The sequence below is a fragment of the Enterobacter sp. MGH119 genome (assembly GCF_001037675.1).
Lineage (GTDB): Bacteria > Pseudomonadota > Gammaproteobacteria > Enterobacterales > Enterobacteriaceae > Enterobacter > Enterobacter hormaechei_C.
On record NZ_KQ089929.1, the window covers coordinates 115,344 to 172,189 of the forward strand.

At 56.7% G+C, this 56,846-nt stretch carries 53 protein-coding genes and 2 tRNA genes; 30 read left to right on the forward strand and 25 right to left on the reverse strand.

The window, feature by feature from the left end:
• Window positions 1-205 precede the first annotated feature (205 nt).
• The 3 genes from upp (at window position 206) to SK53_RS00520 (ending at window position 3,002) form a co-directional block, all read left to right on the forward strand.
• Window positions 206-832, forward strand: a complete 627-nt coding sequence (gene upp / locus SK53_RS00510; RefSeq protein ID WP_003860560.1) for a uracil phosphoribosyltransferase — start codon at window positions 206-208, stop codon at window positions 830-832.
• A gap of 82 nt (window positions 833-914) precedes the next feature.
• Window positions 915-2,204, forward strand: coding sequence for a uracil permease (uraA, locus tag SK53_RS00515; protein WP_048208260.1), 1,290 nt, complete (start codon window positions 915-917; stop codon window positions 2,202-2,204).
• A gap of 96 nt (window positions 2,205-2,300) precedes the next feature.
• The gene (locus tag SK53_RS00520) at window positions 2,301-3,002 is read left to right on the forward strand and encodes a DnaA inactivator Hda (protein WP_214598356.1); all 702 of its coding nucleotides are present in this window, start codon (window positions 2,301-2,303) and stop codon (window positions 3,000-3,002) included.
• A gap of 86 nt (window positions 3,003-3,088) precedes the next feature.
• Here SK53_RS00520 and SK53_RS00525 read toward each other — a convergent pair whose 3' ends face one another.
• From SK53_RS00525 to celB, 3 genes are read right to left on the reverse strand one after another with little or no spacing between them, the layout of a single operon-like run.
• On the reverse strand, window positions 3,089-4,507 hold the full coding sequence (locus SK53_RS00525) for a leucyl aminopeptidase family protein (protein WP_048208263.1): 1,419 nt from the start codon (window positions 4,505-4,507) through the stop codon (window positions 3,089-3,091).
• Entirely contained in the window at window positions 4,507-5,463 is a 957-nt protein-coding gene (locus tag SK53_RS00530; RefSeq protein WP_015572193.1) for a N(4)-(beta-N-acetylglucosaminyl)-L-asparaginase, read from the reverse strand. Before SK53_RS00530 ends, SK53_RS00525 begins: the two co-directional genes overlap by 1 nt.
• A gap of 3 nt (window positions 5,464-5,466) precedes the next feature.
• On the reverse strand, window positions 5,467-6,786 hold the full coding sequence (celB, locus tag SK53_RS00535) for a PTS cellobiose transporter subunit IIC (RefSeq protein WP_023325032.1): 1,320 nt from the start codon (window positions 6,784-6,786) through the stop codon (window positions 5,467-5,469).
• A 147-nt stretch (window positions 6,787-6,933) separates the two neighbouring features.
• Here celB and SK53_RS00540 point away from each other — a divergent pair, with 147 nt between their 5' ends.
• Window positions 6,934-7,758: a hypothetical protein gene (locus SK53_RS00540; protein ID WP_003860550.1), complete on the forward strand. Its 825-nt coding sequence runs from the start codon at window positions 6,934-6,936 to the stop codon at window positions 7,756-7,758.
• Here SK53_RS00540 and arsC read toward each other — a convergent pair.
• The gene (gene arsC, locus SK53_RS00545; protein WP_003860549.1) at window positions 7,755-8,111 is read right to left on the reverse strand and encodes an arsenate reductase (glutaredoxin); all 357 of its coding nucleotides are present in this window, start codon (window positions 8,109-8,111) and stop codon (window positions 7,755-7,757) included. The genes SK53_RS00540 and arsC overlap by 4 nt on opposite strands.
• Before the next feature lie 13 nt (window positions 8,112-8,124).
• Window positions 8,125-9,588, reverse strand: a complete 1,464-nt coding sequence (bepA, locus tag SK53_RS00550) for a beta-barrel assembly-enhancing protease (protein ID WP_003860547.1) — start codon at window positions 9,586-9,588, stop codon at window positions 8,125-8,127.
• A gap of 220 nt (window positions 9,589-9,808) precedes the next feature.
• On the opposite strand from bepA, the gene SK53_RS00555 reads away from it, so the two are divergent.
• Complete coding sequence (locus SK53_RS00555) at window positions 9,809-10,873, forward strand: AI-2E family transporter (protein ID WP_003860546.1); 1,065 nt, start codon at window positions 9,809-9,811, stop codon at window positions 10,871-10,873.
• A gap of 82 nt (window positions 10,874-10,955) precedes the next feature.
• Here SK53_RS00555 and bcp read toward each other — a convergent pair whose 3' ends face one another.
• Window positions 10,956-11,426, reverse strand: a complete 471-nt coding sequence (gene bcp, locus SK53_RS00560; RefSeq protein WP_003860544.1) for a thioredoxin-dependent thiol peroxidase — start codon at window positions 11,424-11,426, stop codon at window positions 10,956-10,958.
• A complete protein-coding gene (locus SK53_RS00565; RefSeq protein WP_000213743.1) occupies window positions 11,426-11,995 on the reverse strand; it encodes a glycine cleavage system transcriptional repressor in 570 nt (189 codons plus the stop codon). Before SK53_RS00565 ends, bcp begins: the two co-directional genes overlap by 1 nt.
• Window positions 11,996-12,140: 145 nt before the next feature.
• Here SK53_RS00565 and dapA point away from each other — a divergent pair, with 145 nt between their 5' ends.
• The 6 genes from dapA (at window position 12,141) to ypfH (ending at window position 18,598) form a co-directional block, all read left to right on the forward strand.
• Window positions 12,141-13,019, forward strand: a complete 879-nt coding sequence (gene dapA / locus SK53_RS00570) for a 4-hydroxy-tetrahydrodipicolinate synthase (RefSeq protein ID WP_003860542.1) — start codon at window positions 12,141-12,143, stop codon at window positions 13,017-13,019.
• A gap of 16 nt (window positions 13,020-13,035) precedes the next feature.
• Window positions 13,036-14,070 carry an outer membrane protein assembly factor BamC gene (gene bamC, locus SK53_RS00575; protein WP_003860539.1) on the forward strand — a complete coding sequence of 345 codons (1,035 nt, stop codon included), beginning with the start codon at window positions 13,036-13,038 and terminating at the stop codon, window positions 14,068-14,070.
• Window positions 14,071-14,179: 109 nt separating this feature from the next.
• Window positions 14,180-14,893, forward strand: a complete 714-nt coding sequence (purC, locus tag SK53_RS00580; RefSeq protein ID WP_001171626.1) for a phosphoribosylaminoimidazolesuccinocarboxamide synthase — start codon at window positions 14,180-14,182, stop codon at window positions 14,891-14,893.
• A 120-nt stretch (window positions 14,894-15,013) separates the two neighbouring features.
• Complete coding sequence (locus SK53_RS00585; protein WP_001303362.1) at window positions 15,014-15,883, forward strand: KPN_02809 family neutral zinc metallopeptidase; 870 nt, start codon at window positions 15,014-15,016, stop codon at window positions 15,881-15,883.
• A complete protein-coding gene (locus tag SK53_RS00590) occupies window positions 15,883-17,829 on the forward strand; it encodes a tRNA(Met) cytidine acetyltransferase TmcA (RefSeq protein WP_032609805.1) in 1,947 nt (648 codons plus the stop codon). The genes SK53_RS00585 and SK53_RS00590 overlap by 1 nt, the downstream gene beginning before the upstream one ends.
• 73 nt (window positions 17,830-17,902) lie before the next feature.
• Complete coding sequence (gene ypfH, locus SK53_RS00595) at window positions 17,903-18,598, forward strand: esterase (RefSeq protein ID WP_023314628.1); 696 nt, start codon at window positions 17,903-17,905, stop codon at window positions 18,596-18,598.
• 86 nt (window positions 18,599-18,684) lie between these two features.
• Here the strand turns inward: ypfH and SK53_RS00600 are convergent, their stop codons facing one another.
• Genes SK53_RS00600 through SK53_RS00610 form a run of 3 tightly spaced genes read right to left on the reverse strand, consistent with a single transcriptional unit; the run spans window position 18,685 to window position 20,394 of the window.
• Window positions 18,685-18,882: a YpfN family protein gene (locus SK53_RS00600; RefSeq protein ID WP_048208267.1), complete on the reverse strand. Its 198-nt coding sequence runs from the start codon at window positions 18,880-18,882 to the stop codon at window positions 18,685-18,687.
• A 24-nt stretch (window positions 18,883-18,906) separates the two neighbouring features.
• Window positions 18,907-20,034, reverse strand: coding sequence for a succinyl-diaminopimelate desuccinylase (gene dapE, locus SK53_RS00605; protein WP_003863566.1), 1,128 nt, complete (start codon window positions 20,032-20,034; stop codon window positions 18,907-18,909).
• 3 nt (window positions 20,035-20,037) lie between these two features.
• Window positions 20,038-20,394, reverse strand: a complete 357-nt coding sequence (locus SK53_RS00610) for an ArsC family reductase (protein WP_015572203.1) — start codon at window positions 20,392-20,394, stop codon at window positions 20,038-20,040.
• 387 nt (window positions 20,395-20,781) lie between these two features.
• Here SK53_RS00610 and ypfM point away from each other — a divergent pair, with 387 nt between their 5' ends.
• On the forward strand, window positions 20,782-20,841 hold the full coding sequence (gene ypfM, locus SK53_RS23445; protein WP_015572204.1) for a protein YpfM: 60 nt from the start codon (window positions 20,782-20,784) through the stop codon (window positions 20,839-20,841).
• 109 nt (window positions 20,842-20,950) lie between these two features.
• Here the strand turns inward: ypfM and acrD are convergent, their stop codons facing one another.
• Together acrD and narQ are read right to left on the reverse strand one after the other, a co-directional pair.
• Window positions 20,951-24,064 carry a multidrug efflux RND transporter permease AcrD gene (gene acrD, locus SK53_RS00615; protein ID WP_003863561.1) on the reverse strand — a complete coding sequence of 1,038 codons (3,114 nt, stop codon included), beginning with the start codon at window positions 24,062-24,064 and terminating at the stop codon, window positions 20,951-20,953.
• Window positions 24,065-24,205: 141 nt separating this feature from the next.
• Window positions 24,206-25,900: a nitrate/nitrite two-component system sensor histidine kinase NarQ gene (narQ, locus tag SK53_RS00620; RefSeq protein WP_048208268.1), complete on the reverse strand. Its 1,695-nt coding sequence runs from the start codon at window positions 25,898-25,900 to the stop codon at window positions 24,206-24,208.
• 152 nt (window positions 25,901-26,052) lie between these two features.
• Between narQ and aegA the strand changes: the two genes are divergently transcribed.
• The 3 genes from aegA to SK53_RS00640 all read left to right on the forward strand — a co-directional run bounded on the left by aegA (window position 26,053) and on the right by SK53_RS00640 (window position 29,840).
• The gene (gene aegA, locus SK53_RS00630) at window positions 26,053-28,029 is read left to right on the forward strand and encodes a formate-dependent uric acid utilization protein AegA (RefSeq protein ID WP_072202138.1); all 1,977 of its coding nucleotides are present in this window, start codon (window positions 26,053-26,055) and stop codon (window positions 28,027-28,029) included.
• 67 nt (window positions 28,030-28,096) lie between these two features.
• The gene (gene nudK, locus SK53_RS00635; protein WP_048208272.1) at window positions 28,097-28,690 is read left to right on the forward strand and encodes a GDP-mannose pyrophosphatase NudK; all 594 of its coding nucleotides are present in this window, start codon (window positions 28,097-28,099) and stop codon (window positions 28,688-28,690) included.
• A 106-nt stretch (window positions 28,691-28,796) separates the two neighbouring features.
• Window positions 28,797-29,840, forward strand: coding sequence for a DUF1176 domain-containing protein (locus SK53_RS00640; protein ID WP_003863552.1), 1,044 nt, complete (start codon window positions 28,797-28,799; stop codon window positions 29,838-29,840).
• 59 nt (window positions 29,841-29,899) lie between these two features.
• On the opposite strand, the gene tkt is transcribed toward SK53_RS00640, so the two are convergent.
• Entirely contained in the window at window positions 29,900-31,888 is a 1,989-nt protein-coding gene (gene tkt, locus SK53_RS00645) for a transketolase (protein WP_022651557.1), read from the reverse strand.
• A 19-nt stretch (window positions 31,889-31,907) separates the two neighbouring features.
• Window positions 31,908-32,858: a transaldolase gene (gene tal, locus SK53_RS00650; RefSeq protein ID WP_003863547.1), complete on the reverse strand. Its 951-nt coding sequence runs from the start codon at window positions 32,856-32,858 to the stop codon at window positions 31,908-31,910.
• A gap of 286 nt (window positions 32,859-33,144) precedes the next feature.
• On the opposite strand from tal, the gene maeB reads away from it, so the two are divergent.
• Complete coding sequence (gene maeB, locus SK53_RS00655) at window positions 33,145-35,424, forward strand: NADP-dependent oxaloacetate-decarboxylating malate dehydrogenase (RefSeq protein ID WP_003863546.1); 2,280 nt, start codon at window positions 33,145-33,147, stop codon at window positions 35,422-35,424.
• Between the two features lie 110 nt (window positions 35,425-35,534).
• Here maeB and hemF read toward each other — a convergent pair whose 3' ends face one another.
• Both hemF and amiA read right to left on the reverse strand, forming a co-directional pair.
• Window positions 35,535-36,434 (reverse strand): oxygen-dependent coproporphyrinogen oxidase, encoded by a 900-nt coding sequence (hemF, locus tag SK53_RS00660; RefSeq protein WP_023325023.1) that lies wholly within the window; start codon window positions 36,432-36,434, stop codon window positions 35,535-35,537.
• Window positions 36,434-37,309, reverse strand: a complete 876-nt coding sequence (gene amiA / locus SK53_RS00665; RefSeq protein WP_023325022.1) for an N-acetylmuramoyl-L-alanine amidase AmiA — start codon at window positions 37,307-37,309, stop codon at window positions 36,434-36,436. Before amiA ends, hemF begins: the two co-directional genes overlap by 1 nt.
• Before the next feature lie 212 nt (window positions 37,310-37,521).
• Between amiA and SK53_RS00670 the strand changes: the two genes are divergently transcribed.
• From SK53_RS00670 to pdxK, 10 genes are all read left to right on the forward strand, one after another.
• The gene (locus SK53_RS00670) at window positions 37,522-37,947 is read left to right on the forward strand and encodes a GNAT family acetyltransferase (protein ID WP_003861292.1); all 426 of its coding nucleotides are present in this window, start codon (window positions 37,522-37,524) and stop codon (window positions 37,945-37,947) included.
• A complete protein-coding gene (locus SK53_RS00675; protein WP_003861294.1) occupies window positions 37,934-38,383 on the forward strand; it encodes a DUF2919 domain-containing protein in 450 nt (149 codons plus the stop codon). Before SK53_RS00670 ends, SK53_RS00675 begins: the two co-directional genes overlap by 14 nt.
• A gap of 63 nt (window positions 38,384-38,446) precedes the next feature.
• Entirely contained in the window at window positions 38,447-39,022 is a 576-nt protein-coding gene (locus SK53_RS00680) for an RpoE-regulated lipoprotein (RefSeq protein ID WP_003861296.1), read from the forward strand.
• Between the two features lie 92 nt (window positions 39,023-39,114).
• Window positions 39,115-40,014 carry a Dyp-type peroxidase gene (locus SK53_RS00685; RefSeq protein ID WP_003861297.1) on the forward strand — a complete coding sequence of 300 codons (900 nt, stop codon included), beginning with the start codon at window positions 39,115-39,117 and terminating at the stop codon, window positions 40,012-40,014.
• Window positions 40,015-40,189: 175 nt separating this feature from the next.
• Entirely contained in the window at window positions 40,190-41,203 is a 1,014-nt protein-coding gene (locus tag SK53_RS00690; protein WP_032609792.1) for a sulfate ABC transporter substrate-binding protein, read from the forward strand.
• The gene (cysT, locus tag SK53_RS00695; protein WP_003861303.1) at window positions 41,203-42,036 is read left to right on the forward strand and encodes a sulfate/thiosulfate ABC transporter permease CysT; all 834 of its coding nucleotides are present in this window, start codon (window positions 41,203-41,205) and stop codon (window positions 42,034-42,036) included. The genes SK53_RS00690 and cysT overlap by 1 nt, the downstream gene beginning before the upstream one ends.
• Window positions 42,036-42,911, forward strand: coding sequence for a sulfate/thiosulfate ABC transporter permease CysW (gene cysW, locus SK53_RS00700; RefSeq protein ID WP_003861305.1), 876 nt, complete (start codon window positions 42,036-42,038; stop codon window positions 42,909-42,911). The genes cysT and cysW overlap by 1 nt, the downstream gene beginning before the upstream one ends.
• The gene (cysA, locus tag SK53_RS00705) at window positions 42,901-43,995 is read left to right on the forward strand and encodes a sulfate/thiosulfate ABC transporter ATP-binding protein CysA (RefSeq protein WP_048208275.1); all 1,095 of its coding nucleotides are present in this window, start codon (window positions 42,901-42,903) and stop codon (window positions 43,993-43,995) included. The genes cysW and cysA overlap by 11 nt, the downstream gene beginning before the upstream one ends.
• 67 nt (window positions 43,996-44,062) lie before the next feature.
• Entirely contained in the window at window positions 44,063-44,974 is a 912-nt protein-coding gene (gene cysM / locus SK53_RS00710; protein ID WP_003861311.1) for a cysteine synthase CysM, read from the forward strand.
• Between the two features lie 5 nt (window positions 44,975-44,979).
• On the forward strand, window positions 44,980-45,816 hold the full coding sequence (gene pdxK, locus SK53_RS00715) for a pyridoxine/pyridoxal/pyridoxamine kinase (RefSeq protein WP_003861313.1): 837 nt from the start codon (window positions 44,980-44,982) through the stop codon (window positions 45,814-45,816).
• Window positions 45,817-45,860: 44 nt separating this feature from the next.
• On the opposite strand, the gene crr is transcribed toward pdxK, so the two are convergent.
• The 5 genes from crr to cysZ form a co-directional block, all read right to left on the reverse strand.
• The gene (gene crr / locus SK53_RS00720) at window positions 45,861-46,370 is read right to left on the reverse strand and encodes a PTS glucose transporter subunit IIA (RefSeq protein ID WP_003861316.1); all 510 of its coding nucleotides are present in this window, start codon (window positions 46,368-46,370) and stop codon (window positions 45,861-45,863) included.
• Between the two features lie 40 nt (window positions 46,371-46,410).
• On the reverse strand, window positions 46,411-48,138 hold the full coding sequence (gene ptsI / locus SK53_RS00725) for a phosphoenolpyruvate-protein phosphotransferase PtsI (protein ID WP_023314613.1): 1,728 nt from the start codon (window positions 48,136-48,138) through the stop codon (window positions 46,411-46,413).
• 45 nt (window positions 48,139-48,183) lie between these two features.
• Window positions 48,184-48,441, reverse strand: a complete 258-nt coding sequence (gene ptsH, locus SK53_RS00730) for a phosphocarrier protein Hpr (RefSeq protein ID WP_000487600.1) — start codon at window positions 48,439-48,441, stop codon at window positions 48,184-48,186.
• Between the two features lie 317 nt (window positions 48,442-48,758).
• Window positions 48,759-49,730 (reverse strand): cysteine synthase A, encoded by a 972-nt coding sequence (gene cysK / locus SK53_RS00735; protein WP_006811453.1) that lies wholly within the window; start codon window positions 49,728-49,730, stop codon window positions 48,759-48,761.
• Between the two features lie 163 nt (window positions 49,731-49,893).
• Window positions 49,894-50,655: a sulfate transporter CysZ gene (gene cysZ / locus SK53_RS00740; protein ID WP_022651555.1), complete on the reverse strand. Its 762-nt coding sequence runs from the start codon at window positions 50,653-50,655 to the stop codon at window positions 49,894-49,896.
• A 229-nt stretch (window positions 50,656-50,884) separates the two neighbouring features.
• Here cysZ and zipA point away from each other — a divergent pair, with 229 nt between their 5' ends.
• The 3 genes from zipA to SK53_RS00760 all read left to right on the forward strand — a co-directional run bounded on the left by zipA (window position 50,885) and on the right by SK53_RS00760 (window position 54,181).
• The gene (zipA, locus tag SK53_RS00750) at window positions 50,885-51,880 is read left to right on the forward strand and encodes a cell division protein ZipA (RefSeq protein WP_003861325.1); all 996 of its coding nucleotides are present in this window, start codon (window positions 50,885-50,887) and stop codon (window positions 51,878-51,880) included.
• A 68-nt stretch (window positions 51,881-51,948) separates the two neighbouring features.
• Window positions 51,949-53,964 carry an NAD-dependent DNA ligase LigA gene (gene ligA, locus SK53_RS00755; RefSeq protein WP_032645659.1) on the forward strand — a complete coding sequence of 672 codons (2,016 nt, stop codon included), beginning with the start codon at window positions 51,949-51,951 and terminating at the stop codon, window positions 53,962-53,964.
• A 1-nt stretch (window position 53,965) separates the two neighbouring features.
• Window positions 53,966-54,181 (forward strand): DUF3820 family protein, encoded by a 216-nt coding sequence (locus tag SK53_RS00760; RefSeq protein WP_003861328.1) that lies wholly within the window; start codon window positions 53,966-53,968, stop codon window positions 54,179-54,181.
• On the opposite strand, the gene SK53_RS00765 is transcribed toward SK53_RS00760, so the two are convergent.
• Window positions 54,178-55,173, reverse strand: coding sequence for a bile acid:sodium symporter family protein (locus SK53_RS00765; RefSeq protein WP_048208278.1), 996 nt, complete (start codon window positions 55,171-55,173; stop codon window positions 54,178-54,180). The genes SK53_RS00760 and SK53_RS00765 overlap by 4 nt on opposite strands.
• Window positions 55,174-55,262: 89 nt before the next feature.
• Here SK53_RS00765 and SK53_RS00770 point away from each other — a divergent pair, with 89 nt between their 5' ends.
• On the forward strand, window positions 55,263-56,204 hold the full coding sequence (locus tag SK53_RS00770; RefSeq protein WP_048208280.1) for a LysR family transcriptional regulator: 942 nt from the start codon (window positions 55,263-55,265) through the stop codon (window positions 56,202-56,204).
• Here SK53_RS00770 and SK53_RS00775 read toward each other — a convergent pair.
• The 3 genes from SK53_RS00775 to SK53_RS00785 all read right to left on the reverse strand — a co-directional run bounded on the left by SK53_RS00775 (window position 56,195) and on the right by SK53_RS00785 (window position 56,829).
• Entirely contained in the window at window positions 56,195-56,536 is a 342-nt protein-coding gene (locus SK53_RS00775) for a FlxA-like family protein (RefSeq protein ID WP_048208281.1), read from the reverse strand. The genes SK53_RS00770 and SK53_RS00775 overlap by 10 nt on opposite strands.
• A 137-nt stretch (window positions 56,537-56,673) precedes the next feature.
• A tRNA-Lys gene (locus SK53_RS00780) sits at window positions 56,674-56,749 on the reverse strand.
• 4 nt (window positions 56,750-56,753) lie between these two features.
• Window positions 56,754-56,829, reverse strand: a tRNA-Val gene (locus tag SK53_RS00785).
• Window positions 56,830-56,846 lie beyond the last annotated feature (17 nt).

The following is a 56,846-nucleotide window of genomic DNA, read 5'->3' on the forward strand; positions in this document are numbered from 1 at the left end:
GCTGCGCTTACCGGGCCTACGGGATGTCCAGGCCGGGTAAGCGTTAGCGCCACCCGGCAGAATCCCGCCCCCAAGTCGGAGCCTCGCCTCCGGCTTTTTTGTTTTTGATTGATGTATGTCAAGCAAGATGGGTATGGCGCAATCCGAAAAAAGCGGTATAATCCCGCGATTTTTTTTGCGGATGCCACCTCAGAGGAGAAAGAGAATGAAGATTGTGGAAGTGAAACACCCACTCGTTAAACACAAGTTGGGCCTGATGCGTGAGCATGACATCAGCACGAAGCGTTTTCGCGAACTGGCTTCTGAAGTGGGTAGCCTGCTGACCTACGAAGCGACCTCTGATCTGGAAACGGAAAAAGTGACCATCGAAGGCTGGAACGGCCCGGTACAGGTTGAGCAGATCAAAGGTAAAAAAATTACCGTGGTGCCAATCCTGCGTGCGGGTCTGGGCATGATGGAAGGCGTGCTGGAGCACGTCCCAAGCGCGCGTATCAGCGTGGTGGGTATCTACCGTAACGAAGAGACGCTTGAGCCGGTCCCGTACTTCCAGAAGCTGGTCTCTAACATCGATGAGCGTATGGCGCTGGTGGTTGACCCGATGCTCGCGACCGGCGGTTCGATGATCGCCACCATCGACCTGCTGAAAAAAGCGGGATGCAGCAGCATCAAAGTGCTGGTACTGGTTGCGGCGCCGGAAGGTATCGCGGCGCTGGAAAAAGCGCACCCGGACGTTGAACTCTATACCGCGTCTGTCGACCAGGGACTGAACGAGCACGGGTACATCATCCCGGGGCTCGGCGATGCCGGCGATAAGATTTTTGGTACTAAATAATCGAATAACGATAAAGAAGCCGACTTTGATAGTCGGCTTTTTTTTGAATAAAAACCAACAATGACACTCAGAGGAAAACACTATGATGCGCCGTGCTATCGGGGTGAGTGAAAGACCGCCGCTTTTACAGACAATCCCGCTTAGTTTGCAGCACCTGTTCGCCATGTTTGGCGCAACCGTGCTGGTGCCAATCCTGTTTCACATTAACCCGGCTACCGTGCTGCTGTTTAACGGCATCGGTACGCTGCTTTACCTCTTCATCTGTAAAGGCAAAATCCCGGCCTATCTCGGGTCGAGCTTCGCGTTTATCTCCCCGGTACTGCTGTTGCTGCCGCTGGGTTATGAGGTCGCGCTGGGCGGCTTCATCATGTGCGGCGTGCTGTTCTGCCTGGTCTCCTTCATCGTGAAGAAAGCCGGTACCGGCTGGCTGGACGTGATGTTCCCGCCTGCGGCAATGGGGGCCATCGTTGCCGTCATCGGCCTGGAGCTGGCGGGTGTCGCGGCGAACATGGCTGGGCTGCTGCCTGCGGACGGTCAGTCACCGGATTCTAAAACCATTATTATTTCGCTGGTGACGCTGGGCGTGACGGTATTCGGTTCCGTCCTCTTCCGCGGCTTTATGGCAATTATCCCAATCCTGATCGGCGTGCTGGCGGGTTACGCGCTCTCCTTCGTGATGGGCGTTGTGGATACCACCCCGATTGCCGAGGCGCACTGGTTCGCGCTGCCAACCTTCTACACCCCGCGCTTTGAATGGTTCGCCATTTTCACCATTCTTCCTGCTGCGCTGGTGGTGATTGCTGAGCACGTCGGCCATCTGGTGGTGACGGCGAACATCGTGAAGCGCGACCTGATCCGCGACCCGGGCCTGCATCGCTCCATGTTTGCCAACGGTTTCTCCACCATCATCTCTGGTTTCTTCGGCTCCACGCCAAACACGACTTACGGTGAGAATATCGGCGTAATGGCGATCACCCGCGTCTACAGCACCTGGGTTATCGGCGGCGCGGCGATCATCGCCATTCTGCTCTCCTGCGTTGGTAAACTGGCGGCAGCGATCCAGATTATCCCGGTGCCGGTGATGGGCGGCGTTTCTCTGCTGCTGTACGGGGTGATCGGTGCCTCCGGTATTCGCGTGCTGATTGAATCCAAAGTGGATTACAGCAAGGCGCAGAACCTGATCCTGACCTCCGTTATCCTGATTATCGGCGTGAGCGGCGCGAAGGTGCACATCGGCGCGGCAGAGCTGAAGGGTATGGCGCTGGCGACCATCGTCGGCGTCGGCCTGAGCCTGATTTTCAAGCTGATCTCGGTGATCCGCCCGGAAGAGGTGGTGCTGGACGCGGACGACAGCGAAAAAGCGCCACATTGATCGTCATGCCGGGCGAAGGATCGCCCGGTTCTCTCCTTGCAGGTTCCGTGTTAAACTCCATTCCGATTTTATGTAAGATCTCTGGTTGAGGTATTTCTGAACGGACCGGCACAGCTCTCTCTGCCACTTTATCTCCCTGACGATGAAACTTTCGCGAGTTTCTGGCCGGGTGATAACCCCTCTTTACTGGCTGCACTGCAAAACGTGCTGCGCCAGGAACACAGCGGATACATCTATATCTGGTCACGCGAAGGCGCGGGACGCAGCCACCTGCTGCATGCCGCCTGTGCGGAGCTTTCGGCGCGCGGTGACGCGGTAGGCTATGTGCCGCTGGATAAACGCACCTGGTTTGTGCCTGAGGTGCTGGAGGGCATGGAACATCTCTCCCTGGTCTGCATCGATAATATCGAATGCGTGGCGGGGGACGAACCGTGGGAAATGGCGATCTTTAACCTCTACAACCGCATTCTGGAGTCGGGCAAAACCCGGCTGCTGATCACCGGCGATCGTCCGCCGCGCCAGCTCAGTCTGGGGCTGCCGGATCTGGCGTCTCGTCTGGATTGGGGGCAAATCTACAAGCTGCAACCGCTGTCGGATGAAGACAAACTCCAGGCACTTCAGTTGCGCGCCAGACTGCGTGGATTTGAACTGCCGGAAGACGTTGGGCGCTTCCTGCTCAAGCGTCTGGATCGGGAGATGCGCACGCTGTTTGATACGCTCGATCAGCTTGACCGCGCCTCCATTACCGCCCAGCGCAAGCTGACCATTCCGTTTGTGAAAGATATTCTTAAGCTTTGAGCTTTTTGCCCGGTGGCGCTGCGCTTACCGGGCCTACGAAAACCCGTCATACCTTGCAGGCCGGGTAAGGCGCAATCGCCACCCGGCTAAAGATCCCCGAACAAGTGCCCCACCAGCAGCGGAATCGGTCTTCCCGATGCCACGCTTCTGCCGTTCTCACGCCACAGCGCCGTCCCGCTGATATCCAGATGCGCCCACGGAATGGTCGGGGGGCAGAAGTGGTGCAGCAGCCACGCCGCCGACGCGCTGATCGCCGCGTTGTTGGTCGGCGTGTTGCACAGATCGGCAATCGCGCTGTCGGTTTGCTTTCTCAGCCTCGCATCCAGCGGCAGGGACCACACCTCGTCGCCGCTCCGTTTGCCCGCGAGCGTCAGTGCCTGACGCAACGGCTCATCCTGGGTCATCAGCCCGCTCAGCTCATACCCCAGCGCTTTCACCACCGCTCCGGTTAAGGTCGCCATATCAATGATATAGTGCGCCTGCGGATGGCGCTGACTCGCCCAGGCGATAGCGTCTGCCAGCACCAGCCGGCCCTCGGCATCAGTATTGTTGATTTCCACCGTAATGCCGTTGCAGGCCATCGCCACCGTGCCGGGCTGCATGGCGTCGGGGCCGATGGCGTTTTCCGCCAGCGCCAGCACGCCCATGATGCGCACGGGTAATTTCAGCTCCGCAACGGTCAGCATCAGCCCGAGCACGTTAGCCGCGCCGCACATGTCATATTTCATGGTGTACATGCCCGCGCCTTCCTTCAGCCACAGGCCGCCGGTGTCAAAGGTAATGCCTTTTCCCACGTAGCAGCGCACCGGGCCATCAGACACGCCGTTATAGTGAATAGCCAGCAGGCACGGCGGGCAGGTCGCCCCTTTGCCGACGGCGTGCAGTAGCCCCAGCCCCTGCTCAACAATTTGCTTTTCATCCAACACCTCGCAGCGCAGGGCAGGGCTGGCGGCACACAGTTTTTGCGCCTCTTCCACCACAAACTGCGGCGTACAGCGGTCGGACGGCATATCCGCCAGGCGTCGCGCCGCGATCATGCCGAGCGCAATGGCCTGCTGCTGGCGGAAGGTCGTCTCCAGCTTCGCCTGCTGTTCCGGCAGGCAGAGGGCAGTGATGCAGGTAAGACGCAGCGCTTCGTCCGTCTTCTTCAGCTTCAGGTCACTGAGCCTGTGCGCCTGATTAAAGAGAAAACGCAGTACCTGCGCCAGCACCACATCGTCGATATCCGTCACGTCCAGCACGAGTTCGGCGCTGGCGGGGGCGGTAAGCAGCGGTCGCAGGGCCGTGATCAACCCTTCGGTCAGGGCGTCATGCCAGAGCGCATCCGGCAACAGAGTGATGCGGGCAAACGGCGCGCAGCCAAAGCGCGCGTCCGCGACGGTGCTCTGCTGGCGCATTTCAGCGATAAGAGCGCTATCCGGTAACAGGGAACTGTCAGCGCGCGCAATCAAATGGCTCTGCGGCTTCGCGTCTGAAAGCGCGTTGATAAACTGGTATGTGATCATCATGACTCCTCAATCGGTGCGCGGATCCGCGCGGCATAGGCCTGCATCCACTCCTCATCTACCGCGTGATAGTGCGTTTTCTCCCGCAGGCGTTCAGTACGGAAAACGGTGAGGGGCTGGCGAGCCGTCGCCACCACAAACGAGAAGGTTTTGATGTTGGTTGCGGCGCCAAATTCTCCTTTGCTGTTCATGCACACCACGGAGAGATCGCCCGCGCGACCGAAGCGCGACATCAGCTTGTCTTCCAGTTCGAACACCACCGAATCCGCCGCCTGCTGCGGCGTCATCCCTTGCGCCATCCGGCGAACGATTTCGTAGCTGGTACAGCCCTTCATCAGATCTTCACCGACGCCCGTGGCGGTGGCCGCGCCGGTTTCGCTGTCGCAGTAAAAGCCGGAGCCGATGATGGGTGAGTCACCGAGGCGACCGCGTTTTTTCATAAACAGGCCGCTGGTGGAAGTGGCGACGCTCATCGAGCCCTGTTTATCGAGGCCGATGATGCCGACGGTGTCATGTCCGTCGTAGGGGCTTAACCCCTTATCCAGCGTTTCGCGGCAGCGCTTACGGTAGTGTTGCATGGCGCGATCCGTGAGCATGGTTTTATCGGCAAAGCCCTGGCTCAGCGCCCATTCGCGCGCGCCCTGGCCGACCAGCAGGCTGTTATAGCGCTGGCGGCTGAGCGCGTGCGCCACGCGCACTGGGTTGGCGATATCCACCAGATTCCCCACGGCACCGAACGCCAGCGTGTCGCCGTCCATATAGGCCGCGTCCAGCTCCACCTCGCCGTTCTCTGTCGGCAGCCCGCCGTAGCCGACGGATTTATAAAACGGAAAGTCCTCGACGGCGGCGACGGCATCCACTACCGCCGCAGCGACAGGTTTGCCCGCAGCCAGGGCAGACGCGGATTCCGTTACCCCTTCAAGCGCCATTCGCCAGGTTGCGATAATTCCCCACATGCTTTACTCCTGTTTTGCAAGGGTGGTGTCGGTTTGCGTAACGCTGGCTATTTCCGCCGCGCGGTACTGTTTATCTAGGATACGCATGAAAGGCAGGTACAGCATGGCGCCAATCAGCAGGTTGATCAGCTGCATCACGCTGCCGCTCAGGTGCCCGGTGACGATAAAGCCGCTAATAACCGGCGGCAGCGTCCAGGGGATAAATACCCCGGTGGTGACGGCGACCGCACCAATTTTCATCGCCGCATACTGCACGGTGACCAGCACCAGCGGCACCAGATTGAACGGGATGAGCATGATCGGGTTCATGATCACCGGCAGGCCAAACAGGATCGGTTCGTTGATGTTAAACACCGAGGCACCCGCACCGAGGCGCGCCACTTCGCGCATGTTTTTGCTGCGGGCGAAAATCAGCATCGCAATCACCAGCGACAGCGTGGCGCCCGCGCCGCCCATCCAGATCATGTCAAAAAACTGTTCGGTGATGATGTGCGGCGGCGTCGTTCCCGCCTGAATCGCGGCGATGTTGTCGGTCTGGTTCTCCATCCACAGCGGACGAATAATCCCGTTGATCATCGAACCTGAGTTAATGCCCACTGACCACAGAATGGTGATGCTGAATACGGTCATCAGCGCCCCGAAATAAGAGGTGCCGTAGTGGCGCACCGGGGTGGCAACCACTTCATAAATAAACTGGTGGATGGTGTGGTAGTGGGTGTTTTCAAAGATGATGCGGATAAGCAGCACCAGAATCATCACCAGCAGGGCCGGGATCAGGGCCGCGAACGACTCCTGCACCGCAGGAGGCACGCCGTCCGGCATTTTGATGACCAGCTTTTTGCGCTTCAGCCAGCAGAACAGTTCCGTCCACAGCAGGGAACCGATCATCGCCACGAACAGCCCTTTGCTGCCAATCCACTCCACCGGCATCACGGTAATGCCGCCGTTTTCCGCCACTTTGATAAAGGGCGTCAGGATCAGAAACGCGACCAGCGCCAGGATGCCGCAGGAGATGCGGTCCTCGCCATAATGCTCAGCCAGGCGGTAGGCCACCAGGAAGCTGATAAACAGCGACATGGTTGAGAACACCGCGTTAAACGGGATCTCTATAATCGCACTCCAGCTCTCACCAAAGGCCTGAGACATAAACTGCTGATAGGCCTGATTCGGGAAGGAGGAGATCACCAGCAGGATGGAGCCGACGATGATAAACGGCATGAATGAAACGTAGGCCCCACGAATGGCCCCAAGATGACGCTGCTGGGCCGTTTTCGCCGCCAGCGGCATCAGTTTTGCTTCAAGAAATCCCAGAACATTGTTCATTGTGAACTCCGTACAAGATTGAGAGGTGTTGTTTATGTTATGTCTGTGGATTATCAGTGAAGCGCGGCGAGCGAAAGGTGAAATCGGTCACAAAGCATTCGCTGCTCTGATATAAATCTCATAAGATTAGTTGCGGAGAGAGACGCGATGGAAATCAAACTGCATGCCAACGCCACCACCACACCGCGTATCCGTCGTTATCTTCAGCAGTCAGATAAAAGCGACAGAGAGCTTGCCGTTGAGTTGGGTATCTCGGTCACCACCGTCAGGCGCTGGCGCAACCGCGACCAGGTTTCGGATAACCACACCACGCCAAAAGTGATACATAAAGCGTTGAGACAAGAGCAGGCAGCACTAATAAATGCTCTGCGTGATATCACCGGTGCACCGCTGGATGAACTGCTGCTGCTGGTGAATGACGGACTCGGGATCGCCGTTTCCCGCGCGACCCTGAACCGCTACCTCAAACCGGCTTCGGTAAGACAAAAGGGGGCGTCGTTGCAGGGCAAAAAGGCGCTGAAGGCCGGTATCATGCCGCAGAAGCTACTTCTGCATCATCAGCCGCTATCGCTGCATATGGACGACGGTGGGGAGCAACACCTGCTCTGGGCGCGTGAACCCGTTAGCGGCTGGTGCTACGCCCGGCTTTATGCCGGTGTCTCGCCGCAGTTGCTGACCCGCTGGACGAACGAGGTGCTGGCTGCCTGTCCGGCTGATATTCAATCTGTTGAGACTTTTGGGCTGGCAGTGAACTTGCCGGAGCATAACGTCACCGTAAAAGTGCATTCACAGTATTATCTTGCCCTTCAGGCCACCGTGCCGTTACGTGAGATCATTCCGCGGGTGAACAGTGAACCGGCGGGAGCGCTGTTGATCCAACTGTGTGAGTTTTACAACCGGGGAAAAGCGCAGAAAAAGCTGGGAGAGCGTACGCCGCAGGCGTTTCTGGAAGCGCTGCGGCGTAACGATTAGACGATCCCGAGCACGTCTTCCGGTGGACGGCCTATACGCGCCTTGCCGTTCGCCACGACAATCGGGCGCTCAATCAGCTTAGGATTGTCGACCATCGCCTGAATCAGCCGATCTTCAGTGAGACTGGTATCGTTCAGATTAAGCGACTTATACAGATCTTCTTTCTGACGCATCAGGTCGCGTGCGCTGCCCATGTTAAGCATCTTCAGCAGCTGGCGGATCGTCTGCGCATCCGGCGGCGTCTCCAGATACAACACCACTTCCGGATCGATGCCGTTAGACTTCAGCAGATTCAGCGTCTCGCGGCTCTTGGAGCAGCGAGGGTTATGGTAAATTTTTACCGCGTCTGTCATGACTTCTCCTTTATTACATCTTCTCGTACGGCTTAAAGCGTTGTTGCAGGCCGCGCAGCTGGTCGATTCGCGCATCGTAGCGGGCCTGTTGCAGGCTGCCAAGCTTCACCTGTGAGCTGGCGCTGCTCAACAGGGAAATGGCCTGATCGAGGCGACCCGCCAGCGCCAGGCCTTCCGCACGCGCGGCCAGCTCCTGATCGCGGTTACCCAGTTGCCCCTGGGCCTGGGCGAGCAGTTCCCAGCCGTTCTGGTCATCTTTATTGTTAAAGGTGTAGCGGTTCAGAATGGTCACCGCCTCGCCGGGCTGGCCGCCCTGTAGGTAGGCGTTCGCCAGGTTAAGCTGCAATACCGGATTGTTGCGAATGTCTTTCGCCCCTTTCAGACGATTGATCGCATCGGTCGCTTTTTTCTGCCCCAGATCGATATCGGTGGCGAGGTCAAGATACCATGGATTGTCAGGCGCCGACGCCAGCAGCGGCTGTAGCGCTTTACGCGCTTCATCGTACTTGCTGGCCTCCATCGCCTGGAGCGCCTGACCATACTGCGCCGCGTTTTTCTCGCGCACGTTGCCTTTCGCCAGCGCGTCCAGCAGATCGCTGGTGAGCTGATTACGTCCGGAGTTGTACATGCCAAGCGTTCTCACTTTGGCCATGTAGAAATCCTGCGAAGACTGCACCACGACCGGACGCATCTGGTTGGCACGGTTACGGGCATCCGAGAGTCGGCTTTCCGGCAGCGGGTGGGTCAACAGAATTTCAGGCGGGCGCGACGAGTAGCGTGCCTGGTCGAGCAGTTTTTCCAGGAAGCTCGGCATGGCCTGCGGGTCAAAGCCGGAACGCTGTAAAACCTGAATGCCGATGCGGTCTGCTTCCTGCTCGTTCTGCTGGGTAAAGCTGATCATCCCCTGACGCGTCCCCGCCAGCGTCCCGGTAAGCGCCGCCATCCCGGCCTGCGGGCTGGCCATCGCCAGCAAAATGGAACCCAGCGCGCCCACCCAGGTCAGGGGGGCGTTACGCTTCTGATCTTCCATCGCACGCGCCAGATGGCGCTGGGTGACGTGCGAAATTTCGTGCGCCATGACGGACGCCAGCTGGCTTTCGTTATCGGAATAACGGAACAGCGCCGAATGCAGCACCACGTTCCCGCCAAAGAAGGCGAAGGCGTTGATTTCGTCGTTATTGATTAAATAGAAATGGAAGGGCGTTTTTACCGAGTCGGCGTGCGCCACCAGCCGCATCCCCAGACCGTTGATGTACTGCACCAGCAAAGGGTCGTTAATCAGCGGAGCACTGCCGCGCAGCTGGCGTACGTAATAATCACCCATCTGCATCTCCTGCCCGATGGAGAGCGTGCTTCCTGCCGTGGTGCCCATGTCCGGCAATGAATCGGACGAGTCAGCGAAAGCGGGCAACACCTGACCCACCGTCACGGCGGCAATCAGTGTCGCAACCAGTGTTTTTCTCAACTGCCTGAACATAACCACTGTCCTGTATTTTGGATGTGCTAATTTGACCGATGAACCCGCATAACGTTCATCTCCGCTGCTCTGCGAGTGTAGCCGTGTTAAGAGATGAAGAAAATCCCATTCATCAGGGTTTTGCGAAACCTGACAGTGAAACAAAAAGGAAAGTCTTTTTTGTGACAGTTAGATACAATTCACCGTCTCACTCCCGCCATTCGATTCATGGAAGGGTTGTATGCTCGAAATGTTAATGCAGTGGTATCGGCGTCGGTTTAGCGACCCGGAAGCCATTGCTTTGCTGGTCATTCTGGTTGCCGGATTCGGTATCCTGTTCTTCTTTAGTGGCCTGCTGGCACCGCTACTGGTGGCGATTGTACTGGCGTATCTGTTGGAGTGGCCCACCGCGCGTCTGGAACATATCGGCTGTTCGCGCCGCTGGGCGACCAGCATTGTCCTGGTGCTGTTTGTCGGTATTCTGCTGCTGATGTCCTTCGTGGTGATGCCCATCGCCTGGCAACAGGGGATCTACCTGATCCGTGATATGCCCGGCATGCTGAATAAACTGTCTGATTTTGCCGCCACGCTGCCGCGCCGCTATCCTGCGCTGATGGACGCCGGGATTATCGATGCGATGGCCGAAAACATGCGCGCCCGCATCATGACCATGGGTGATTCGGTGGTGAAATACTCTCTGGCCTCGCTGGTGGGGTTGCTGACGCTGGCGGTTTACCTTGTTCTCGTGCCGCTAATGGTGTTTTTCCTGGTCAAAGATAAAGAGCAGATGCTGAACGCGGTGCGCCGCGTGCTGCCGCGCAATCGCGGTCTCGCCGGTCAGGTCTGGCAGGAGATGAACCAGCAGATCACCAACTACATTCGCGGCAAAGTGCTGGAGATGATTGTGGTGGGCGTGGCGACCTGGATTGGCTTCGTGATCTTCGGGCTGAACTACTCGCTGCTGCTGGCGGTGCTGGTCGGATTCTCGGTTCTGATCCCGTATATCGGCGCGTTTGTGGTGACCATTCCGGTAGTCGGTGTGGCGCTGTTCCAGTTTGGTCTGGGTACGGAGTTCTGGAGCTGTTTCGCCGTATACCTGATTATTCAGGGACTGGATGGGAACCTGCTGGTACCGGTGCTGTTCTCAGAAGCCGTTAACCTGCATCCGCTGGTGATTATCCTGTCAGTGGTGATTTTCGGCGGGCTGTGGGGATTCTGGGGCGTGTTCTTCGCCATTCCGCTGGCGACGCTGATTAAAGCCGTGGTCCACGCGTGGCCGGATGTGCCGGCGGTGGAGGAGAAGTAGTTTTGCCGGGTGGCGCTGCGCTTACCCGGCCTACTTATTCTTGTAGGTCGGGTAAGGCGAAGCCGCCACCCGACACTCACTTTCAGGCACTTTCTTTCAGCCACTTCAACACCACGTCGTGGTGGTTGCTGGTTTTGAAATCATCAAACACGTGCTCAACTCTACCGTCAGCGCCAATCAGGAAGCTGATACGGTGAATACCGTCGTACGTTTTGCCCATAAAGGACTTCTCACCCCAGACGCCAAACTGCTCGCAAACCTGGTGGTCTTCATCGGAAAGCAGCGTGAAGTTCAGCAGCTCTTTTTCCGCAAAACGTGACAGCTTCTCTGGCTTATCGGTGCTGATGCCCAGCACTTCCACACCGACCTTTTTCAACTCATCCATGTTGTCGCGTAGACCGCAGGCCTGTACGGTACAGCCCGGGGTCATGGCTTTCGGGTAGAAATAGACCAGAACACGCTGTCCCTGGAAGTCGGTCAAATTTACTTGCTCGCCGTCTTGATCCGGTAAGCTAAATTTCGGTGCGATATCACCGGCTTTCAGTGGGTTCATTACTCAACTCCATCCTGTTCGTGCTGCGAATAATCGACGACGCTTATACTGCCTTGCGCGTGTAATTCTGTACAGAGGGCTTTGAACGCTTGCTCGATATTTGACGCATCCTGCGAGGCAGGGCTGTGTGCGGTAATTTGAATAAACAGCGTCGGGATTGCGTTTTCATCGCCCGGCTGCGTGCGGGAAACCAGTTCGGCAATGTTCATCTGATGGCTGTCAAACAGCGCCGTAAAACGTTCAATCAGATGAGGTGAATCAGGCACTTCAACCTGTACCCAGACCGTGGCAGGCAGAGCCGGACGCGGGCGCGCGGTGGTGCGCTTCATCACAATCAGTAAATCCAGCTCTGCGCCTTTCAGCGGCAGGGTAGATTCGATGAGGGTAATGGCATTCCATGTTCCGGAAAGCAGCATGATGAACGTGAACTCTTCGCCAAGCATAGCCAGCCGGCTGTCTTCGATGTTGCAGCCGCAGCTGCTCACGTGGCGAGTGATGGTATTCACGATACCCGGCCTGTCAGCACCCAGCGCAGTGATAACCAGGTAATGTTGTGATGAGGTTGTCAAACCTGTTCTTCCTTTGCGTGGTTAAGTCTTCCTAAGGAAAGCATAAAAAAAACATGCATACAACCGCCTGAGAGCCTCAGGTCGCTTGCTTTTATTACAGTTCCAAACGTAACATTGAGGCTCTTGTTCGCACAGAGGATGGCTCATGTTCACGGGAAGTATTGTCGCGCTTGTTACACCGATGGATGAAAAAGGTAATGTCTGCCGGTCAAGCATGAAGAAGCTCATTGATTACCATGTCGCCAATGGAACCTCGGCGATCGTTTCGGTAGGGACTACCGGTGAATCCGCTACGCTGAGCCACGAAGAGCACGGCGACGTTGTGATGCTGACCCTGGAACTGGCGGACGGGCGTATTCCGGTCATCGCGGGGACGGGCGCAAACGCAACCGCAGAAGCTATCAGTCTGACCCAACGTTTTAACGACAGCGGCATTGTCGGCTGTCTGACGGTGACCCCTTATTACAACCGTCCTACTCAGGAAGGTTTGTTCCAGCATTTCAAAGCCATCGCTGAACATACTGACTTGCCACAAATTCTGTATAATGTTCCGTCCCGTACCGGTTGCGATATGCTGCCGGAAACCGTTGGCCGTCTCTCGAAAGTAAAAAATATTATCGGGATTAAAGAGGCGACAGGGAACTTAAGCCGCGTTCATCAGATCAAAGAGCTGGTTTCAGACGACTTTATCCTGTTGAGCGGTGATGATGCGACCGCGCTGGACTTTATGCAGCTCGGTGGTAACGGCGTGATTTCCGTGACGGCGAACGTGGCGGCGCGCGATATGGCTGACATGTGCAAACTGGCCGCAGCCGGTCACTTTGATGAAGCTCGCGTGATTAATCAGCGTCTGATGCCGTTGCACAATAAATTATTTGTCGAACCCAATCCGATCCCAGTGAAATGGGCATGTAAGGAGTTGGGGCTTGTAGCAACCGACACGCTGCGTCTGCCAATGACACCGATTACCGACCACGGTCGTGAAATTGTCGCTGGCGCGCTGAAGCATGCCGGTTTGCTGTAAAGTTTAGGGAGATTTGATGGCTTATTCAGTACAGAAGTCGCGCCTGGCGAAGGTTGCGGGTGTTTCGCTTGTTATGCTCCTCGCTGCCTGTAGTTCAGACTCGCGCTACAAGCGCCAGGTGAGCGGTGATGAATCCTATCTGGATGCGCCGCCGCTTGCTGAACTTCACGCGCCTGCCGGCATGATCCTGCCGATCCAGAACGGTGATTATAATATTCCGGTTACCAACGGCAGCGGCCTGGTGGGTAAAGCGCTCGATATTCGTCCGCCAGCTCAGCCTCTGGCGCTCGTGAGCGGCGCGCGCACGCAGTTCACCGGTGATACAGCTTCTCTGCTGGTGGAAAGCGCACGCGGTACAACGCTGTGGCCGCAGGTTGTAAGCGTCATTCAGTCGAAAAACTATACGATTGATAAACGCGACGACGCCAGCCAAGCTTTAACTACCGACTGGATTGAGTGGAACCGTCTCGATGAAGACCAGCAGTACCGTGGTCGTTATCAAGTCTCCGTTAAGCCGCAGGGTTATCAGCAGGCGGTTACCGTTAAGCTGTTGAATCTTGAGCAGGCAGGTAAACCGGTTGCCGATCCGTCCGCCATGCAGCGCTACAGCACTGAAATGCTGAACGTGATTGCAGCGGGTCTGGATAAGAACGCTACCGATGCCGCAAACGCCGCGCAGAACCGTAACGGCTCAACCTTTGACGTGCAGAGCGGTGCAGACGATACCGGTCTGCCGATGCTGGTGGTGCGTGCGCCGTTTAACCAGACCTGGCAGCGTCTGCCAGCAACGCTTGAAAAAGTGGGCATGAAGGTGACTGACAGCACCCGTTCAACGGGCAGTATCACAGCGACCTATAAGCCGCTGTCTGATAGCGCCTGGCAGGAGTTGGGGGCAAGCGATCCACAGCTGCCTTCCGGTGACTACAAAATCCAGGTCGGCGACCTCGATAACCGCAGCAGCCTGCAATTTATCGATCCGAAAGGACACACGCTGACCCAGGCGCAGAACGATGCGCTGGTCGCTGCCTTCCAGGCCGCATTCAGCAAATAATAGTGAGGGCTGGTTATTCCAGCCCTTTTTATTTTCGTGCTACGCAAACGTGTGCGTGGCATAATATGGCCAGTTTTGAATACAAATCATCACACCAGGAGTAATGAAGATGCAGAAGCAAGCTGAGTTGTATCGTGGCAAAGCGAAAACCGTATACAGCACGGAAAACCCGGATCTGTTGGTGCTCGAATTCCGCAATGATACGTCAGCAGGAGACGGCGCACGCATTGAGCAGTTCGATCGTAAGGGCATGGTGAACAACAAGTTCAACCACTTCATTATGACCAAACTGGCCGAAGCCGGTATCCCGACTCAGATGGAAGCGTTGTTGTCCGATACGGAATGTCTGGTAAAAAAACTGGATATGGTGCCGGTTGAGTGCGTGATCCGTAACCGTGCCGCAGGCTCCCTGGTGAAGCGTCTGGGCATCGAAGAAGGTATCGAACTGAATCCACCGCTGTTCGATCTGTTCCTGAAAAACGACGCCATGCATGACCCGATGGTCAACGAATCCTACTGTGAAACCTTCGGCTGGGTAAGCAAAGAGAACCTGGCGCGCATGCAGGAACTGACCTACAAAGCCAACGACGTGCTGAAAAAGCTGTTTGATGACGCGGGCCTGATCCTGGTCGACTTCAAGCTGGAGTTCGGTCTGTACAAAGGCGAAGTGGTGCTGGGCGACGAATTCTCTCCGGACGGCAGCCGCCTGTGGGACAAAGAGACGCTGGATAAAATGGACAAAGACCGTTTCCGCCAGAGTCTGGGTGGCGTGGTCGAAGCGTACGAAGCGGTTGCTCACCGTTTAGGCGTTAAGCTCGACTAAACTGCGCATTTGCCAAAGGATGTTGGCATCCTTTGGCGTCTTATCCTTGTTTACTATGGTAATCCTTTCATTAACCGCCTACGATCATAGCTATTATAAATGGAATAGTTCGAGGTGTTTATGCGCTGGCAAGGGCGTCGTGAAAGTGACAACGTAGAAGACAGACGCAGCAGTGGTGGCGGTGGTCCGTCTATGGGCGGGCCAGGTTTCCGGTTACCCAGCGGCAAGGGCGGCATTATTCTGCTGGTCGTCGTGCTGGTGGCGGGCTACTACGGTGTCGACCTGACCGGTTTGATGACCGGTGAAACCGGGCAACAGCAGCAGTATTCTCAGCGCTCCATCAGCCCAAATGAAGATGAAGCGGCGAAATTTACTTCCGTTATTCTCGCGACGACCGAAGATACCTGGGGTCAGCAGTTCGAGAAAATGGGGCGGACTTATCAGCCGCCAAAACTGGTGATGTACCGGGGCGCAACCCGCACCGGCTGTGGCACCGGGCAGTCCGTTATGGGGCCGTTCTACTGCCCGGCGGACAGCACCGTCTATATCGATCTCTCCTTCTATGACGACATGAAAAGCAAGCTGGGCGCCGACGGCGATTTTGCCCAGGGCTACGTGATCGCGCATGAAGTCGGCCACCATGTGCAGAAGCTCCTCGGCATTGAGCCTAAAGTGCGTCAGATGCAGCAGAATGCGTCTCAGGCGGAGGTGAATCGTCTTTCCGTACGCATGGAGCTTCAGGCCGACTGCTTCGCTGGCGTCTGGGGACATAGCATGCAGCAGCAGGGCGTGCTGGAAACAGGCGATCTGGAAGAGGCCCTGAATGCCGCACAGGCGATTGGTGACGATCGCTTGCAGCAGCAGAGCCAGGGGCGCGTTGTGCCGGACAGCTTTACCCATGGCACCTCAGAGCAGCGCTACAGCTGGTTTAAGCGTGGCTTCGACAGCGGCAACCCGTCGCAGTGTAATACCTTCGGCAAAGCTATGTGATGTTGGGGTTTGAACAGCTGGTTAACCAGCTTCAGCGTACCGGGCACCGCCGGCTGGTGGTGCTCAGCGGCGATGAAGCGTGGACGTTGAGCCAGGTGACCCATCTGCGCGATACGTTACCAGGAGACTGGCTGTGGCTGGAGGAAAACCCCTCTAAGGCCATCAGCGGCCTGCTGGGACGTGAATACCTGCACGCCGTTTTTGACGCGCGAGACGGGTTTGACGTCTCGGCCTTCGCCGCCCTCAGCGGGACCCTGCGCGCCGGAAGCCTTCTGGTGCTGCTGGTGCCGCCGTTCTCCGTCTGGGCCGACAGGCCCGACAGGGATTCTCTGCGCTGGAGCGACAGCGCAGAGCCGATCGCCACCACGCACTTTGTTCACCACTTTTGCCGGATGCTTACCGCCGATTCAGATGCCATCGTCTGGCATCAACATCGTCCTCTGTGCCTTCCCGTTGCGCCAGATTTACCCGCCTGGCAGCCCGCCAGCGGTGAACCGCAGCGCGAGCAGGCTGAAATCCTCGACGCTCTTCTGACCATGCCTGCGGGCGTGGCCGCCGTGACGGCGCCGCGCGGACGCGGAAAGTCCGCCCTGGCGGGCATGTTGCTGAGCGGCATTCAGGGGAGTGCAGTAGTGACGGCACCGGCAAAAGGGGCGACGGATGTCATCGCGCGTTTCGCCGGGGAACGTTTTCACTTTATGGCCCCGGATGCGCTGCTGGCCTCCACCACAGAAGCTGACTGGCTGATTGTCGATGAGGCAGCCGCTATCCCCGGCCCGCTGCTGGAGAAGCTGGTGTCGCGCTTTCCCCGCGTGTTGCTGACCACCACGGTGCAGGGTTATGAAGGCACGGGCAGGGGATTCCTGCTGAAGTTCTGCGCCCGGTTCAGCGGGCTGCGGCGTTATACCTTATCCACGCCAGTTCGCTGGGCTGCCGGATGCCCCCTTGAGCGGATAGTGGCGAACGCGCTGCTGTTCGACGATGCGCTTATCGATCGCAAACCGGCAGGGGAGGTACGTTTAACGTCGCTGGAGCCCGGGATATGGGAGAACGATCCGGCGCGCGGGGCAGGCGTGTATGAACTGCTGTGTGCCGCGCACTACCGAACGTCCCCCCTCGATTTACGCCGGATGATGGACGCCCCCGGCCAGCACTTTGCTGTTGCTCAGGCGGGCGCGGAGATCGCGGGCGCGCTCTGGCTGGTGGAGGAGGGGGGATTACCCCCTGAACTTAGCCGCGCAGTATGGGCGGGGTTTCGTCGGCCGCGTGGAAATCTGGTGGCGCAGTCGCTGGCGGCGCACGGCGGTTCGCCGCTCGCGGCGACGCTGAAAGGCCGACGCGTCAGCCGCATTGCGGTTCATCCCCATCGCCAGCGGGAAGGCATCGGCCAGCGGCTGATCCGCAGTGCCAGCGGAGAAGATTATCTCTCGGTCAGCTTTGGCTATACCGACGAGCTGTGGCGTTTCTGGCGGCAGTGCGGGTTTGTGCTGGTGCGGATGGGCAGCCACCGGGAAGCCAGCAGCGGGTGCTATACGGCGATGGCGTTGCTGCCGCTGAGCGAGGCGGGGCATCAGCTCTGCGAACAGGCGCATCAGCGTTTATGTCGTGATATGCGCGTCCTGTCGGCCTGGAATGGCGAAAAGATCCCGGTGACGGATGCATGGGAAGCTACCCTTAATAGTGATGACTGGCTGGAGCTGGCGGGGTTTGCCTTTGCTCACCGGGCGTTTTCAACCTCGGTTGCGGCGCTAACGCGATTGGTGTTAGCCGTGGACATCCCACTCCCGGCGCTGCGCGGGAAAATGGAAGGGAATACGCACGATTTCGGGCGCAAAGCGCTGCTGGCGAAGCTACGCGAGGAAACCGCACACGCGCTTGAAAGGCTTGATTACTCCCGTAGCCAGCAGCTGAAAGCCGACATTTTGCAATGGCAATTTTTTCAATGACTTCTTCAGTAAAGTGGCATGGTCATTACCCCGCAGAGGCGTAAAATCCTGCTTATCAATTAAGGAGATCGCCATGAAACATGACCATTTTGTTGTGCAAAGCCCGGATACGCCTGCTAAACAGCTCCTGCTTCTGTTTCATGGCGTGGGCGACAATGCCGTCAATATGGGACAGATTGGCAGCTGGTTTGCACCCGTTTTCCCACACGCGCTGATCGTCAGCATCGGCGGCGTGGAGCCGTGCGGTCCGGACGGCCGGCAGTGGTTTTCCGTCGAGGGCGTGACGGAGGAGAATCGTCAGGCGCGTATTGATGCCGTTATGCCAGCCTTTATCGATACCGTGCGTTACTGGCAGCAGCAGAGCGGCGTAGGCGCCGACGCAACGGCGCTGATTGGCTTCTCTCAGGGTTCAATCATGTCGCTGGAAAGCGTAAAAGCGCAGCCCGGACTGGTGTCCCGCGTGATTGCCTTTAACGGGCGTTTTGCGACGTTACCGCAAAGCGCGACCACGCAGACTACGATCCATCTCATTCATGGGGGTGAAGACCGGGTAATTGAGCTTTCGCATGCAGTAGCCGCCCAGGAGACGCTGATGCGCGAGGGCGGAGATGTGACGCTGGATATCGTAGACGATCTGGGGCATGCCATTGACGATCGCAGCATGCAGTTCGCGCTCGATCATCTGCGTTATACCGTACCGAAGCACTACTTTGATGAAGCGCTCAGCGGCGCTAAGCCGAATGACGATGATATCGTCGAGTTTATTTAAACATTTCCCCTCTCCCCAAAGGGAGAGGGAACAAAACCCCCCTCGTCCCTCTGGGGAGAGGGGCCGGGGGTGAGGGGTGTGTACAATTACTTCTTCTGGTCCTTCTTCGGCCAGTCGTCTTCATCGTCCAACTTGTCGTTAAAATCACGGTGCGGCGGAAGATCCGGTTTGTTGGCAAGGAACTTTTTGTGGTCAACGCGCTTGAGATCTTTAATCACGTTAAGCAGCACGCCTACCAGAAATACCAACACCAGAATCCACCAGTACTTTGAAAGCCAGTCCATTCGCTAATCCTCTTTAAGCACCCGTCAGGCGACGAGTTGCTCCATAATACGTTGATACATGCGGGCCAGCAGTTGTAAATCGGCAGCGTTCACGCATTCATTGATTTTGTGAATCGTCGCGTTAACCGGACCCAGTTCGACAACCTGTGCGCCCATGCGGGCGATAAAGCGTCCGTCAGACGTGCCGCCCGTTGTCAGCAGTTGTGGCTTAATTTCATTATAGTGCGCAATGGCGTTCACTACCGCATCCACCAGTTTACCGCGCTGCGTCAGGAACGGCTGGCCAGACAGCCACCAGTCGAGGGTATAGCGCAGCTGATATTTCTCGAGCAGCGCAATCACTCGCGCTTTGATCATCTCGTCAGTCAGTTCGGTGCTGAAGCGGAAGTTAAACTGGACGAAGAGATCGCCGGGAATGACGTTGTTGCTGCCGGTGCCAGCCTTGATGTTGGCTATCTGCATGCTGGTTGGCGGGAAAAATTCATTGCCTTTATCCCATTCAATGCTCACCAGTTCGTTCAGCATCGGCGCGGCGCGGTGTACCGGGTTATCCGCCAGGTGCGGATAGGCAACGTGGCCCTGCACGCCATGAATAGTCAAATTGCAGGTCAGGGATCCACGGCGGCCATTTTTCACCACATCGCCCACCACTTCGGTGCTGGACGGTTCGCCCACCAGACAGTAGTCCAGACGTTCATTGCGCGCCATCAGCGCCTCAACGACCTTCACGGTGCCGTTGTGGGCGCTGGCTTCTTCATCGGAGGTAATCAAAAACGCAAGACGGTTTTTATGGTTCGGATGCTGGGCGACGAAACGCTCTGCCGCCACGACCATCGCAGCCAGGGAACCTTTCATGTCCGCAGCGCCGCGTCCGAAAAGCATGCCGTCTCGAATGGTCGGCTCAAAAGGCGGGTTGATCCAGCGGTCTGCGTCGCCCGCGGGAACTACGTCAGTATGTCCGGCAAACGCCAGCGTCTCCCCCTGACCGCGCCATGCCCAGAAGTTCTGCGTATCGCCAAAATCCATGTGCTCCACGGTAAAACCGATGGCACGCAGGCGCTCAATCATTAATGCCTGACAACCTGCGTCGTCCGGGCTAAGGGAAGGACGGCGAATAAGCTGCTGAGTCAGCTCAATGACCGGGCATGACATAGACTACACCTCAACGAATAAATCTGAATAAAGGGTTTCACTGAAACCCAGCAGCATAGGCTGACCTGGCTTGCAGAGCAATGGGCGTTTGATGATTGCCGGCATTTCAAGCATCAGTTTGGCTGCGCTGTCGGCGTCGTTGATCGTGGCCCGTAGAGATTCATCCAGTTTTCGCCAGGTGGTCCCGCGGGTATTCAGCAGCGCTTCCCATCCCAGTTCGTTGATGGCGGAATGGAGAAACGCGGGGTCAAGCCCGTCGGCACGGTAATCGTGGAAGCGATAGTCGATGTTGTGTGCTTCCAGCCAGCGGCGGGCTTTTTTAATCGTGTCGCAATTTTTAATGCCGTACATCACAACCATAGTGAATCCTTTTGTTCTTTTGTGGATTAAATGTTCAATATTTTCGAAGATATATCCTTAAGTGGAATATAACACATTCGGAATTTTTCGGGATTTACAATTCTCCATAATTCAACGAACAGCTGTAAGCTGAATAGTCTTTCATCTTTTAAGCATAGTTGTCCACCCTGTTTAAATTGCTAATAAACTCAGGGGGAAATTAAAAATGCTGTCATTTTTCCGACTATTTCAAAATATTGCTGTAGGTCACATAAAATTTACCCGGCAACGCTCATAGTGATCCTAAACCTACCAGTACAGCGGGGCTCAATCACAGCAATCGGTTAAAGTGGCTTCACAATGATGATACGTTTTCGTAGAATGCGCATAATAATAAGAGAGGTTGTTATGATTGAACGTGAACTGGGGAACTGGAAAGATTTTATCGAAGGCATGCTTCGTAAATGAATTTCCGGTAAGAAATGCAAGAGCACTTAATTAACTAAAATAACCATAGTGTGAAAGAATCACACAATAAAAAGGCGGCCTGTAAAGCCGCCTTTTTTATTTCAACGGGTTATTCCGGCTTATCCTTCAGCGGGAAACGACGGCGTATCAGCACAAAGAACAGCGGTACGAAATAGATAGCCAGTATCGTCGCGGATATCATTCCCCCCATAACGCCCGTACCCACTGCGTGCTGGCTGCTGGAGCCTGCGCCGGAGCTGGTGGCCATCGGCAGGACGCCAAACACAAAAGCCAGAGAGGTCATCAGGATCGGACGCAGGCGCTGACGACAGGCGTGCAGCGTGGCGGCCATCAGTTCGTGACCTTTGGCATTCATCTCATTGGCAAATTCGACGATCAGAATGGCGTTTTTTGCCGACAATCCGATCACGGTGAGGAGTCCGACCTGGAAATAGACATCATTTTCCAGGCCGCGCATCCAGGTTGCCAGCAGCGCGCCGATGACCCCGAGAGGCACCACCAGCATCACCGAGAACGGCACTGACCAGCTTTCATACAGCGCCGCCAGGCAAAGGAATACCACCAGCAGCGAAAGAGCATACAGGGCAGGCGCCTGAGCGCCGGAAAGCCGTTCCTGGTAGGACATCGCCGTCCACTCCAGGCCAAAGCCAGTCGGTAACTGCTGAACCAGTTTTTCCATAATGTCCATTGCGGTACCGGTACTGACGCCCGGCGCGGCTTCACCGACAATCTCCAGCGCCGAATAGCCGTTGTAACGCTCCAGACGCGGCGAACCGGTCTCCCAGCGTGACGTCGCAAACGCCGAGAACGGCACCATGCCGCCGGTGTTATTGCGCACATACCAGCGGTTGATATCGTCCGGCAGCATGCGGTATTTGGCGGCAGACTGAACGTAGACCTTCTTCACGCGGCCGCGATCCATAAAGTCATTTACGTAGCTTGAGCCCCATGCCGTTTGCAGGGTGTCGTTAATGTCGTCGATGGAGACGCCCAGCGCCTGCGCTTTACGCTGGTCAATATCTACCTGTAGCTGAGGGCTGTCATCCAGACCGTTATGACGAACGCGGGTAAGCTGCGGATCTTTCCCGGCCAGCTCGAGCAGTTTATCGCGAGCAGCCATCAACGCGTCATGCCCGGCACCCGCGTGATCCTGAAGCTCCATATCAAACCCGGCTGAGCTGCCCAGGCCGCTGATGGCGGGCGGGCTGCTGGCGAAAACGCGCGCTTCCTTGATTTTGTTGAACGCTTTGGTTGCACGCTCAATGATGGCAAAGGAGGAGCCGGTATCGCTGTCGCGCTGGTCCCAGTCTTTCAGGCGCACAAACATACGCGCCACGTTCTGCCCGTTACCGCCGGGGCCAGAGCCGACGGTGGAGAAGACGGAGACCACGTTATCTTTCTCCTGAGTATGGAAGTAGTTCTCAACCTTCTGCACCACTTTCAGGGTCTGCTGCTGGGTCGAGCCGCTCGGTAACTGTACGGAGGTAATAAACATGCCGCGATCTTCCAGCGGCAGGAACGAGGTTGGCAGCCGCAGGAACAGGAAGACCATGCCGCCGAGCAGCAGGACATAAACCACCATCCAGCGCACGCTGCGGTGCAGTACTTTACCCACGCCCGCTTCATAGCGCGCCGCATTGCGGTTAAACATGCGGTTAAACCAGCCGAAGAAGCCTTTTTGACCGTGGTGTTCGCCCTTATGCAGCGGTTTGAGCAGCGTCGCGCACAGGGCAGGGGTAAGGATCATTGCCACGAGTACGGAGAGCACCATTGCAGAGACGATGGTGATCGAGAACTGGCGATAAATCGCGCCCGTGGTGCCGCCAAAAAATGCCATCGGGATAAATACCGCCGACAGCACCATGGCGATACCGACCAGCGCGCCCTGAATTTGTCCCATCGATTTGCGCGTGGCCTCGCGGGGCGAAAGCCCTTCCTCGCTCATAATGCGCTCGACGTTTTCCACCACCACGATGGCATCATCCACCAGCAGGCCGATGGCCAGCACCATGGCGAACATGGTCAGGGTGTTGATGCTGTAACCGAAGGCATACAGCACCGCAAAGGTTCCCAGCAGCACCACCGGCACCGCAATGGTGGGGATCAGCGTGGCGCGGAAGTTTTGCAGGAACAGGTACATCACGAGGAACACCAGCGCGATAGCTTCGAGCAGGGTTTTCACCACATCTTCGATGGAGGCTTTTACGAATGAGGTGGTTTCGTAGGCGACTTTGTACTCCAGTCCGTGCGGGAAGTAATGCGACAGTTCATCCAGACGCTCTAACACCCGCTGCGCGGTCGCCATTTCGTTGGCGCCGGAGGCCAGTTTTACCCCCAGTCCGGACGCGGCATTGCCGTTAAAGCGACTCAGGTAGTCATATTTTTCCGCCCCCATTTCCACGGTGGCGACATCCCCCAGACGCACTTCCGAACCGTCCTGATTCACGCGCAGAGTAATATTGCGGAACTGGTCAGGTGTCTGGAGCAGCGACTGGGAGTTGATGGTGGCGTTAAGCGCCTGGTTGTCCACGGACGGCGTACCGCCGAGCTGCCCCACGGCAATCTGGGCGTTCTGCGATTCGATAGCGTCGGTGACATCTTTAGCGGTCATCTGCACGCTGTTCAGCTTGTTGGGATCTAGCCAGATACGCATGGAGTACTGCGAGCCGTAGGCGTCGATATCCCCCACGCCGTTGATACGGCTGAGCGGGTCCTGAATATTACTGGCGACGTAGTCCGCGATGTCCTGCTTATCCATCGAGCCATCGGTTGAAACAAACGCGATGGTCAAAATATTGGTGTCACCGGTTTTACGCACGGTCACCCCCTGGTTCTGCACCGCCTGAGGCAGTTTACGCAGGGCCGATTGCAGCTGGTTTTGCACCTGCTGCACCGCTTCATCCGGATCCGTGCCCGCCGTAAAGCTCAGGGTTACCGTCGCCTGGCCCGTGGCACTGCTCTGCGAGGACATGTACATCAGGTTATCAAGACCCGTCATGTTCTGCTCGATAACCTGCGTGACGGTATTTTCCAGCGTCTGTGCCGAGGCGCCAGGATAGTTCGCCGTGATACGCACGTTGGGGGGCGCGAGGTCGGGGTATTGCTCAACAGGAAGGGAAGTAATCGCCAGGACACCCGTCAGACACAACAGGATTGCAAGCACCCAGGCAAAAATGGGGCGATCGATGAAAAAATTCGCCATTAAAGTGTGACCTCGTTTTGCTGCACGTCATTATTGTTTATTGCCCGCCTAACTTTAGCGGTAAGGCCCAGGTCAAACGTGGAGAAATAAAGGAGATAATGTAAATTATCATGCGCTTTTTTCAGCGCGCCTTCTTTCCCGCTATTTTTCAGCCTGCGCCGCAGGCGTCCGGAACGTTACGCTGACCTGTGTCCCACCCTGTGGCGGCTGAGAAAAGTGTAATGTCCCGCCGAGCCGTCCCGCGCGTTCGCGCATGATATTCAGCCCGTAATGCCCCGGCGGTTCACTGGCGTCGCCGATACCAATACCGTTGTCGCGGATCGTGACTGTGTGAGTGCCGTCCGCGGTGGTGACGCAGCTGACCACAATCTCGCTCGCGTCGGCATGTTTAATCGCATTCAGCACTGCCTCACGCACAATCTGTAAGAGGTGCACCTGTTTTTGCGCGTCCAGCGCCAGCGATGAGAGACGGCAGTCGAGCACCAACTTCGCGCTGGTCTGGCTTTGCAACCCGTCAAGAGACTCCTGTAGCGCGGCAGGAAGATTGGCGTGATTGAGCGTCAGGCGGAAGGTGGTGAGCAGCTCGCGTAGCTGATGCCAGGCGTTATTCAGCTCGCGGGAGAAGTCCGTAATGATGGCCTGCGCCGGGGCATTGTCGCCCGGCACGGCATGCTTCAGCAGCGTAAGCTGAATACGCAAATAGGAGAGCACCTGCGCCAGCGAATCATGCAACTCGCGCGCGATGGTGGCGCGCTCTTCCATCAGCAGCAACTGCTGATAATGTTTCTGCGCCTGATTGAAATAGAGCCCCCGGCCCAGCATCGTCGCCACGCTTTCCATGAGCGGCAGCGGAACATCCCCGGTCGCGCTTTGCCAGCGCAGTTCGCCGTACAGGGTGTCCTGCATTAATACCGGTAAATTGTGCATTTTCTCGCCCGGGGACTCCTGTCCTTCGTAAAGCTGCCAGTCGTCACTGGTGCGCAATTGCAGGTAATTCATCTGCGTATAGTCATGCACAATCTGCAAAATATGCCGGAAGCAGTGGCTGTCTATCTGCCCGGTATTCAACGCCTGTGAGCATTTGAACAGCATTTCGAGCTGCTGATGCGCTTCATACAGGTGGCGGGTTTTTTCAGCAACGGAGTGCTCCAGGGAACGGTACAGGGTGTGTAATTCCGCCGACATATGGTTGAAGGCGCGGGAAAGCTGGCCCAGCTCGTTGGGAAGCATAATATCCGGCGCGGGGGTATCGAACTGCCCCTGTTCGATACGCTCGCTCGCTGCCACCAGATTATTCAGCGGCAGCACAACCTGACGGCGGATGCGCCGCAGGGTCATCACCGCCAGCAGCAGGATGCCCAGGCCGCCCGTCAGCGACATGAAAATCACCAGCTGTATCTTATGTTCGGTGTAGTGCTGTAGCGCCAGCACAAAGGCATCTATCCGGCCCACGAAATCCTCTATGTGGCTCTGATACCACCCGGTATCGCCGCTGGCGATACGCGTGTCCATCTCCTGCCAGCCAAGCTGCAACTGCTGGTAACGCTGTTTGACGTCCTCTGGCACATACCAGCGGTTTAGCTTCTGCAACGCAGGCGCGCTCAGCGTTTTCTGCCAGACCGCGCGGTGCCCTGCCAGCGACGGGCTGGCGCGCTGCATTTCGTAGCCCAGGCGGTAGCTCTGCATGCGCAGCGATCCGGCGATGTTAATCGCCTCGGCGTCGCGCTGGCTGCTGGCGAGTGTAACCAGCGCAATGGCGCTGATCAGAACGGACAAGACAATCATCGAAAAGAAAGCCCGAGCCAGGCTTCCCGATACGGGGCGTTTAACGGTCACTCATCGGCTTCCTGAATTAAATTGATCTGCCACAGGTTCACTGGAAATAATTCGCCTTCCAGGGCATTTGAACATTGCGTCGCCATGCCACTGTGGGTAAATACGATAACAATAGAAAGAATAAGGTTATTGAACCAAAAACAGGTGTTGTTATGAATCGTTTTATTATGGCCAACGCTCAACAGTGTATCGGTTGTCGCACCTGCGAAGTTGCCTGTGTGATGGCGCACAACGGGGAGCAGCACGCGCTGAGCGAGCGCCATTTTCATCCCCGCATTACGGTCCTTACCTCAGGCTTGCGAAAAAGCCCCGTGACCTGCCACCACTGTGAAAACGCGCCCTGCGCGCAAAGCTGCCCGAACGGAGCCATCACGCAACACAGCGACAGCGTACAGGTCAATCAACAAAAATGCATTGGCTGTAAAGCCTGCGTGGTGGCCTGTCCGTTTGGCACGATGGACATGCTGATCGCCCCGCTGGAAAACGACAGCGTAAAGGCCTCGGCGCACAAATGCGACCTCTGCCTGGAAAGGCCGCAAGGCCCGGCCTGCGTTGAAAACTGCCCGGCAGAGGTGCTTACGCTCGCCACCCCAGCCGTGCTGGATAAGTTGGTTAAGCAGCGCCGACAGCGCAGCGCAAGGCTGGACGCGCTGCCGTGGCACAGCGAGGCGGTTCAGTCAGTCCCTCCGCAAACCAAACGGCAACAGATGCAAAACACCCCGGCGCGCGGTGAGCCGGAAAAGCTCAGCCCCGACGCGCGCGCAGGTCATTTTAACGAGATCTACCTGCCGTTTCGCCCGGAACAGGCGCAGCGCGAAGCATCCCGGTGCCTGAAATGTGGCGACCACAGCATTTGCGAGTGGACCTGCCCGCTGCATAACCATATTCCACAGTGGATTGAGCGGATCAGGGCGGGGGATATCATCGGTGCGGCTGAGCTTTCTCACCAGACTAACTGTTTACCGGAAATTACCGGCCGCGTCTGTCCACAGGATCGATTATGTGAAGGCGCCTGCACCCTGCGGGATGCGTCAGGGGCGGTAACCATCGGGAATATCGAACGGTATATCTCGGATCGGGCGCTGGCGATGGGCTGGACGCCGGACGTCAGCCACGTTAAACCGGTCGGTAAGCGCGTCGCCATCATCGGTGCCGGTCCGGCAGGGCTGGCCTGCGCCGACGTACTGGTGCGCAGCGGCGTCGGTGTGACGGTCTACGATCGCCATCCGGAAATCGGCGGATTGCTGACCTTTGGTATTCCGGCCTTCAAGCTGGATAAATCCCTGCTAGCGCGGCGCAGAGAGATATTCAGCGCGATGGGCATCCGCTTCGAGCTGAACTGCGAGGTGGGAAAAGACGTATCGATGGCCCAACTGCAAAACGACTACGATGCCCTGTTCATCGGCGTAGGGACCTATCGTTCCATGAAAGCGGGTATCCCTCACGAAGACGCGCCGGGCGTGTACGACGCGCTGCCGTTTTTAGTGGCGAACACGCGGAACGTGATGGGCCTTGACCCTGCCGCAGACGAGCCGTTTATCGACACGCAGGGGTTAAACGTGGTGGTGCTGGGCGGGGGCGATACGGCGATGGACTGCGTGCGCACCGCGCTGCGACATGGCGCGGCGAAAGTCACCTGCGCCTATCGGCGGGACGAGGCCAACATGCCGGGCTCAAAGAAAGAGGTTAAAAACGCGAAAGAAGAGGGCGCGGCCTTTGAATTTAATGTCCAGCCGGTTGAGCTCACGCTGGATACCGACGGAAAGGTCAACGGTATCCGGATGCTGCGCACCCGTCTGGGCGAGCCGGATGCGCAGGGGCGGCGGCGTCCTGTCCCGGTGGCGGGCAGTGAGTTTGTCATGCCAGCGGATGCGGTGATCATGGCGTTTGGGTTTAATCCGCACGCCATGCCGTGGCTTCAGGCGCAGGGCGTCGACACCGACGACTGGGGGCGCATCAGGGCCTCCGTGGAGAGCCGTTATCGCTACCAGACCTCGAATCCGCAGATTTTTGCTGGCGGTGATGCGGTACGCGGTGCAGATCTGGTGGTCACCGCGATGGCGGAAGGGCGCCATGCCGCGCAGGGGATCATGGACTGGCTTGGCGTGCCGCCGCGCAACATGCATTAACGCAGACGGGCGACAAAGCGGGCTTCACAGCGTAGTATAAACAGACTCATTTTGCCGTGGAGCCCGTATGTCTCTGAACATTAGCGTTATTAAAGACAAAATCCTTTCTGAAAATTACTTTGTCCTGCGTAACATCACTTACGATCTCACCCGTAAGAACGGGGACATCATTCGCCATAAACGCGAAGTCTACGACCGGGGCAATGGTGCAACCATTCTGCTGTATAACCGTGAAAAGCAAAGCGTAGTGCTGATCCGCCAGTTTCGCATCGCGACATGGGTCAATGGCAACGCGGACGGACGTCTGATTGAAACCTGTGCAGGTCTGCTGGACGACGATGAGCCGGAAGTGTGTATCCGCAAAGAAGCCATTGAAGAGACGGGTTTTGAGGTGGGGACGGTGCAGAAAGTCTTTGAGCTGTTTATGTCCCCTGGCGGGGTCACCGAGCTGATCCACTTCTTCATTGCGGAATATACCGATGCCCAGCGCACGCACCGGGGCGGTGGCGTGGACGACGAAGACATTGAAGTGCTGGAAATGCCTTTCGCTAAGGCTGTTGACATGGTGAAACGCGGCGAGATCCGCGACGGTAAAGCGGTGATCCTGTTGCAATATCTGCAAACCAGCGGGCTGATGAATGCCGCGGCGGAAGCGCGATAAGTTGTATTTCAGATAAATCTATCCGATAAATCCGATTGAGCCAGCCCGCCCAGGGCACGAAGATACGCCCCAGATTGACCTATTCGTTTGCGGGGCTGTGCCGTTCATGCGCTACTGCGTTTTTCTTATCTTCTTCATTTGCGTGCTTCCCGCGCCTCGGGTGTGGGCTGCGCCTGCGCAGCAGTCTTTTTCAGACTGGCAGGTGACCTGCAATAACCAGAACTTCTGCGTAGCGCGCAACACTGGCGAGCATCGCGGTCTGGTCATGTCGCTGAGCCGCAGTGCGGGGGCAAAAACGGACGCCAGCCTGCGCATTGATCTCGGTGGGCTTTCGGCGCCTCCGGTGAAAGAGCCTGACATCGCCCCGCGCCTGCTGCTCGACAATGTGCCGCTTAAACTCACGTCGCAACACTGGCAGTTAACCCCCTGGCATCTTAAAACAGACGATACGGGCACCATCACCACGTTTCTGAAAACCATTCAGGAAGGTCAGGCGCTGACTCTGCGCGGGGGGAAGCAGACAATCTCTCTGGCCGGGCTGAAAGCGGCGCTGCTGTTTATCGATGCCCAGCAAAAACGCGTCGGAAGTGAAACGGCATGGATTAAAAAAGGGGATAGTCCACCGCTGAGCGTGCCGCCTGCGCCGGCATTAAAAAAGGTGGCGGTGGTGAACCCCACGCCAACGCCGCTGACGCATAACGAATTGAACGATCTGCTGGATTACGGTAACTGGCGCATGAACCACAGCCAGTGCTCTCTCGATCCGAACCGGCGTGAGGTGCGCGTGACCGCGCTGACCGATGACAAAGCGCTGATGATCATCAGCTGTGAGGCGGGGGCGTACAACACCGTCGACCTGGCGTGGCTGGTGTCGCGTAAAAAACCGTTTGCGGCCAGGAGCGTGAGATTGCGTCTGCCGTTTACCCCTTCCAGCCAGAGTAGCGACATGGAGCTGATGAATGCCAGCTTCGATGAAAAAACGCGCGAGCTGACCACGCTGGCGCTGGGACGCGGGATTGGCGACTGTGGGATCCAGACCCGCTGGCGTTTTAACGGCCAGCGCTTCCGTCTGGTACGCTACGCGGAAGAGCCAAGCTGTGATAACTGGAATGGGCCAGATGCCTGGCCCACGCTGTGGATCACAAGGTAGGGTTTTGCCGATTTGTAGGCCGGGTCAGGCGCAGCCGCCACCCGGCAACGCAGATCGCACTACAGCACGCTCAGCGCCTTCTCCACTACGTTCTCAACGGTAAAGCCGAAGTACGGGAACAGCTTATCGGCCGGGGCGGATTCACCGTAACCCTTCATGCCGACAATCGCCCCTTTCAGACCCACATATTTGTACCAGTAGTCGGCAATGCCAGCTTCAACCGCCACGCGCGCCGCGACGTTTGAAGGCAGCACCGATTCGCGGTACGCCTCATCCTGGGCATCAAAGATATCCGTTGAAGGCAGGGAAACCACGCGCACCGCGTGACCCTCGGCGGTTAGTTTCTCCGCCGCTTTTACCGTGATTTCCACCTCTGAACCGGTGGCAATCAGGATCACGTCTGGCTTGCCGCCGCTGTCTTTCAGGATGTACCCGCCGCGGGCGATATTTTTCACCTGCTCCGGCGTGCGCTCGATCTGCGCCAGGTTCTGGCGCGACAGGATCAGCGCCGTGGGTCCGTTATGACGCTCTACGGCCAGCTTCCAGCCCACTGCCGCTTCAACCTGATCGCACGGACGCCAGGTACTGAAGTTTGGCGTCAGGCGCAGGCTCGCCAGCTGCTCTACCGCCTGGTGCGTCGGCCCATCTTCACCCAGTCCGATGGAGTCGTGGGTGTACACCATGATTTGCCGCGCCTTCATCAGAGCCGCCATACGCGCCGCGTTACGGGCATATTCGACAAACATCAGGAAGGTAGCGGTGTACGGCACGAAGCCGCCATGGTGGGCGATGCCGTTGGCAATGGCGGTCATCCCGAACTCGCGCACGCCGTAGTGGATGTAGTTCCCGGCAATGTCCTCCTTCAGGGATTTAGAGCCGGACCAGATGGTAAGGTTACTTGGCGCCAGATCCGCCGATCCGCCCAGCAGTTCGGGCAGGATTGGGCCAATTGCGTTCAGGGTGTTTTGTGATGCCTTACGGGTGGCAATTTTCGCCGGGTTGGATTGCAGGTTTTCAATCAGCGCCTGGGTTTTCTCTTCCCAGTCTTCCGGCAGGCCGCCGCTCATGCGGCGGGTAAACTCAGCCGCCAGATCCGGATACGCTTTTTTGTAAGCGGCAAACTTCTCGTTCCAGGCCTGCTGCGCTTTTTCACCTGTTTCGCGAGCATCCCAGGCCTTGTAGATCTCTTTTGGGATCTCAAAGGCCGGGTGTTTCCAGCCCAGTTTCTGGCGGGTCAGCGCCACTTCCTCTTCACCCAGCGCCGCGCCGTGCGCCTCTTCTTTGCCCGCTTTGTTCGGCGAGCCGAAGCCGATGGTGGTGCGGCAGATGATCAGGGACGGTTTGTCCTTCACGCTCTGCGCTTCCTGAATCGCTTTTTTCACCGCCTCAGGATCGTGACCGTCGATCTCGTGCACCACGTGCCAGTGATAGGCTTCAAAGCGTTTTGCCGTGTCGTCGGTAAACCAGCCCTCGGTTTCCCCGTCAATGGAGATACCGTTGTGATCGTAGAAGCCAATCAGCTTGCCCAGGCCCAGGGTGCCCGCCAGCGAGCAGACCTCGTGGGAGATCCCCTCCATCAGGCAGCCATCACCCATAAAGACATAGGTGTAGTGATCGACAATCTCGTGGTCGGGCTGGTTGAACTGCGCGGCCAGCGTACGCTCTGCAATCGCCAGGCCGACGGCATTCGCCAGCCCCTGGCCCAGCGGGCCGGTAGTGGTTTCAACACCCGGCGTATAGCCGATCTCCGGGTGGCCCGGCGTTTTGGAGTGCAGCTGGCGGAAGTTTTTTAACTCCTCAAGCGGCAGATCGTAGCCGGAGAGGTGCAGCAGGCTGTAGAGCAGCATCGATGCGTGACCGTTGGAGAGAATAAAACGGTCGCGATCGTACCAGGTCGGATCGGTCGGGTTGTGCTTGAGGAAGTCGTTCCACAGCACTTCGGCAATATCAGCCATACCCATGGGGGCGCCAGGGTGGCCGGAATTGGCTTTTTGTACGGCATCCATGCTGAGGGCGCGAATGGCGTTGGCGAGCTCTTTACGGGACATAGTTCACTCCGTGGCAAGGTTAAAGTTTGGCAGCGAGAAGATCTTCGAGTTTGCGCTGGTCGACGGCGAACTGACGGATGCCGTCCGCCAGTTTTTCCACGGCCATTGGGTCCTGATTATGCTCCCAGCGGAATTCCGCTTCGGTCATGGGTTTTGGTTTTGGCAGAACGGTAGAGGTCGGCACAAGCTTGCGGATCACCGTCTCTTCACTCTCCTGAAGCTTTTTCAGCAGGTCAGGGGAGATGGTCAGCCGGTCGCAGCCCGCGAGCGCCAGGATCTGCTCGGTGCGGCGGAAGCTGGCCCCCATCACGATGGTTTCGTAGCGGTGCTGCTTGTAATAATCGTAGATATTACGCACCGATTTTACGCCAGGATCTTCTTCCACCACGTACGGATCCATTGGCTGTTTCGCCTGATACCAGTCGTAGATACGTCCGACAAACGGTGAAATCAGGAACACGCCCGCTTCGGCGCAGGCACGCGCCTGGGCGAAGGAGAACAGCAGCGTCAGGTTGCAGTGGATCCCCTCTTTCTCCAGCACTTCCGCCGCGCGGATGCCTTCCCAGGTAGACGCAAGCTTGATCAGGATGCGTGACTTATCGATCCCCTGCTCCTGGTAGAGTTCCACCAGGCGGCGAGCCTTGTTAATGCTCTTTTCCTGGTCGAATGAGAGGCGGGCATCCACTTCGGTGGAGACGCGTCCCGGTATGCTTTTAAGAATTTCCGCACCGATATTGACCGCCAGCTTGTCGCTGGCCTCGGCGACCTGCTGCTCCTGCGTTTTCCCGCGCTGTTTGCCATAGGCAAGGGCGTCATCAATCAGATGACTAAAGTGCGCAAGACCGGCCGCCTTGAGCAGCAGCGAGGGGTTGGTGGTCGCGTCTTCCGGCTGGTAGTGACGAATCGACTCGATGTCGCCGCTATCTGCAACCACGGTGGTAAATTGTTTGATGCCGTCTAGCTGGTTCATAATTACTCCTTGGAAATAAAAGAGTTAGTCGAGTGCGTCAGGTCACACTTCTGAGAATATCATGATGGACTTAACAAAAAAGCATAGCAGACGGGGGAGGCATTGCTGTCTGAGACGGGTAACATGGTTGTTATAAATTGATAACAATTTTTATTCTGCAATGGTGAGAGTTTGGCAGCCTTCAAAGTTTAGGAGCCTGCCTGCGGCGATACTATGCGGCACACCAGGGTGTGCATAGGAACGTCAACATCACCCTTTTTGACCGAAACGTGAAAGGAATAACAAGATGGATGATCAGTTAAAACAAAGCGCTCTCGATTTTCACGAGTTTCCTGTTCCGGGTAAAATCCAGGTATCCCCGACCAAACCGCTGGCGACCCAGCGCGATCTGGCGCTGGCCTACTCGCCAGGCGTGGCTGCTCCGTGCCTGGAAATCGAAAAAGATCCGCTGGCAGCGTACAAATACACCGCCCGTGGCAACCTGGTGGCCGTTATCTCTAACGGTACGGCGGTGCTGGGGTTAGGGAACATCGGTGCGCTGGCCGGTAAGCCGGTGATGGAAGGGAAGGGCGTTCTGTTTAAGAAATTTGCCGGTATCGACGTCTTCGATATCGAAGTGGACGAACTGGATCCGGATAAATTCATCAACGTGGTGGCGGCGCTGGAGCCGACCTTCGGCGGCATCAACCTGGAAGACATCAAAGCGCCGGAATGTTTCTATATCGAGCAGAAGCTGCGCGAGCGTATGAACATTCCCGTGTTCCATGACGACCAGCACGGCACGGCGATTATCAGTACCGCCGCCATTCTGAACGGCCTGCGCGTGGTAGAGAAAAATCTCTCCGACGTGCGCATGGTGGTCTCCGGCGCAGGCGCCGCGGCCATCGCCTGTATGAACCTGCTGGTGGCGCTGGGCATGCAGAAGCACAATATTGTGGTCTGCGACTCCAAGGGCGTGATCTACAAAGACCGCGAGCCAAACATGGCGGAAACCAAGGCGGCCTATGCGGTGGAAGACGATGGCAAGCGCACGCTAGAAGACGTCATTGAAGGTGCCGACATTTTCCTCGGCTGTTCAGGCCCGAAAGTACTGACCCAGGAGATGGTGCAGAAGATGGCGCGCGCGCCAATGATCCTGGCCCTGGCGAACCCGGAGCCGGAAATTCTGCCGCCGCTGGCGAAGGCGGTGCGTGAAGACGCGATCATCTGTACCGGACGTTCGGACTACCCGAACCAGGTGAACAACGTGCTCTGCTTCCCGTTCATCTTCCGCGGTGCGCTGGACGTCGGCGCTACGGCAATCAACGAAGAGATGAAGCTCGCCGCCGTTCATGCTATCGCAGAGCTGGCGCACGCCGAGCAGAGCGAAGTGGTGGCCTCCGCCTACGGCGATCAGGATCTGAGCTTCGGCCCCGACTACATTATCCCTAAACCATTTGACCCGCGTCTGATCGTGAAGATCGCGCCAGCGGTGGCTAAAGCGGCGATGGACTCCGGCGTGGCGACGCGGCCGATTGAAGATTTCGATGCCTACGTCGATAAACTCACCGAGTTCGTCTACAAAACCAACCTGTTTATGAAGCCGATCTTCTCCCAGGCGCGCGCTGACGCGAAGCGCGTGGTGCTGGCGGAAGGGGAAGAGGCGCGCGTGCTGCATGCCACGCAGGAGCTGATCACCTTAGGGCTGGCGAAACCGATCCTGATTGGTCGTCCGAGCGTGATCGAGATGCGTATTCAGAAGCTGGGCCTGCAAATTAAGCCGGGCGTCGACTTTGAGATCGTCAATAACGAATCCGATCCGCGCTTCAAAGAGTACTGGAACGAATACTATTCGATCATGAAGCGTCGCGGGATCACCCAGGAGCAGGCGCAGCGGGCGGTGATCAGCAATACCACGGTGATCGGCGCGATCATGGTTCATCGCGGTGAGGCGGATGCGCTGATCTGCGGCACCATCGGCGAGTACCATGAGCATTTCAGCGTGGTGCAGGAGATCTTCGGCTATCGCGAGGGCGTCCATACTGCCGGCGCAATGAACGCGCTGCTGCTGCCAAGCGGTAACACCTTTATCGCCGATACCTACGTCAACGACGATCCTTCCCCGGAGGAACTGGCGGAAATCACCGTGATGGCGGCGGAAACCGTGCGCCGCTTTGGTATCGAGCCGAAAGTGGCGCTGCTGTCGCACTCTAACTTCGGGTCATCCAAATCCGCGGCGGCGTGCAAAATGCGCCAGACGCTGGACCTGGTGCGCGAGCGTGCGCCGGAGCTGATGATCGACGGCGAGATGCACGGCGACGCCGCGCTGGTGGAGAGCATCCGTAACGAACGCATGCCGGATAGCCCGCTGAAAGGCTCGGCGAACGTGCTGATTATGCCGAACGTGGAAGCGGCGCGTATCAGCTATAACCTGCTGCGTGTGTCGAGTTCTGAAGGGGTGACCGTAGGGCCAGTGCTGATGGGGGTGTCAAAACCGGTGCATGTGTTAACGCCGATTGCCTCCGTGCGTCGTATCGTCAATATGGTGGCGCTGGCGGTGGTTGAGGCACAGACGCAGCCGCTGTAATTAACCCCACCCCTCACCCTAACCCTCTCCCCTGAGGGGAGAGGGGACAGCTCCGAGCCGTCTTTTCACCCTCGCCCCTTTGGGGAGAGGGCCGGGGTGAGGGGTAAGGGTTACACCCAGTCCCGAACCCGAATAAACTCACTCAAGGCAGCCTCCGGGCTGCCTTCTTTTGGCGCGTAGCTGTATTCCCAGCGCACCAGCGGCGGCATCGACATCAGAATGGACTCCGTGCGCCCACCGGTTTGCAGGCCAAACAGCGTCCCGCGATCCCATACCAGGTTAAACTCCACGTAGCGCCCGCGGCGGTAAAGCTGGAACTCACGCTCGCGCACGCCGTAGTCGGTGTTTTTGCGGCGTTCGACAATCGGCAGATAGGCATCGGTAAAGCCTTCACCCACCGCGCGCATAAAGCTGAATGCGGTATCAAAATCCGGCGTGTTGAGATCGTCAAAGAACAGCCCGCCGATGCCGCGCTGCTCGTCGCGGTGCTTCAGATAGAAATAGTCATCGCACCACTTTTTGTATTTCGGGTAAACGTCTTCGCCAAACGGCAGGCAGAGGTCGCGCGCGGTGGTGTGCCAGTGCACGGCATCCTCTTCGAAGCCATAGTAAGGCGTTAAGTCGAAACCGCCGCCAAACCACCAGACCGGATCGGCCCCCGGTTTTTCCGCGATGAAAAAGCGCACGTTGGCGTGGCTGGTTGGCACAAACGGGTTATGCGGATGCACCACCAGCGAGACGCCCATCGCCTCGAAGCTGCGGCCCGCCAGTTCAGGCCGATGCGCCGTGGCGGACGCTGGCATTGCATCACCGTGGACGTGGGAGAAGTTGACCCCGGCCTGTTCAAAAATACCGCCGTTACGCAGCACGCGGCTGCGCCCGCCGCCGCCCGCTTCGCGCTGCCAGGCGTCTTCCTGGAATTCACCGCCGTCTGCGGCGGAAAGTTTCTGGCAAATCGCGTCCTGTAGCTGCATCAGGAAAGTTTTGACCAGCTGTGCATTCGGTTTCATCAACGTTTCCTGGAGTGCGCTTTTTGATTATCGAACCAGTTGAAATAACTGATGACCCCGGAGGCGATGGCGTTCGCGATCTTCTGACGAAACGCCGTGGTGCCGAGTAAACGCTCTTCTTCCGGGTTGGTAATGAACGAGGTTTCCACCAGCACGGACGGTATGGACGGGGACTTCAGCACCACAAACGCGGCCTGCTCGGTGCTTTTGCTGTGCAGACGGTGCACGGGCTTAATCCGTTTAAGGATATGCGAGCCGAGCGTCAGGCTGTTTTTGATGGTATCGGTCTGCACGAGATCAAACAGAACCTGCTGTAACAGATGGTCTTTGTCGGTAGCTTTTTTCCCGGCCACTTCATCCGCCCGGTTTTCACGATCGGAGAGGTATTTCGCCATGGCGCTACTGGCGCCACGGTTGGAGAGAGCGAACACCGAGGCGCCTGCGGCGGAAGGGTTTGTGAAGCCATCCGCGTGAATGGACATAAACAGGTCTGCGCCGTGCTTGTGGGCAATCTCCACGCGATCGTACAGTGGGATAAACGTGTCGCCCGTGCGCGTCAGGCGGGCGTCAATACCGTTGCTGCGTAAAATTGCGCGCACATTTTTTGCAATTGCCAGCACGACGTGTTTTTCTTTCGAACCGTTTCGGCCAATGGCGCCGGTGTCGATCCCGCCGTGGCCTGGATCGAGCATGACCAGACGCTTTGCGCCGGCTTTTTTGGTTTTCGGTTTGCTGTGTCCGTTACTGGTTTTAAGCGTGCTCTCGTCTTTTGCCTGAGCCTGCTTTGCGATGCCCGTTAACGTTAAGGCCGCCAGCCCCGCTTTGAGAACCTGACGACGCGATGTGAGTGCTTTTAATGGTTTGAATGTGCTCATGCGGCCTGAATTGTAAAAATTGGGGTCCTGGTGTTATATCGTATCGCGTTTTGCGTGACGACATTCCTTATTGAGAATTGTTTTACTTTTCATTTCAATACGTGACAAAGTGACATTATGCCAAATTTTGGCGAGTTTTTCCCCGGTTATTGGCTAAATGCCCTGTTCACGCCATAATCACTGTTTTTAAACCCGAAAAGGCGGTTAATACCATGGAGATACGCGTTTTTCGCCAGGAAGATTTCGAAGAGGTGATCACCCTTTGGGAGCGCTGCGATCTGCTGCGTCCATGGAACGATCCGGAGATGGACATCGAACGGAAGGTGAATCACGATGTCAGTCTGTTTCTGGTCGCTGAGGTCAACGGCGAAGTAGTCGGGACGGTGATGGGCGGGTACGACGGCCACCGCGGCTCGGCCTACTATCTGGGCGTGCACCCGGAATACCGCGCGCGCGGCATCGCCAACGCGCTGCTTAACCGTCTGGAAAAGAAGCTGATCGCCCGTGGCTGCCCGAAAATCCAGATTATGGTCCGGGAAGATAACGACGTGGTGCTGGGCATGTATGAACGTCTGGGCTACGAGCATGCGGATGTACTGACGCTGGGTAAGCGCCTGATCGAAGATGAAGAGTACTGAGTTCCACCCTGGCGACTACGACGTTCACGGTCGTCTGCGTCTGCCTTTTTTGTTCTGGTGCGTTTTGCTGTTGCAGGCCCGCACCTGGGTGCTGTTCGTGATGGCTGGCGCGTCGCGCGGGCAGGGCGATACGCTACTGAATCTCTTTTATCCCGATCACGATGCGTTCTGGCTGGGGTTACTGCCCGGTGTACCGGCGGTGCTGGCGTTCCTGTGCAGCGGACGGCGGCAGTTCCTCCCGCGCTTCTGGCGCGCACTTCGCTGGCTATTGATTCTGGCGCAGGTTGTGCTCCTGGTCTGGCAGCCCGTGCTCTGGCTGTACGGCGAGCCGCTATCAGGTATCGGGATTGCGCTGGTGGTGGCGGATATTGTCGCGCTGCTGTGGCTGGTCACGAATCCCCGTTTACGCGCCTGTTTTACGCAAGAGTCAGATTAAAACGGCACTTTTTGCCGATACTGCACTCCAACAAGCGTTGATTTACTACGTAAGGACGTCTCAATGAAATCGCTGCGTTTACTTTTATGCGCTCTCCCGCTGGCGTTAACCGGCTGTTCCACGCTCTCATCCATCAACTGGTCTGCGGCCTATCCGTGGAACTGGTTTGGTTCCTCAACGGAAGTGACCGAGCAGGGCGTGGGCAAAATTACCGCCTCGACGGCACTGGATCAGGATGCCATTCAGGATGCCATCGGCAGTGATTATCGCCTGCGCAGCGGCATGAAAACCGAGAACGGCAACATCGTGCGCTATTTCGAAGCGTTGAAAGACGACAAGGTGGCGATGGTCATCAACGGCGATAAAGGTACGGTCAACCGCATTGCGGTGATGGATGAAGAGATTCCGACCTCAGGTGGCGTGAAGGTAGGTACGCCGTTTGGCGAGCTCTACCAGAAAGCGTTTGGCCACTGCGCCAGTGTGCCGTCGGAGGAGAGCGTGGCGGTCGAGTGTAAGGCCGACGGCAGCCAGCACATTAGCTATGTATTCAGCGGCACCTGGAACGGTCCGGAAGGGTTAATGCCGTCTGACGACACCCTGAAAAAGTGGAAAGTGAGCAAAATTATCTGGAAGCAGTAATTTGCGCCTGAGCAAGCCGCCTCGCTGAAATCCAGGTATAATAGCCGCCATCAATGCCACGCAGTCGTGGCATCTTTTTTTCAGGAGGAGCGATGTCTCAGGTTCAGAGTGGCATTTTGCCAGAACATTGCCGCGCGGCGATTTGGATTGAAGCCAACGTCAAAGGGGATGTGGATGCCCTGCGTGCGGCCAGCAAAGTTTTCGTTGATAAACTGGCCACCTTCCAGGCCAAATTCCCCGAAGCCCATCTGGGCGCGGTGGTTGCCTTTGGCAATACCGTCTGGCGTCAGCTGAGCGGCGGCGAAGGCGCAGAAGAGCTGAAAGATTTTATTCCTTATGGCAAAGGTCTTGCGCCCGCCACCCAGTATGACGTCCTGATCCATATCCTCTCCCTGCGCCATGACGTGAACTTCTCCATCGCTCAGGCAGCGATTGAGGCCTTTGGTGACAGCATCGACGTGCAGGAAGAGATCCACGGTTTCCGCTGGGTGGAAGAGCGCGATTTGAGCGGCTTCGTCGACGGCACCGAAAACCCGGCCGGGGAAGAGACGCGTCGCGAGGTGGCTGTAATCAAGGATGGCGTGGACGCGGGCGGCAGCTATGTGTTCGTCCAGCGCTGGGAGCATAACCTCAGGCAGCTTAACCGCATGAGCGTGCATGACCAGGAGATGATGATTGGCCGTACCAAAGATGCCAATGAAGAGATTGACGGCGATGCGCGTCCGGTCACGTCCCACCTGTCCCGCGTTGACCTTAAAGAAGACGGTAAGGGGCTGAAGATTGTTCGCCAGAGCCTGCCGTACGGCACCGCGAGCGGTACGCACGGCCTGTACTTCTGCGCTTACTGCGCGCGCCTCTACAACATTGAACAGCAGCTGCTGAGCATGTTTGGCGATACCGACGGCAAGCGTGACGCCATGCTGCGCTTCACCCGTCCGGTGACTGGCGGCTACTACTTTGCGCCGTCCGTTGAGCGCCTGCTGGCGCTGTAAATCGCTCTCCATTCGTAGGCCGGGTAAGCGTTAGCGCCACCCGGCAATTTCTCTCGCACCCTTATTCCCTTTTCTGCTTCTTAATCACCAAACGGTATATAAAACCGTTACTCCTTTAGACTCCGTTATAAATATTATGACTATAAGATAGTCATCACATTTATAAGGGTGCGCAATGGCCGTTACTGTACTGAAAAAAGGATCGCTGGCACTGGCAGGTTTACTGCTGGTGGCGCAGGCGCAGGCAACCGAGTTGCTGAACAGTTCTTATGATGTTTCGCGCGAGCTGTTTGCCGCCCTTAATCCCGCATTTGAACAGCAGTGGGCGAAAGAGAACAACGGCGACAAGCTGACCATCAAACAGTCGCACGCTGGCTCATCCAAGCAGGCGCTGGCCATTTTGCAGGGGCTGAAAGCCGATGTGGTGACCTACAACCAGGTCACGGACGTGCAGATCCTGCACGACAAAGGCAAACTGATCCCGGCGAACTGGCAAAGCCGCCTGCCGAACAACAGTTCGCCATTTTACTCCACCATGGGCTTCCTGGTGCGCAAGGGCAACCCGAAGAACATCCACGACTGGAACGACCTGGTGCGTTCAGACGTAAAGCTGATCTTCCCGAATCCGAAAACCTCCGGCAACGCACGTTACACCTATCTGGCGGCGTGGGGCGCGGCGGACAAAGCTGACGGTAACGATAAAGCGAAAACCGAACAGTTTATGACCCAGTTCCTGAAAAACGTCGAGGTGTTTGATACCGGCGGTCGTGGCGCAACCACTACCTTCGCCGAACGCGGGCTGGGCGACGTGCTGATCAGCTTTGAATCCGAGGTGAACAATATTCGTAAACAGTACGAAGCGCAGGGCTTCGAAGTGGTTATCCCGAAAACCAACATTCTGGCCGAGTTCCCGGTGGCGTGGGTGGATAAAAACGTTAAGGCTAACGGCACAGAAAAGGCGGCGAAAGCCTACCTGAACTATCTGTACAGCCCGCAGGCGCAGACCGTTATCACCGACTACTACTACCGTGTCAACAACCCGGACGTGATGAGCAAGCTGAAAGACAAATTCCCGCAGACCGAGCTGTTCCGCGTGGAAGATCATTTCGGCGCCTGGCCTGAGGTGATGAAAACGCATTTTGCCAGCGGCGGTGAGTTAGACAAATTGCTGGCGGCGGGGCGTAAGTAATGTTTGCAGGATCAACAAGACGTGTGCTGCCGGGTTTTACCTTAAGCCTCGGGACCAGCCTGCTGTTCGTCTGTCTGATTTTATTGTTACCGCTCAGCGCTCTGGTGATGCAGCTCGCTGAGATGAGCTGGTCCCAGTACTGGGAAGTGGTCACCAACCCTCAGGTGGTGGCGGCCTATAAGGTAACGCTGCTGTCTGCGTTCGTGGCCTCGATTTTTAACGGCGTGTTTGGCCTGCTGATGGCGTGGATCTTAACCCGCTATCGCTTCCCGGGCCGCACGCTCCTCGACGCGTTGATGGATCTGCCCTTTGCCCTGCCGACGGCAGTGGCCGGTTTGACGCTGGCGTCGCTGTTTTCCGTGAACGGCTTTTACGGTGAGTGGCTGGCGAAGTTTGATATCAAAGTGACCTATACCTGGCTCGGTATCGCGGTGGCGATGGCCTTTACCAGCATCCCGTTTGTGGTGCGTACCGTGCAGCCGGTGCTGGAAGAGTTAGGACCCGAATACGAAGAGGCCGCGGAAACCCTGGGCGCCACGCGCTGGCAGAGTTTCCGTAAGGTTGTTCTGCCGGAACTTTCTCCGGCCTTGCTGGCGGGGGTGGCGCTCTCCTTTACCCGCAGCCTCGGTGAATTTGGCGCGGTCATTTTTATCGCCGGGAACATCGCGTGGAAAACCGAAGTGACCTCGCTGATGATTTTTGTCCGTTTGCAGGAGTTTGATTATCCGGCCGCGAGCGCGATTGCCTCGGTGATCCTTGCCGCGTCGCTGCTGCTACTGTTTTCGATTAACACTCTGCAAAGTCGCTTTGGTCGACGTGTGGTAGGTCACTGATGGCGGAAGTTACGCAATTGAAGCGCTATGACGCGCCCCGCATCAACTGGGGCAAATGGTTTCTGATTGGTACCGGCGTGCTGGTCTCCGCATTCATTCTCGTCGTGCCGATGGTGTACATCTTCGTACAGGCCTTCAGCAAAGGGATTATGCCCGCGCTGCAAAATCTGGCCGATCCGGACATGCTCCACGCCATCTGGCTGACGGTGATGATTGCCCTGATCACTGTCCCGGTGAATCTGGTGTTTGGCGTATTGCTGGCCTGGCTGGTAACGCGCTTTAACTTCCCGGGGCGTCAGCTGCTGCTGACCCTGCTGGATATCCCGTTTGCGGTGTCTCCTGTGGTGGCGGGTCTGGTTTATCTGCTCTTCTACGGCTCCAATGGCCCGCTGGGCGGCTGGCTGGATGAACACGACCTGCAAATCATGTTCGCCTGGCCGGGGATGGTGCTGGTGACCGTCTTTGTCACCTGTCCGTTCGTGGTGCGCGAGCTGGTGCCAGTGATGCTCAGCCAGGGCAGCCATGAAGATGAAGCCGCGGTGCTGCTCGGCGCTTCCGGCTGGCAGATGTTCCGCCGCGTCACGCTGCCGAATATCCGCTGGGCACTGCTTTACGGCGTGGTGCTGACCAACGCCCGTGCGATCGGTGAGTTTGGCGCGGTGTCGGTAGTATCCGGCTCGATTCGCGGCGAAACCCTGTCGCTGCCGTTACAGATTGAATTACTGGAACAGGACTACAACACTGTCGGTTCCTTTACTGCCGCAGCGTTGCTGACGCTGATGGCCATTTTGACCCTGTTTTTGAAGAGTGTGGTGCAGTGGCGTTTAGAGAATCAGGAAAAACGTCAGCATCAGGAGGGAAATCATGAGCATTGAGATTGCCAATATTAAGAAGTCTTTTGGTCGCACCCAGGTGCTGAATGATATCTCGCTGGATGTCCCTTCCGGACAAATGGTGGCGCTGCTGGGGCCGTCTGGCTCCGGTAAAACCACGCTGCTGCGTATTATCGCCGGGCTTGAGCACCAGACCAGCGGACATATCCGCTTCCACGGTACGGACGTGAGCCGCCTGCACGCCCGCGACCGTAAAGTGGGCTTTGTATTCCAGCATTACGCGCTGTTCCGCCACATGACGGTATTTGACAACATTGCGTTTGGCCTGACCGTGCTGCCGCGTCGTGAACGTCCAGATGCCGCCGCCATCAAAGCGAAAGTGACCAAACTGCTGGAGATGGTGCAGCTTGCACATCTGGCGGACCGCTTCCCGGCTCAGCTTTCCGGCGGGCAGAAGCAGCGCGTGGCGCTGGCGCGTGCGTTAGCCGTTGAACCGCAAATCCTGCTACTGGACGAACCGTTTGGCGCGCTGGATGCGCAGGTGCGTAAAGAGCTGCGCCGTTGGCTGCGTCAGCTGCATGAGGAACTCCAGTTCACCAGCGTTTTCGTGACCCACGATCAGGAAGAGGCGATGGAAGTGGCCGACCGCGTGGTAGTAATGAGTCAGGGCAACATTGAGCAGGTTGACGAGCCAGAGCAGCTCTGGCGTGAACCGGCGACCCGCTTTGTGCTGGAGTTTATGGGAGAAGTAAACCGCCTTCAGGGCACCATTCGCGGCGGTCAGTTCCACGTTGGCGCGCACCGCTGGCCGCTGGGGTATACCTCCGCGCATCAGGGGCCGGTGGATCTGTTCCTGCGTCCGTGGGAAGTGGACGTCAGCCGCCGTACCAGCCTGGATTCACCGCTTCCGGTGCAGGTGCTGGAAGCTAGCCCTAAAGGCCACTACACCCAATTGGTGGTACAGCCCCTGGGCTGGTACACCGAGCCGCTGACCGTGGTTATGCGTGACGAGGAGCCGCCGCACCGGGGGGAACGCCTGTTTGTGGGGCTGCAACACGCGCGCATTTATCACGGCAACGAGCGCATCGAGACGCGCGAGGATATTGCTCTGGCGGAGTCAGCCTGATAGGTTATTGAGTATGTTTTTCGCCCGGTGGCGTGATGCTTACCGGGCTTTTTATTGAGTAAAAATCGTGAATACACTCGAACACACCATCGGCAACACCCCTCTGGTCAAACTTCAGCGCATGGGGTGTGACAACGGCAGCGAAATCTGGGTCAAACTTGAAGGCAATAACCCGGCGGGGTCGGTGAAAGACCGGGCGGCGCTGTCGATGATTGTTCAGGCCGAAAAGCGCGGCGAGATAAAGCCCGGCGATGTGCTGATCGAAGCCACCAGTGGTAACACCGGTATCGCACTGGCGATGATAGCCGCCCTGAAAGGCTATCGTATGAAGCTGCTGATGCCGGATAACATGAGCCAGGAGCGCCGTGCCGCCATGCGCGCCTATGGAGCCGAGCTGATTCTGGTGAGCAAAGAGCAGGGGATGGAAGGGGCGCGAGATTTAGCGTTAGCGATGGCGGAGCGCGGGGAAGGCAAGCTGCTCGACCAGTTTAATAACCCGGACAACCCGTACGCGCACTACACCACCACCGGCCCGGAAATCTGGCAGCAAACCGCCGGGCGCATCACCCACTTTGTCTCCAGCATGGGGACCACGGGCACGATCACCGGTGTGTCACGCTTTCTGCGTGAACAGGATAAGCCAGTGACGATTGTCGGCCTGCAACCGGAAGAGGGGAGCAGTATTCCGGGCATCCGCCGCTGGCCGGCGGAGTATATGCCGGGCATCTTTAATGCGCAGCTTGTGGACCAGGTGCTGGATATTCATCAGCGCGAGGCGGAAAATACCATGCGTGAGCTGGCCGTACGTGAAGGCATCTTCTGCGGCGTCAGCTCTGGCGGTGCCGTAGCGGGCGCGATCCGGGTGGCTGAGTCCACGCCGGGAGCGGTGGTCGTAGCGATTATTTGCGATCGCGGCGACCGTTACCTGTCTACCGGCGTCTTTGGTGAAGAGAGTTATTCGCAGGGGGCGGGGATTTAAGCGTCATGGAGATGATTTTATTCCGGGATAACACCCGGGCGCAGCAAACCGATATTGTCGCCGTACAGTCGCAGGTGGTGTACGGCAGCGTGGGAAACAGCATCGCGGTGCCGAATATTCGCACCCACCGGCTGAACGTTACCGCCGTGCCGACGGTGCTGTTCAGCAATACGCCACACTACGACACCTTCTACGGCGGGGTGATCCCGGACGAGTGGTTCAGCGGCTACCTGAAGGCGCTGGAAGAGCGTGAGATTTTACGCGAGTTAAAAGCGGTGACAACCGGGTATATGGGCAGTGCCAGCCAGATCGTGCTGCTGGCGCAGTGGCTGAAGGCGATCAAAGTGCAACATCCCGATCTGCTGGTGCTGGTTGACCCGGTAATCGGGGATATCGACAGCGGGATGTACGTGAAGCCGGATATTCCTGAAGCCTACCGTGAACATCTGCTCCCGCTGGCCCAGGGCATTACGCCCAACGTGTATGAACTGGAAGTGCTGAGCGGCAAACCGTGCCGTACGCCGGAGAGCGCCATTGCCGCCGCGCAGGGGCTGCTGTCCAACTCGCTGAAATGGGTGGCTATCACTAGTGCGCCAGTGGCTGACGATCCGCAGAATATCCACGTCGTGCTGGTGAGCGAAGAAGGTGTTACCGTTAGCGCGCACCCGCGCGTAGAGACGGATCTGAAAGGGACGGGGGATCTGTTCTGTTCGGAGCTGGTGAGCGGTATCGTCGGGGGTAAAACCGTGGCCGACGCCATTCGCATGGCGGGCGACAGGGTGACTGACGTGATGATCTATACGCAGTCGAAAGGCTATGACGAGCTTATCCTGCCTGCATAAACAAAAATGGCGCCCGAAGGCGCCATTTTACCGTGCGGCAAGAATTACTTCTTGATGCGGATAACCGGGGTTTCACCCACGGTAACGCTGCCAGACAGTTTGATCAGTTCTTTAATTTCGTCCATGTTGGAGATAACAACCGGCGTCAGGGTAGACTTGGCTTTTTCTTCCAGCAGTGGCAGATCGAATTCAATTACCGGGTCGCCAACTTTAACACGCTGGCCTTCTTCCGCGATACGTTTGAAGCCTTCGCCTTTCAGTTCAACGGTGTCGATACCGAAGTGAACGAACAGTTCGATACCGCTATCGGATTCGATAGAGAACGCATGGTTGGTTTCAAAAATTTTACCGATGGTGCCGTCAACTGGAGCAACCATTTTGTTGCCAGTTGGTTTGATAGCAATGCCATCACCAACGATTTTCTCAGCAAACACTACATCCGGCACGTCTTCGATGTTGACGATCTCGCCGGAGAGCGGAGCAACAATCTCAATAGTTCCGGAGTCTTTCTTGTCATCAGAAACCAGAGATTTCAGTTTATCGAACAAACCCATGATCTTCTCCTAAGCAGTAAATTGGGCCGCATCTCGTGGATTAGCAGATTGTTTTTTCTTCAATGAACTTGTTAACCAGCGTCATTAACTCGTCCGTTGTCGGTTGAGCAAGAGCCTGCTCTGCTAACACCTTCGCATCTTCGAAGTTCGTGTTACGGATAATCTTCTTAATGCGCGGGATGGAAATGGCGCTCATAGAGAATTCGTCCAGACCCATACCCAGCAACAGAAGTGTAGCACGTTCGTCGCCTGCAAGCTCACCACACATGCCAGTCCATTTACCTTCTGCATGAGAAGCATCAATAACTTGCTTGATCAAATTCAGTACGGACGGTGACATTGGCTGGTAGAGATGTGAAATCATATCATTACCACGGTCAACTGCCAGGGTGTACTGCGTTAAATCATTGGTACCGATACTAAAGAAATCAACTTCTTTGGCTAAATGACGCGCAATGGTCGCGGCTGCCGGTGTTTCCACCATCACGCCGATCTCAATGGATTCGTCAAATGCTTTACCTTCGTCGCGCAGTTCCTGTTTGTAGATTTCGATCTCTTTCTTCAGTGCACGCACTTCTTCAACAGAGATGATCATCGGGAACATGATGCGCAGTTTACCGAAAGCGGAGGCACGCAGAATAGCGCGAACCTGGTCACGCAGGATCTCTTTGCGATCCATGGCGATACGCACGGCACGCCAGCCCAGGAACGGGTTCTCTTCTTTCGGGAAGTTCATGTACGGCAGCTCTTTGTCGCCACCGATGTCCATGGTACGGACGATAACCGCCTGCGAGCCGCACGCTTCCGCAACCGCTTTGTACGCTGCAAACTGCTCTTCTTCCGTTGGCAGAGCGTCGCGATCCATGAACAGGAATTCAGTACGATACAGACCCACACCTTCCGCGCCGTTGCGCTCAGCGCCGTCAACGTCACGTACGGTACCGATGTTAGCGCACACTTCAACCTGATGGCCGTCCAGCGTGATGGCTGGCAGATCTTTCAGTTTAGCGAGTTCCGCTTTCTCGGTAGCAACCTGCTCCTGAACGGCGCGCAGTTGCTCGATCACATCGTTAGTTGGGTTGACGTAAACCACATTGTTTACGGCATCCAGAATCAGATAGTCGTCGTTTTTAACCTGAGAGGTAACGCTACCGGTACCCACAATGGCTGGCAGCTCCAGAGAACGCGCCATGATAGAGGTGTGGGAAGTACGTCCACCTGCATCAGTAATGAAACCCAGCACCTTGTTCAGGTTCAGCTGTGCGGTTTCAGACGGGGTCAGGTCAGCGGCAACCAGGATCACTTCGTCCTGAATCGCGCTCAGATCGATGATGGCCAGACCCAGGATGTTGCGCAGCAGGCGCTTACCGATGTCACGTACGTCAGCCGCACGCTCTTTCAGGTATTCATCGTCCAGCTCTTCCAGGGCAGATGCCTGACCTTCGATAACTTCATGCGCAGCCGCGTCGGCCGTCATGCCTTTATCTTTAATCAGGGCTATGATTTCCTGCTCCAGCTCCTCATCTTCGAGCAGCATAATGTGCCCTTCGAAGATGGCTTCTTTTTCTTCACCGAAAGTTTCGCCAGCTTTAGTTTTAATCGCTTCCAGTTGCGCAGATGCCTTGGCACGACCGCTCAGAAAACGTTCAACTTCCTGATCAACCTTGTCGGCAGAAATTTTTTTCCGGTCAATGACGATTTCGTCTTCTTTCAGCAGCAATGCTTTGCCGAAAGCGATACCCGGGGATGCTAAAATGCCTGAAATCATAACCCTACCTTACTTGTGACTGATATTGAAAAGAACCCGGTAAACTTACTCGAGTTCAGCCATCAGCTTAACCAGATGCTCAACTGCTTTCTGCTCGTCTTCACCTTCAGCGGAGATGGTAACAACGGTACCCTGAGTCAGGCCCAGAGTTTGCAGCTTGAACAGGCTTTTTGCGCTAGCGCTTTTGCCGTTGGAAGTCACAGTGATTTCAGAAGTGAAGCCTTTCGCTTCTTTAACAAACTGAGCAGCAGGGCGGGTGTGCAGACCGTTCGGAGCGGTAATGGTAACTTCTTGCTGGAACATTGTATTTCCCCAACTTATAGGTTTAGTGTTGTGGAACTAAAGTCTAGCCTGGCGACTTAACTTTAGCCTGTATAGTTAGCGCTGACGTTTCAATCGTCATTAAACATTATGCAGTGAAAGCAAGACTTGAACCAAATCATAAAATCGATTCAGCAGCGCTATTTCGTTCACCGATTAATTTCGCGCATCAAAATAATTGCTGGTTTAAATACCAGACCCAACGGGGTGAAGCAATGCCAGGAGGGGTAAAACTTTGAAGCAGGCCACAAAAAAGCACCTGAAAAGGTGCTTTTTTACGCGTTTTTAACATGCTGGCATCACTGTTGCAGTTCTTTCTCTGTGAAGAGATCGGCAAACAGTGCTGTGCTTAAGTAACGCTCACCCGAAGACGGTAGGATAACCACAATGTTCTTATTGGTAAAGGTTTCGTCTTCCAGCAGTTTGAGCGCTGCCGCAACCGCCGCACCGGAAGAGATACCCGCCAGAATGCCTTCCTCGTCCATCAGGCGACGCGCCGTAGAGATGGCTTCTTCATTGGTGATGGCGACCACTTTATCGATCAGCTTCAGATCGAGGTTGCCTGGAATAAAGCCAGCCCCGATACCCTGGATTTTGTGCGGACCTGGTTTGATCTCTTCGCCTGCCAGCGCCTGAGCGATAACCGGCGAGTCGGTTGGCTCAACGGCAACGGTAATCAGATCTTTTTTACCTTTCGTGCCTTTAATATAGCGAGACACCCCGGTCAGCGTACCGCCGGTGCCTACGCCGGAGATAAACACATCAACCTGACCGTCGGTATCTTCCCAGATTTCCGGGCCGGTGGTTTTCTCATGAATTTCCGGGTTGGCCGGGTTGCTGAACTGCTGGAGCAGCAGATACTTTGCCGGATCGCTGGCGACGATTTCTTCGGCCTTCTGAATCGCGCCCTTCATGCCTTTCGCGCCTTCGGTCAGGACCAGGTTCGCACCCAGCGCTTTCAGCAGCTTACGACGCTCAATGCTCATGGTTTCAGGCATAGTCAGCGTCAGCTTATAGCCACGCGCCGCCGCAACATAGGCCAGAGCGATACCGGTATTGCCGCTGGTGGGTTCAACCAGCTCAACGCCAGGTTTCAGCACGCCACGCTTTTCAGCATCCCAAATCATATTCGCACCGATACGGCATTTAACGCTGAAGCTTGGGTTACGAGATTCGACCTTCGCCAGAATGCGTCCATTACCGATACGGTTCAGTCGAACCAGGGGCGTATGACCGATAGTCAGCGAGTTGTCTTCATAAATCTTACTCATGGCCTGTCCTTAACTGTATGAAATTGGGATACCGACCCAGCATACCTGTTGAACAGGTATGGGGAAGTAAGGAAATCGCATATCTATATGCTGCAAGGAAATAATGGGGATCAGTATGGAATAAGGGGCGGCATAAGCCACCCCTCTTTTACACATTTTTGCATTACTTCCATAACGCGTGCTTAGCACGGTAGCAGTCCACCCACATCGCCGTCGCGCCGCATACGGCAACGGGCATGATGAACAAATTCAGGAAAGGGATCATGGTGAACAGGCTGGTCAGCGCGCCAAACTGCATATTGGCAACCTTCTGAGTGCGCAGGGCAGTGCGCATCTCTTTAAACGGCACTTTGTGGTTATCGAACGGATAATCACAGTACTGGATAGCGAGCATCCAGGCGCTGAACAGGAACCACAGCACGGGCGCGACCGTCTGGCCAATCCCGGGTACAAAATAAAGGATAAGCAGCACAATCGCCCGCGGCAGGTACCAGGCGAACTTCTGCCATTCACGCTTCATGATGCGGGGGAGATCTTTCACGAGCCCCAATACGCCCGTGTCAGGTGGCGTCGCACCGGTCAGGCGCGCTTCAAGCTGTTCGGCCAGCAGACCGTTGAACGGCGCGGCTATCCAGTTTGCTATCGTCGAAAAGAAATAGCCGAAAACCAGCAGCACGGAGATAACCGCAATCGGCCAGAGCAGGTAGTCTAGCCACTGTAACCAGTCCGGCACATAGCTCATCAGGGAAGGGATCCACCTTTCCAGTCTGGTGAACAGCCACCAGAAGGCCCCGCCCATCAGAATAATGTTGATCAGTAACGGCAAAATAACGAAGCGTCGAATGCCCGGCAGGGAGACCAGTTTCCAGCCCTGAGAAAAGTACCAGACCCCGCTGCGTGGGGCAGAAGAAGATGTTGAAACCATACCAGGCTGTACTCCTTTTTACACAACCAGTGGAATTGCCCGCCTATATTATCCAGTTACGGGCCAATGACCAGTTCGGAAATGTTCGAAAAACCAGCAAAAAGCACGATTTAGTTCATCTTTATGCTGTGAATGCTCTGCATACACTTGCACTTGACGTAAACGGCAAATACTCTTAGTGAGTAAATGTTTGCCGTGGTGGCAAGGTGTTAGAACAACAGAGAATATAATGATGCAGGATTTGCGTCTGATATTAATCATTGTTGGCGCGATCGCCATAATCGCTTTACTGGTACATGGTTTCTGGACCAGCCGTAAAGAGCGTTCCTCTATGTTTCGCGATCGTCCACTGAAGCGCATGAAGTCCAGTCGTGACGACGATGACGTTGAAGACGACATCGACGGTCTTGACGACGACGGCGTGGGTGAAGTTCGTGTTCATCGGGTCAATACTGCGCCCGGCGCAGCGCATGGAGAGCATGAAGCCCCCCGCGCTCCGCAGCACCAGTATCAACCACCGTATGCCTCTGCCCAGCCGCGCCAGCCAGCGCCGCCGCCAGTGGAAGAACCTGTTCGTCATCCGCCGCACCAGCCTGTGCAACAGCAGCCCGTTGCGCCACAGCCTGTACAGCCGCAACCTGTCCAACAGCCTGCACAGCCAGTGCATCAGCCACAGCCTGTTCAGCAGCCGCAGCCGGTACAACAACCGCAGCCGCAGCCTGAACCGCCTGCGCCACAGCCCGCCCCGCGCGCTGAGCCAGAGCCGGTTGCAGAGCCAGAACCGGTTGTTGAAAAGCCGCAGCGTAAAGAAGCGGTGATCATTATGAACGTGGCTGCTCATCATGGCACCCATCTGAACGGTGATGTGCTGCTTAACAGCATCCAACAGGCAGGCTTCAAGTTCGGCGACATGAATATTTTCCATCGCCACCTGAGTCCTGACGGCAGCGGTCCGGCGCTGTTCAGCCTGGCCAATATGGTCAATCCAGGCACGTTTGACCCGGAAATGACCGGTGATTTCGTCACACCAGGCGTTACGATCTTTATGCAGGTGCCGTCCTACGGTGACGAGCTGCAAAACTTTAAGCTGATGCTACAGTCCGCTCAGCACATCGCCGACGAAGTGGGCGGTGTGGTGCTCGACGATCAGCGTCGAATGATGACGCCGCAGAAACTGCGCGAGTATCAGGACCGCATCCGCGAAGTTAAGGAAGCGAACGCGTAATCGTCGCGTTAACTTCAACTCCTCCTCAACCCCCGCCTGTCGGGGGTTTTTCTCATTGATGGTGCGATATGGACTCAATCGAACAACAACTTACTGAACTGCGAACCACGCTTCGCCATCATGAATATCTCTATCATGTTATGGACGCACCGGAAGTGCCGGATGCGGAGTATGACCGCCTGATGCGTGAACTGCGCGAGCTGGAAGCGCAGCACCCCGAACTGATTACGCCCGATTCTCCAACGCAGCGCGTCGGTGCGGAACCGCTGGGAGCTTTCAGCCAGGTGCGCCACGAAGTGCCGATGCTGTCGCTGGATAACGTGTTTGATGAAGAGAGTTTTCTGGCTTTCAACAAGCGCGTGCAGGATCGCCTGAAGAGCGTCGACAATCTGAGCTGGTGCTGCGAGCTAAAGCTGGATGGTCTGGCCGTCAGTATTCTTTATGAGAACGGCGTGATGGTGCGTGCCGCAACGCGCGGCGACGGCACTACCGGGGAAGACATCACCACCAATGTGCGCACTATTCGTGCGATCCCGCTGAAACTGCGTGGCGATAACATTCCCGCCCGGCTGGAAGTGCGCGGGGAAGTGTTCCTTCCGCAGGCGGGCTTCGAGAAGATCAACGAAGAAGCGCGTCGTACCGGCGGGAAAGTGTTTGCTAACCCGCGTAACGCGGCGGCAGGTTCGCTGCGTCAGCTCGATCCGCGTATCACCGCGAAGCGACCGCTTACTTTCTTCTGCTACGGCGTCGGGATCCTGGAAGGCGGTGACCTGCCAGATACCCACCTGGGGCGTTTAATGCAGTTCAAAGAGTGGGGATTACCGGTAAGCAACCGCGTGCAGCTCTGCGACTCTCCGGAGGCGGTGCTGGCGTTCTATCACAAGGTTGAAGAAGATCGTCCCACGCTCGGGTTTGATATTGACGGCGTGGTGATCAAGGTTAATTCGCTGGCGTTGCAGGAACAGTTGGGATTTGTGGCCCGTGCGCCACGCTGGGCGGTGGCCTTTAAGTTTCCGGCGCAAGAGCAGATGACCTTCGTTCGCGACGTGGAGTTTCAGGTCGGACGTACGGGGGCCATTACGCCTGTGGCGCGTCTGGAGCCTGTGCAGGTGGCTGGCGTGCTGGTAAGTAACGCCACGCTGCATAACGCCGATGAAATTGCGCGTCTGGGGCTGCGAATTGGTGACAAAGTGGTGATTCGCCGCGCGGGTGATGTGATCCCACAGGTGGTTAACGTTGTGGAGTCTGAACGTCCTGCCGACACCCGTGCCATCGAGTTTCCAGCCCACTGTCCGGTATGTGGTTCTGACGTTGAGCGCGTGGAAGGTGAAGCGGTAACGCGCTGTACGGGCGGGTTAATCTGCGGCGCGCAGCGTAAAGAGTCCCTGAAGCACTTCGTCTCCCGCCGGGCGATGGACGTGGACGGAATGGGTGACAAGATTATCGACCAGTTAGTTGAGAAAGAGTACGTCCATACGCCTGCGGACCTCTTTACCCTGACGGCAGGTAAGCTGACCGGTCTTGATCGTATGGGACCGAAATCTGCCCAGAACATTGTTAACGCGCTCGAGGCGGCCAAAAACACCACCTTTGCCCGTTTCCTTTACGCGCTCGGCATTCGTGAAGTCGGAGAGGCGACGGCGGCAGGGCTGGCGGCGTATTTCGGCACGCTGGACGCGCTGGAGAAAGCCACCATCGACGAGCTACAGAAAGTCCCTGATGTCGGCATTGTGGTCGCCACCCACGTTTTCAACTTCTTCGCCGAAGAGAGCAACCGTGAAGTGATCGGTAAATTACTGGAACAGGGCATTCACTGGCCCGCACCGGTAGTGGTTAATGCCGAAGAGATCGACAGTCCGTTTGCCGGTAAAACGGTGGTGCTGACCGGCAGCCTGAGTCAGCTTTCACGCGATGACGCGAAAGCGCGCCTGGTGGCGCTGGGGGCAAAAGTGGCGGGCAGCGTATCGAAGAAAACCGACCTGGTGATTGCCGGGGAAGCGGCCGGTTCGAAGCTGGCAAAAGCGCAGGAGCTTGGCATCGAGATAATCGACGAAGCGGAAATGATGCGCCTGTTAGGAGAGTGACGTGGAAAAAGAGCAGCTCGTTGAGATCGCCAATACGGAGATGCCGTTCGGTAAATATAAGGGTCGCAGGCTGATTGATTTACCGGAAGAGTATCTGCTGTGGTTTGCCCGTAAGGATGAGTTCCCCGCCGGGCGTCTGGGCGAGCTGATGGCTATCACGTTACTGATCAAAACAGAGGGGCTGACCCAGCTGGTTCAGCCCCTGAAACGTCCTTAAACTTTCGCGGCGTGGGTCTCTTCCTGCGCCAGCTTTTCCGTCTGCGCCTTGTAACGCCGCGCCAGTACCGCACACACCATCAGCTGGATCTGATGGAAAATCATCAGCGGCAACACCATCATCCCAATGACGGACGTCGGGAAAAGAATATTGGCCATTGGGATCCCGTTGGCCAGGCTCTTTTTCGATCCGCAAAATACAATGGTGATTTCATCGGCCTTATTGAAGCCGCATTTGCGGGCCACAAAGACGTTAACCGCGATGACAATGGCCAGCAGAACGATGCTTACCACCACAATAAACAGCAGCGATCCAGCGCCCACCCTGTGCCAGATGCCGTTCACCACGGCTTCGCTGAAGGCCGTGTAAACCACCAGCAAAATTGAGCTTTGGTCCGTTTTCCCGATCCATTTTTTATGTTTCGCCACAAACTCCCCAATCCAGGGACGGGATAAGTGTCCGAGCACAAACGGCAGCAGCAGTTGCAGACAAATTTTACCCACCTGCTCCAGATTGCCTTCCGCCCCGTGCATGTTCATCAGCAGACCGACCAGCAGCGGTGAAACAAAGATCCCGAGCAGGCTGGAAGCGGAAGCAGAACAAACCGCCGCCGCGACGTTACCGCCCGCCAGCGAGGTAAAGGCAATTGCAGACTGCACGGTGGCCGGCAAAATGCACAGATAAAGGAAACCGGTATACAGCGCCGGATCGACATTCACCGGCGCCCACCAGGCGAACAGCACGCCCAGAACCGGGAAGAGGATAAAAGTGCTGCACATTACCCACAGATGCATTCGCCAGTGGCTACCGCCTGCAATAATGGCTTCCCGGGAGAGTTTGGCGCCATGCATAAAGAACAGCAGGGCAATAGCTGCCGTGGTCAGTCCTTCAATAACCGGAACGAAACTGCCCCGCGCCGGGAAGAACGAGGCCAGCAAGACGACACCAATCAGGGTCAGCGTAAACGGATCAAGGATACGAAAAAGTTTCATAATCACTCCTGAAAACAGATGCCGCTATTGTGCTTTCTTCCCTTTGAGAAATAAAATTGATTTATTGCATCCATTCATGAATTAAACAGATGAATTATTCGTTACGTCAGCTTCGCGTTTTCGTCACCGTCGCGCAGGCCCGCAGCTTTAGCCGGGCAGGGGAGATCATTGGCCTCAGCCAGTCGGCGGTGAGCCATAGCGTTAAGGAGCTTGAAACGCAAACGGGCGTGAAGCTGCTCGACCGCACGACGCGAGAAGTGGTGCTCACCGAAGCGGGACAGCAGCTGGCAATGCGTCTGGAGAGGCTGCTGGATGAACTGAACAGTACGCTCAGGGATGTCGGCCGGCTCGGACAACAGCTTTCCGGCACCGTGAGAGTGGCGGCGAGCCAGACGATTTCGGCGCATCTTATTCCCCAGTGCATCGCTGAAAGTAATCACCGCTATCCGGATATTGATTTTGTTTTGCATGACAGGCCGCAGCAGTGGGTACTGGAGAGTATCCGTCAGGGGGATGTGGATTTTGGCATCGTTATTGATCCCGGAGCGGTAAGCGACCTGGAATGTGAAGTGGTGCTCTCGGAGCCCTTTTTATTGCTCTGCCGCGATGATGATCCTCTGGCATCGCTGCCGCGGGTGGCCTGGCAGGCCTTGCAGGGGGCAAACCTGGTGTTACAGGATTATGCATCAGGCAGCCGCCCGCTGATAGATGCCGCACTGACCGCGCAGGGTGTTAAGGCAACCATTGTGCAGGAGATCGGGCATCCTGCCACGCTGTTCCCCATGGTCGAAGCGGGGATTGGCATCAGCGTTCTGCCGGCGCTGGCGCTGCCACTGCCGCAGGGGAGTCGTTTAACGGTGAAGCGTTTCGTACCCTGTGTCGAACGCCAGCTGATGCTGGTACGCCGTAAAAACAGGTCTCTTTCCGGCGCGGCGCATGCCTGCTGGGATGTGGTGCGTATGCAGGCCGAACGTTTGATGGAGGCCCGCACACGTGATCCGCTTTTTAACGAAACCAATAATCAGACGTAGATATTAATCTGATGTTCTGCGGAGGGCTTATTGATGCCTTCCGCGACTGCCTCACCTTTTTCCTGCTTTGGCATCGCCTCTTCGGCCTGCTGACGCTGCAATTGCGCCAGCTGTGCCTGCAACATAGTCAGCTGAGATTCGAGTAATTCTTGCTGCTTTTGCTTTTCTTCTGCTGTGGCATCACCCATGGCCACTTCTTTGAGCTGCTGAGTGACTTTCGTTATCTGTTTGGTCAGACGGGTGATTTGAGAAGCAATGTCGTTTCCGCCGGAGCTGTTATCTACGCTGCCGATTTCCATCGCCGACAGAGAAACGGGCTTAAGAGTTGTCATATTGAGATCCTTTTCGCCATAAAATAGAGGTATCGGCAAAGAAGGCGTGAGCTTGAGTAAAACAAGCGGTCTGGCTGCAATGGGGATGTGCTATATCGCAGATAGCAAAAAAGCGCCTTTAGGGCGCTTTTTTACATTGGTGGGTCGTGCAGGATTCGAACCTGCGACCAATTGATTAAAAGTCAACTGCTCTACCAACTGAGCTAACGACCCGAAATGGTGGGCGATGACGGGCTCGAACCGCCGACCCCCTCCGTGTAAAGGAGATGCTCTACCAACTGAGCTAATCGCCCATTTCGGAACTGCTGCG

Coding starts and splice junctions, on each gene's coding strand:
- cysK (WP_006811453.1), bottom strand. CDS start 49,730: ATGAGTAAGATTTATGAAGACAACTCGCTGACTATCGGTCATACGCCC.
- cysA (WP_048208275.1), top strand. CDS start 42,901: ATGAGCATTGAGATTGCCAATATTAAGAAGTCTTTTGGTCGCACCCAG.
- crr (WP_003861316.1), bottom strand. CDS start 46,370: ATGGGTTTGTTCGATAAACTGAAATCTCTGGTTTCTGATGACAAGAAA.
- SK53_RS00525 (WP_048208263.1), bottom strand. CDS start 4,507: ATGATCACATACCAGTTTATCAACGCGCTTTCAGACGCGAAGCCGCAG.
- SK53_RS00765 (WP_048208278.1), bottom strand. CDS start 55,173: ATGAAACTTTTTCGTATCCTTGATCCGTTTACGCTGACCCTGATTGGT.
- aegA (WP_072202138.1), top strand. CDS start 26,053: ATGAATCGTTTTATTATGGCCAACGCTCAACAGTGTATCGGTTGTCGC.
- nudK (WP_048208272.1), top strand. CDS start 28,097: ATGTCTCTGAACATTAGCGTTATTAAAGACAAAATCCTTTCTGAAAAT.
- SK53_RS00770 (WP_048208280.1), top strand. CDS start 55,263: ATGAATTATTCGTTACGTCAGCTTCGCGTTTTCGTCACCGTCGCGCAG.
- SK53_RS00640 (WP_003863552.1), top strand. CDS start 28,797: ATGCGCTACTGCGTTTTTCTTATCTTCTTCATTTGCGTGCTTCCCGCG.
- cysZ (WP_022651555.1), bottom strand. CDS start 50,655: ATGGTTTCAACATCTTCTTCTGCCCCACGCAGCGGGGTCTGGTACTTT.
- bamC (WP_003860539.1), top strand. CDS start 13,036: ATGGCTTATTCAGTACAGAAGTCGCGCCTGGCGAAGGTTGCGGGTGTT.
- SK53_RS00670 (WP_003861292.1), top strand. CDS start 37,522: ATGGAGATACGCGTTTTTCGCCAGGAAGATTTCGAAGAGGTGATCACC.
- purC (WP_001171626.1), top strand. CDS start 14,180: ATGCAGAAGCAAGCTGAGTTGTATCGTGGCAAAGCGAAAACCGTATAC.
- SK53_RS00600 (WP_048208267.1), bottom strand. CDS start 18,882: ATGGACTGGCTTTCAAAGTACTGGTGGATTCTGGTGTTGGTATTTCTG.
- tal (WP_003863547.1), bottom strand. CDS start 32,858: ATGAACCAGCTAGACGGCATCAAACAATTTACCACCGTGGTTGCAGAT.
- hemF (WP_023325023.1), bottom strand. CDS start 36,434: ATGAAACCGAATGCACAGCTGGTCAAAACTTTCCTGATGCAGCTACAG.
- SK53_RS00685 (WP_003861297.1), top strand. CDS start 39,115: ATGTCTCAGGTTCAGAGTGGCATTTTGCCAGAACATTGCCGCGCGGCG.
- cysW (WP_003861305.1), top strand. CDS start 42,036: ATGGCGGAAGTTACGCAATTGAAGCGCTATGACGCGCCCCGCATCAAC.
- maeB (WP_003863546.1), top strand. CDS start 33,145: ATGGATGATCAGTTAAAACAAAGCGCTCTCGATTTTCACGAGTTTCCT.
- ptsI (WP_023314613.1), bottom strand. CDS start 48,138: ATGATTTCAGGCATTTTAGCATCCCCGGGTATCGCTTTCGGCAAAGCA.
- bcp (WP_003860544.1), bottom strand. CDS start 11,426: ATGAACCCACTGAAAGCCGGTGATATCGCACCGAAATTTAGCTTACCG.
- ypfH (WP_023314628.1), top strand. CDS start 17,903: ATGAAACATGACCATTTTGTTGTGCAAAGCCCGGATACGCCTGCTAAA.
- uraA (WP_048208260.1), top strand. CDS start 915: ATGATGCGCCGTGCTATCGGGGTGAGTGAAAGACCGCCGCTTTTACAG.
- SK53_RS00555 (WP_003860546.1), top strand. CDS start 9,809: ATGCTCGAAATGTTAATGCAGTGGTATCGGCGTCGGTTTAGCGACCCG.
- SK53_RS00610 (WP_015572203.1), bottom strand. CDS start 20,394: ATGGTTGTGATGTACGGCATTAAAAATTGCGACACGATTAAAAAAGCC.
- tkt (WP_022651557.1), bottom strand. CDS start 31,888: ATGTCCCGTAAAGAGCTCGCCAACGCCATTCGCGCCCTCAGCATGGAT.
- acrD (WP_003863561.1), bottom strand. CDS start 24,064: ATGGCGAATTTTTTCATCGATCGCCCCATTTTTGCCTGGGTGCTTGCA.
- SK53_RS00675 (WP_003861294.1), top strand. CDS start 37,934: ATGAAGAGTACTGAGTTCCACCCTGGCGACTACGACGTTCACGGTCGT.
- zipA (WP_003861325.1), top strand. CDS start 50,885: ATGATGCAGGATTTGCGTCTGATATTAATCATTGTTGGCGCGATCGCC.
- upp (WP_003860560.1), top strand. CDS start 206: ATGAAGATTGTGGAAGTGAAACACCCACTCGTTAAACACAAGTTGGGC.
- SK53_RS00585 (WP_001303362.1), top strand. CDS start 15,014: ATGCGCTGGCAAGGGCGTCGTGAAAGTGACAACGTAGAAGACAGACGC.
- SK53_RS00530 (WP_015572193.1), bottom strand. CDS start 5,463: ATGTGGGGAATTATCGCAACCTGGCGAATGGCGCTTGAAGGGGTAACG.
- dapE (WP_003863566.1), bottom strand. CDS start 20,034: ATGTCATGCCCGGTCATTGAGCTGACTCAGCAGCTTATTCGCCGTCCT.
- SK53_RS00775 (WP_048208281.1), bottom strand. CDS start 56,536: ATGACAACTCTTAAGCCCGTTTCTCTGTCGGCGATGGAAATCGGCAGC.
- dapA (WP_003860542.1), top strand. CDS start 12,141: ATGTTCACGGGAAGTATTGTCGCGCTTGTTACACCGATGGATGAAAAA.
- amiA (WP_023325022.1), bottom strand. CDS start 37,309: ATGAGCACATTCAAACCATTAAAAGCACTCACATCGCGTCGTCAGGTT.
- cysT (WP_003861303.1), top strand. CDS start 41,203: ATGTTTGCAGGATCAACAAGACGTGTGCTGCCGGGTTTTACCTTAAGC.
- arsC (WP_003860549.1), bottom strand. CDS start 8,111: ATGACAGACGCGGTAAAAATTTACCATAACCCTCGCTGCTCCAAGAGC.
- celB (WP_023325032.1), bottom strand. CDS start 6,786: ATGAACAATGTTCTGGGATTTCTTGAAGCAAAACTGATGCCGCTGGCG.
- bepA (WP_003860547.1), bottom strand. CDS start 9,588: ATGTTCAGGCAGTTGAGAAAAACACTGGTTGCGACACTGATTGCCGCC.
- ptsH (WP_000487600.1), bottom strand. CDS start 48,441: ATGTTCCAGCAAGAAGTTACCATTACCGCTCCGAACGGTCTGCACACC.
- SK53_RS00690 (WP_032609792.1), top strand. CDS start 40,190: ATGGCCGTTACTGTACTGAAAAAAGGATCGCTGGCACTGGCAGGTTTA.
- SK53_RS00680 (WP_003861296.1), top strand. CDS start 38,447: ATGAAATCGCTGCGTTTACTTTTATGCGCTCTCCCGCTGGCGTTAACC.
- SK53_RS00590 (WP_032609805.1), top strand. CDS start 15,883: ATGTTGGGGTTTGAACAGCTGGTTAACCAGCTTCAGCGTACCGGGCAC.
- pdxK (WP_003861313.1), top strand. CDS start 44,980: ATGGAGATGATTTTATTCCGGGATAACACCCGGGCGCAGCAAACCGAT.
- ligA (WP_032645659.1), top strand. CDS start 51,949: ATGGACTCAATCGAACAACAACTTACTGAACTGCGAACCACGCTTCGC.
- SK53_RS00540 (WP_003860550.1), top strand. CDS start 6,934: ATGGAAATCAAACTGCATGCCAACGCCACCACCACACCGCGTATCCGT.